Here is a 57,671-nt window from a genome sequence, read left to right on the forward strand (position 1 = left end):
CGTCAATCCAACACATCGCCTAATTGTAAGAGCTATTGCAGTGAAACCAACTGTTACGGGGACCTGATCCTCCCTAAATATCACCCAAAAATACCCTCTTAGCATATTCACACGTCGACGCTAAGTCTTCGTAGTGATTGCTAGAGGGTATTTCTATCTACACACGATGAATTTTAGATACTGCGTGTTTCGATCTAGCGATGAAGCTGTTGTCTGCGGCGGAAGTACATGAATCCCGCGCTACCTAGCGCCATCAGCATCATGCCCACAGCAGTGTAAGCCATTGTGCTCTCTTCACCTGTTTGTGGCAGCATTCCCTGATATCCAGAATTTCCGTTTGGCTGTGATGCAGAATTTCCATTGCCCTGTGACCCATCTGTATCCGTTCCAGCAGGAGGTGCAAGTGCACCATCCCCATCAGGTGCATCTGTATCCCCAACTGGAGGTGCAGTATCGTCACCGTTGGAATCGCCTGGTGTCGGTGTCACTACCCCGGAATCTTCATCTGTCGGACTTTCGGTTCCTCCCCCAGACTCTGTAGGTTCAGTTACAACCGTGCCTGGAACCGACGGATTTGGCTTTCCTGGTTCCGGAGTTACTGGTTTCTCTGGATCTGGTGTTACACCCGTAGTAGGTGTTCCCGGATTATAAGGTCCACTAGACCCACCACCCGATACCGGGATAGCCTGATTTGTTTTTTCCACAACTACAGCTTCGGTTTGTATGTTCGTAATTTCAAATGGTACTGGTGTTGTTTCCAACATGTATCCGTTAGGCGCTTTTATTTCAACCAACTGATATTTATTGATATCCAAGCCTTCAAGTACAATTTCACCTTGTTGATTGGTTGTCAATGTAGCTTCATCTAAACCTGTTACCTTGTGGAACTCCCAATTCCCATTTGCATCCATCAATGCAGTTTGAGCCCGTAATTCAAATACAGCTCCTTGAAGGTGCTGAGTTCGACCCGCATTGGTTTTAATCAATTTCACAGAACGATCATTTTTTTTATTTTCAATGGTTATTTGAGTTTCCGGTTTGATAATAGATACAAGGGTCTCCGGCTGTTCAATAACAAAGCCTTCTGCCTTGGTCTCTACCAATGTATATGAACCATAACCCAAACCATCGAATTCAATGACCCCATTTAGGTCGGTTACTTTTGTATCGATGACAATGTTGGAACGATCACGCAATTCGAATTCAATTCCGCTTAATACGGACTTATCCTTGGCATTTACTTTGGTAACGACAAGTTTACCACCTGCACCCATTGCATTAGACTTCGTCAATGTAATACTCTCCGTCTGATTCTCTACAATCGTGAACGGAATTGGTATAGCATCCAATTGATAAAACTCAGGTGCCACGACTTCTACCAGCTCATAATCCCCTGGAGACAGTCCACCTTTGGCAATCTTCCCATCTTCCCCTGTCGTTAACTCATCGATTTTCTCTCGCGTTGCGCCGTCCTTGGAGTACAATTCGAAAGTTGCACCCTTAAGTGTCTTGGAGGAGTCCACCGCATCTACCTTGGTTAATTCGAAGCCTTGGCGAATCTTTTTATTTTCAATTTCAAAAGCGATATCCGCATCCTTAAATTCAATCGTTTTACCTGAGGCAGAGCCATATTCAGGATCAACCAAATATCCTGCCGGGGCAGATAATTCTTTTAACTTATAAGGTATACCGTTGGTTAGATTGTTTAATCGATAGTTTCTGGAGCTTTCAACCACACCATTCTCGTCCGTTGGTTTCAATGTTTCCAGAAGCGTAGTTCCAGACGCATTATAGATTGCAAATATTGCACCCTCCAGCGGAACTCCTGCATCACTGACTTTGTGAATTCTGATTTTGCCCAGACCTGTAGAGGCTCCTCCACCTGCTCCAGCCAAGGAAACTTTGATTCCCGACTGATTACCTTCTCCGATTACCGAGGAAGAATGGCCTGCAAATTCAACCTTATTCTCAATTCGGGCGCCATGATCGGCATTAATATAAGACTGATATTCCAAAATGAATGCGGTATGGATATCTTTCTTGAAGGTAAAGGTAAATGTATTGCCCTCCACGTCCAATTCATAATCAGCTGGATCAACAAGTCCAGCTTTGGTGGATACATTTCCTGAATTGTTGGCAGGTAAATTGGTTGCATATAATTTCAATGAATCAGCCAATAAAATCTGGTTCTCTGACAGGGTATCTGTTAATTGATTACCCGCAGGAATGAAAGATTGACTTGGATTGATATTTACCGTCCATGATGCTTTATCCGTTGTACCTTCTTGCTTCCCTGTTTTGCGCACGTATACACCACCGTTGGCAGGTGTAACACTGGCTGATCTATTAAATCGTATTGCACCACCCTCACCATCCGTCAGAACAGCCTGGTTGGCATATGCGCCTGCGACAGAATATGGTCCATCCAGACTTGTTTGGTACTGAATGCGATAAGCCATTTTGCCCATGTTACCCAGATCCAACACAAAACCTTTACCGTCCGGGTTCAGCTGGAATTGACCAGGTGTGAGCGGAACCTCGCTACCTACAGCAGTAACATTATTGGCTCCCTGCAACTCTAACTCATGAACTTTCAATGAGCCGTCTACGAAAGATTGGTCTCCAGTGTAAGCATCCTTAAGGATTGCATCCTGAATATCAAACAAATTGTAGTTTACATCGATTGTCCAGGTGATCTTTTTATCTTTGGCGCTATATTCACCCTTTTTGTTACCATTTTGAATCGTGTAGTCTTGCGGTTTGACCGCAGCAGATTTGGTAATCGCGGTCTGCTTTACATCAGACTCTTCCCAATCGATCTTGGCTGAGTTGCGATATTCATCATTCGTTGGCATACCCGCTGTGGGATCGAAGCTTGTCTTATAAGTAATAACATGCTCCGTACTGAGCGTTACGCCGTCCTTCAAGCGAAGTGAGAATCCTTTTTCATACGTTGGATCAGCTGGGTCTGGAGTCAGTTCAAAGTCCTCATTGTTAACACCACTCACTTGAAGACTACCCGGAATCAGTTTCATATATCTGCCTTCGTAATTGTCGGTGATGACGATATCCGTCATTTCCTGCAAATCACGGTTCAAAACAATCTGCCATTCGATTTCTTTTGTGTTGAAGTTTTCACTTTTTACACTCTTTGCAAAAATGACTTCCTGAATGTCTCTTCGGCCTGTTTTGGAAGTACCATCATACATGTTCACTGTGTTCGTAATGGTGTCGTTTGTATACACACGATGAATAGATTGAGTATCATATTCGATCTCATAGGCCTTTGTAATATCGTTCTTAAAATGTAATCTGAAGCCATTATCGAACCCTGTACCCATCGCTTCGAGTGTGTATTCATTCGGATTGATCAGTGTTCTGTTGGAAGCCGCTCCACTTGCATTAATGTCCACTTGATACACTTTGACGGAATTGTTGATCAGTTGCTGTTTTGCCGTATCAAAGCGGTCTTCAATCCATGCATTCGTTTGCATAATTTCTTGCTGATTGTAGTTATATTGTACTTTCCATGTGACCGTCTGTGTCACCGGATCATACGCACTATCTTGCCCTGATTTGTTCAAAGGCTCATTAAAACTCACACGAACTCGGCCAATATCTGTTTCGTTGTGCTCGCTCTGATCCGTTGTAAGCGCAACCTGGTTTTGATACTCCACGTTGGTGAACGGAGCAGTGGTTGGTGCTTTAACACTTGTTGTATAGGTCACACGATAGGCCTTATCTGTATCTCCCAATTGAATTGGAAAATGTGGTTCCGTTTGAACTACTGGGCCTTCTTTTACAGATCCATTCAATTGCACTTCCAATTCGCGAATTTCGATGTTGCCCTTGAGCTCCAGCTCTGCTGGGAACGTGTCTGCAAGAACAGCATTTTTCATAGCCTTCTCGCCTTGGTTAAAATCTACAGTCCATTTAATTTCATCCGAGTTGAAGTTCTCTTTGTTTGCGCTTCCCGATTTCTTCAACTTATCTACGGCTGTGTTGGCAAAATGTACATCAATGATGCCCTGCCCCACGGAACTAAAGTCTATCTGTTGTTTCAAGCCATCTTCCATCTTGCTCTCATCGAACTTAATCCACACGTAGAAGTTACCTTCCAGCTTCGCATGCTCGATCAGTTCATTAAAGGTAAAGATGATTGTGCCATCTGGATTCACCACATACTCCCCAACACCGCCATCCAGATTACCCTTAAGCTGCGATCCGATGATGAATTTATCTGGCAAGTTAAAGGTGAACGTGGAGCCATCACTGTAGTTGTGGTTGTCATCTGCAAGTCCCCATGTAAAGACTACAGCCACCTCATCCTGGATTCGTGGTCGAATATCCTCGATTTTATCTCCTTTGACTTCAATCGTGCCATTTCCGTTGTCTTCTGGTGCCTGATTGTACATCTGCACACTGGTAATCAATTGATCTGTAATTACCGGGCCTGCAGCTGCGATTGCTAAACTGCTCTGGTTGAGGTTTCCCTCCCCCTCTTCTTCCGGAGTGGCAGCAACGTCAACGTTGTTGACCTCTTCCGAACCTGCCAAACCTTCTTCTGATGCTGTATCGCTGATTGCACTGGCTGGCAAATTAGTTAATTCATCCTGAGCATGCATTGTTGGTGTAAATATCCAACCCTGCATCATTTGCGTGACCAGTAACAGAGCAATGATCACTATGCTCACTTTTTTCCTCATTGTTTGCATATCCTCCTCGTACGTAGTGTTGGCATACGCCGAAGATTAGAATAGCAAAGCGACATATACAAAAAATAGACAACACTAAAATCCTCGTTTTTGAACACAAAATTGAACACAAAAAAGGATACTCCTCAAGCGGAGCATCCTGCTCAAACGGTTGTTATAGTGTCCAGTTAATTTTGACGCGCAGATCCGTAGTACCTTCCATTTTGGATACATAATAAGATATCGATTTCATGCCAAGTTGGTACAAATCCTGCAAATCTTCAATCAGTCCAGCTTCCGTACCCTTGTACCTGAATGTCAGCGAGGTTCCGCCTTCCTTCAGCTTACTCTGAACTTTGGTCTTCAGCGCAGCATGGCCTTTAACAGCATCCTGTTCATCATACAGGGAATAGTCCAGAGCATGGTACAGCTTCTGATAAGCGGCTTTTTTGCTATCTCCGGCCTTCACCAGCTTTAATAAAGCTTCTCGATATGGGGCGGGCGCAGCGGGGTACTTGCTTTTGCCTGTCCAGATATGGTCACGTGCCATCTCATCATCACTCAGCAAATAGTAGCTGTGGCTAACCTTACCTTTGCGGTCAGGGGTAGGATCATCCCAGGTGGTGTCCATGTGATACCACTTGCCGTCCAGGTTCACGATATTCCAGGCATGAAGCTGCCCGCCCGCTGTACCTTCCACAATCCGGTTATCGATACCTACTCGCTCCAGCATCCGATATGCCAACAGTGAATATCCCTGACAGACGGTACTGCCTGTAACAAGCCCGTCGTAGGCCGTATATTTCTTCAACGAAGTATCGTAAGAAAGGTTAAGCACAATCCAGTCGTGGATGACCTTGACCTTCTCATGATCCGTCATGCCTGGTTTGATGATTTCTTTCAACACGTTTGTGACTTTACGATTCACATAATCGGTCTGCTCCTTGGTCTCCCGATAGGAGAGAGTCACATGCACCTCGGCCGACACATTGGAGCCTTTATAATTAAATGCATAACTTTTAACGGTATATTGGATATAGGGGTCACTCTTCATTGCCTCATCGATGGAGGTTTGTAATTGTTTTTTGAGGCCCTTCACATTGCCTTTGTATGTAAAAACAAGTTCCTCCGTTCGCTGTGACATTGCGGTAAGCAAGGTCTGGCGCAAATCTGTTGCCGTGGATATATCTGATGTCCCTGATGCAGCATACAATTGATCCAGATCAACCGTACGTGGTAACGCTACAGCAATCAGACAGCCTGCCAGCAGTATGGTGATAATTCGTTTCCCGTTCTTACCCATGAAAGGAACCCACCCTTCTTTGCAAAGTTCTCACGCCCTATTGTATCACAAAAGGCTCTGTCGTCATTCTTCTAGTTTTGTCAAAGCAAATCAAAAGAGACCTTCTATGGAAGGTCCCTTTGATCTTTAGTTCATTGAATCACGATTACCCGTTATCTTCATCCTATGTTTCGTTTGGTCACGATATGAGTGATTCCTCGTCTAATACAGGCGATTACCACTCATAAACGTATCTGTTTTACCTTGAAGCTTCGCCAGCCGTTCCAATACCTGTGACGCTTCAGCTACCGTCACTTTACGTGCAGGCATGAATCGTCCTTCAATCGAAGGAAGCAATCCCAGCTTCAGACTCAGGGAGACCGCTCCCTTACTCGTAATGGCACTGGCATCCGCAATGTTGGGAAGATCCGATGGCAACGTATAGAATCCGGCCAGCTTCTCATAGCGTAAAATACGTACAAGCAGCACTGCCAATTCTTCACGTGTCATCTCTTCCTGCGGATTCAAATTCTGTTCAGGGTCCGCTCCGGCAAGCCAGCGCTGATCAATTAATGCCCGAACTGCCTTATAATACGGGCTGTCAGGTGTCACATCAGCGTATAACTTGTCATCTCCGTCCCCACTGTAGTACAGATCCATATTTGGATTAATCGCTCTTGCCAGATAGTTAAACCAATCTCCTCGGGTGATCACACGATCCGGGAATACGCGTCCCTGCTCATCAGCAAGCAATACGCCATGCTGGGTCATATTGCGTAGAGCTGCTTCGGCCACATGACCCAAGATATCCGTAGGTTCGGTCTTGGTTGCAGAGCTTGTGTCCCCGTATAAAAGCTTCCACTCTCCTGTGTTCGCATCCAGCGCTTCATAGTTGCCATAGATCGAATTCTCATCACGTGTAGGCATATAAGCAAGGTTCACCCCCGCTGGGATGACTTGACCACCGTTCATACCATATCCGCCATAACGGGAATATGCGAGGATTAGCTTGAATTCCTCCAGATAGAGTGCCTTGGCCTCTTCATAACTGATGGCTGGCTTAACATCTGCTGGCAGTTGTTCAGGCGTTGCCGCAATACGTGTATAGAACTCGTTAATCGTCCCGTTGTTCAAAACCTGTACTTGTGCCGTATCTTCCTTAACCGGAATTCCGTTCAGATAACGCTGGAACAAAAATGTGCGAGCATCATCCACCTCAATCACATTAGCCAGTCGGAACTGCTCCGTTGCGTCTGGAACTAGCGCAATCACTGTGTCCATCGCCAGTTTCTCAGCCTGCTTCCGGGTTACCAATTTGCCTGCCTTCTCCTCAGCCGGCTTCTCCTGTTCCATCTCCGGTCCCATTCGTTGCATCATCGTATAACTGTAGATCTGCCCGGTAACTGCATCTACCTGTGCTGAGATATCCCGCATGAACATATAGGACATATTGGCACTTCGATCGCTCCAGCTCAGACTCCATACCTGATTGTTCGGACTTGAGTAATATCCCTTGCCCAGCTGGCTATGTTCCAGCTTATAGCCCTTGGGAATATCAAAGTTTGTTGCGACCCGATTGGCGGCCTGCTGAACATTTAATCTTGTACCATTGGCCGGGACAAAAGGCGTTACATCACCTTTTAACTTCGTATCCTGCTGCAAAGAATCTTCATCTACAGCTTTACCTGTTAATGTATTAATCCGTTCCAACGTATTGGCTTCAATCGGAACGATACTGATATTTTTTGGTGTATATGCAAGGTAATACTGCTGACCCTGTTTGGAAGATAGACGATCTTTGGCGATATAAGCCAGTTCCACATCGAACTGTTCTTCAAACTGCTGTCTGGCCTTCTCTTCTGAAGCTGCCGGTTTCGATGAGGGATACTTGGCTTCAATAGTACCTCGGGAGTAACCTGTTACCAAACCACTTTCGTCCACATTAATGTAGACTGTCTCTGCATCAGTTAACAATCCATCATGTTTTAACTGGTACCCGTATCGATACTCTGTTCTGCCAAACAATGACTCTTGTTCGATGGAAGAATACAGATCTCCAAGCGGAGCATATTCACTTTCCTTAAGACCTGGAATCGCTTGGTACAACAGTGCCACGGCCTTTTCTTCAGCTTGAGCTTTGGTTAACTTCACATCTGATTCCGAGACATGTTTATCCAGGATATCCGACGGCAAATGTACACTTAACACTTCCCCTGTGCCTGCATGTACAGTTCCACTGAATCCCGACGTATGATTGCCTTGTGTAATCTGGAACCCGATCTCCCACGCCTTGTATTCTGGCGGTGGATAGGAATTAGGTGAATCGAATCGTGCAGATGAGATCGTTGCTTTTTTTAACAATGGAAATAATTTCAGTATATTTTCACTGGCTTGCCTGGATGAGATTTTCGCTCCCTCAGGCACGTCATTGCTCGTTGCGTCTAGTTGTTCATTTTCCCCCGTTGTCGCTGCGGTCAACTGCTCTGCTTGCGCGGCTGATGCACTGCCTGCAAAACCTGGTGTTTGCGAAGCAAGTAGCAGTGTTGCCATCGCTGCGGTTGTTGCTTTGGTTGCGAACATTTTCAATCGTAGATTAAACTTCCAATTCAAACTCAAATCTGGACCTCTCCCTTCAATTTCATACAAAGAAGCATAACAAATAACCTCGCATGAATATTGCCAGTCTATTCTATGATACCATAAGCTTCCTTTTTAATCGTCGTTTTCGGGGCAATTTTACAAATGTGAATTTCTGCATATTGCTAGTAACAGCAAAAAAAACGCCAACCACGTTGGCGTTTTCTCTGTTAGCCTGCACTCTTATGTAGGCTGAATCTACCTTGTCAACTATTCGCTTTAGACGAATCGTTCAACTTCGCCTGACCTTGGACATGGGTTTTCAAAAATGGAATAACAGTGTCCCAGAAGGTGGGATCTTCCTCAGAACAACTGTGTCCTCCGCTGTTGACCCATAGATGTTCAACAGGCGGATCGGCTTTGGACATAAAATATTCAAGCTCACTCGGGGGAATGAAATTATCTCCCTTGGAGTGCACCATAAGCATCGGCAGTTGCATCCCCCTGCGCCGTTCATTCAGCATCATCACCGGATCACGCTGACGATAAGATTTAAGAGATTCACCCATTCGCCAGAACCAGATTCTCGGAATTAACTGGGCCAGTGGAAACAAGGGCAGACGCCGGCGTCTCAGCTCTGAACTGACGATTACTTCAAATTGCGATGGCATCGAGTCCGTAATCACTGCTGATACAGGAATTCCCTCCGTCACTGCAAGAATCGTACCCAGTCCACCCAAAGAATGTCCAAGCACTCCGATGGCATCCGCATCAATCTCTGGTCGTGCAGTCGTATAATGCAACGCCGCGAGCAGATCATCCCGGAACAGGTAGGCAGATGCAGCACGAACCGGATCACTGGCCCCATGACTACGCACATCATACATAAATAAGGCATATCCAGCTTCCCAGATCGGACGTGCGTAACGAAGAACACGGGAGCGATTGGAGCCCCAGCCATGTGCAATAATAACGAGCGGCCATGGTTTCGGAATGTCGGCTCTGGCCGGGATGAACCAGCCATGCACCCGACCTCCCCCACTGTCAAAGGTCACATCCTCAAATGGCATTGGGGGTGTCAGTGTGATTGGAATCTTCTTGGGGGTTTGGCTCTTTACCGCTGCCTTCCATAATCCACCTGCCGTTACTGCGGCCACGGCGAGCATGCCGCCTATCATTGTTTTAGCTTTCACAGGGCATCTCTCCTCTCCGAATTCCGGCATACATCCATCATAAAACAATAGAATGAACGGCACGTTAAGCGACATGGGTTTTTATGATAAAGATTAATCCAACAACTAATTTAAAGGAACCATCATATATATACCCAAATATATACATATTCCTCATCTGATGCTGGAATCCTAGGCTTCAGCTGCTTCCACAAATCTCCGTGCACATGTTGCAATCTGCTCATGATCTCCTGCCACAAGAGCTTCTCGTGGTAAAAGTGCACTTCCCAGACCCACTGCAGCAGCGCCTGCTGCGTAATAATCAGCAATATTCTCCAGTGTGGAACCACCTGTTGCCAGCAGCGGAATATGATTCAGTGGAGCTTTGATCTCCCGCAGATACGGTATACCCAGACTCGCCATCGGAAACAACTTCACAACTCGTGCTCCCGCTTCATGGGCAGCGACAATCTCCGTAGGTGTCATGGCTCCAGGCCAGATCTCGACACCATGTTCTACAGCATATTCAATGACAGACAGATCGACATTGGGAGACACCAGAAATTGTGCACCTGCAGCGACGGCTTCCTTCGCCATCTGCACATTCAGTACCGTACCCGCTCCAACAAAAGCCTTTCCTTCATGCCGCTCACGCCAGTCCGCAATAATATCATGTGCTCCAGGTGTGTTCAGTGTGACTTCCATCAGTCGGATGCCACCACCTGTCATACCTTGTCCAGCTGTTACTGCCGCTTCACGGCTTATACCGCGCACAATCGCGACCAGCCTCGACTCCAATAGTACTTCCGTCAGATTCATATCCAGTTCCCCTTGCTTCATCAATTCGGCAGCCGAAGACAGGCAATCATGGTCACCGCTTTTCCGTTATTCATTATTGTAAGGCATATCCTCTCCTGGATGAAATCATTTGATCCAATATTCACTTCTTCCTTTTAAAAAGACATTGAATTCAACTTGGTTTTGTAGTCAACCTGAAGGAAACAAGGGCAATCGCCAACGCCAACAGCAGGACCATACCACCAATCCACCCCAAATTTTGAACGGAATTGTATTTCACAACTACACCTCCCAATCCGGCACCGAAAGTCATACCTATGTTCATTACTGCCGTATTGTAACTCAGGACTGTTTCAGAAGACTGTGGTCTCAATGTTATCAAATAGAACTGATTCGCGGGCGTTGTTATCCAGGCAGCTGTGCCCCAAATCATGATGGTCAGAAGAATACCTATTGTGGAACCTGCTGTGATGGGCAAAATAAAGAGGGCACCAGCATGAATAATCAAACTGATTGGAATCGTGCGAACAGGTCCCCATCGATCTACCGCATAGCCACCAAGACGGGAACCTATGAATGCAAATACACCCAATACAAGTAACGCCGTACTAATCATTTCTATTGAAAAATCGGCTACTGAACTTAAAAGTGGAGCGATATAAGCAAATACCATGGTGTAGCCCAGAATCCAGAAAACAGTCGTTAATAATCCGGTGATAACCTTTTTATCTTTGATAATCAATAATTGTTGCTTCAGGGAGAGAGACGGGTTACCCTCCATTCGAGGAATAAATCTGTACAACAGCATGAAATTAATAAATGCGATAATTGCAATCATGATATAAACATAGTGCCAATCCATGTAGGCAGCAATGAAGGTACCAATCGGCACTCCTAATACCAATGAAACGGTGAATCCTGTGATGACAGTTGCAATGGCACTACCCTGTTTGCCAGAAGGAGCTAGTCTTGCAGCATAGTTCGTGGCTAGGACAAAATACAGACCACCACTCATGGCCAATACGATGCGTGAGAACATAAGCATGCCAAAGTTCAAACTGAAGAATGCAATGATATTTCCCAAGATAAAAATAAGCATGGAATACAGAAGTACTTTTTTACGTTGTAACTTGGAAGTCAGCATGACCAGAGCCCAGGCTCCCAATGCATGAGATAGTGCATATACGGTGACCAATTGTCCTGCTAATGAGATCGAAACCTGTAAATCGCGGGCAATGATATCTAAAACGCCAGATACGACAAATTCGGCTGTTCCCACAACAAAGGCTCCTAAAGCCAATAAATAGATAATAAATGAATTCATTTCAATCTCCTTTATTCAAAAGAATAGTGTGTGAAATCTTCTGGATATATTCGTTTGTTGAAATTTATAATAGATATAAAAGACAAATTATATCTATTATAAATACAAAAAAAATACTTAATGCATCATTGATATTTTACCGGCAATTGAAGATAATTTTCGATTTTTAAGCACTTCTTCCATCTGTCCTTCGGCAGTGATCATGGTTTCTTGAATTAAGCATCCCTGTTTATGATGACAGCAATCAAACAGAGAGGTTGTACCCTCAATGGCCTGTATGATGTCCAAAAACGTAAGATCCTCCCACTTCTCCTGAAGTGTATACCCGCCATGGGCACCAGATGAAGAATGAATCATCCCCTCTTTCGTCAATTTGGTTAAAATCTTGGACAGATATGTGGGTGAAACATTCTGCCACTTTGAAAGTTGCTGCACACCCACAGGTTTATCTGAATTGGATGCCGCAAGAAAAATCATCGTGTGCAGGGCGTAATTGGTAGCTTTGGAATACTTCATCATCTCATTCCTCCCTAATAAAAGACTTAATATATCTACAATAACTTCTTTAATACAATTACGTCAATAACCCCCTCTCATAAAAGTGGCACATTGCGTCCACTCTTTTATCAGAGGAGGCTCTTGTTACAAACAACTGTTCCAGCAATATCTATACCTACAGTTCCAATCTATATGCATGCTTTAGGCATTTTCCAATACGTTATCCTTCTCCAAATCTTTAAAGTATCGATCGTTATATAACATGCTTGGATGTGTTGGATGATAGGCGAGTGCGATATCATTATGTTCTCGGGCCTTGGCACGGTTACCCATCCGGTCATAACACACACATAGTTGCAGATGCGGCATCCAGGTCCAGGCTGCTTCATTCAGCACCACCATAGGATCGTCAGGACGTACAGCACGAGTCGCCTGTTCGTACCAGAACAGGGCCTTGCGATAATCTTCACGGTCGGCAAAATAACCACCCAATCGACAGCAAATCTCGGCTCTTGGCAAATCATAGGCAAATGATCGGAACAACGCCGTGACTTCCTGTTCCGGATGTTCAAGTGCAGCTTCACAATCCGCAATTTTCTGGCAAGCAGCGATCTGATCTTCCACCCAGCCCAGCCCGGTATCCAGAAACTTCTCATAGTACTTCACCGCATCCTCATGCTGTCCATGGTCCTTCAGTTCATTACCGAAATAGTACAAGTCACGCGGCCCAAATTCCTCTCCGGCCTGTTCCCTTTTGCGATAGATCCGCAGATTACGATCGGTATACTCCTTATCTTTCTTGTGGGTAACCGCTATATCACTATGCAGCAGATTGCCCGCTACAGCCAGATATTCATGAACCGCGCCAATCCAGCGAAATTGCCGATCCCGACGCACCAGACGATTCCGGCGCAGGCTGTAGGCTACCTTGCCATCTGCTGTGAATGACAGATTGTAATCCATCGTGACACTATCCACATCCGGGTCCAGCGAACGTTTCAAGGCGATCAGTTTCGCCCGATCTTCCGGTTCGAACACATCGTCGGCATCCAGCCAAAGAATATATTCACTCTTTGCCTGATCGAAGGCATAATTGCGTGCTGCTGCAAAGTCATCCACCCATTCAAAATCAACGATACGATCCGTATATCTGGAAGCGATCTGACGAGTGCGATCCGTTGATCCGGTATCCACAATTACAATCTCATCGGCAATACCGTTGACCGAGTCCAGACATCTGGCGAGGGAAGCTTCTTCATTTTTCACAATCATACACAGGGTAATACTGATCGTCTCCTCACCTCGTCTCGCCCTACGATTAAAGGCAGATACCCCCGGCAGTTCGGACAATCGATAGATGTGGTACGCAGGGAAATGAGTATCGACGAACAAACGAAAACCCAGTGCCTGAGCACGGATGCAGAAATGACGATCTTCGCCCCAGAAGGATACATTGGGAATCTGGTCATACGAAACTCCTGCTGCCAGAACATTTTTGCGAATAAGGGTACATGCCCCTAGCCCTCCAACTTCATAACAACCCGGGATCCGCAGCTGATTTAGAAAAGCAGTCGTTTGCGTGCCCTCGTCTTCCGCCTCGGTTCCGTCTACTGTTTTGCCACCGCGGCGATACAGAGCATACTCATCCTGCAGCCATACCTGCGGCATTTCCCTGGCATCCGGCTGCCAGCGGGTCCAAAAGATATTGGATACAATGTCTTTGCCACTCGATACAAGTTGCTCCAGAGTCCGCGGATGCAGCACCAAGTCAGAATCAATCAGGAAAACCGCATCGTAGTGATTGTCGCGTGCATATTGCAATATGCGATTTTTCAAACCGGCTACACGCCAAATCTGCTCATCCTGCCAATAGTGTCCTCCCTCATCCTTGGTGTACACCCCTTTGTTGTCAGAACTACCGCTGCCGTGTTCATCTGCTTGAATAACCGTCCCTTCATGCTGAAGCAAAAATTCATGCAATATATTCGATGCGGCTTCTTCCACGTTATCGTCAACAAACAGATAATCCGTCTTCACTGTTGTTCGTTCCAGTGCATGCAGAGAATCCAGAAATTCACGGAGCACCGGAGTTGTCTGGCGAACCGGGCTGGCGATCAGTATTCTTTCCTGGCAAAGTTCTTCAAGCTTTTCCGATTGGCGGGTTTCCAGCGATTTATCAGAACGACTGGACGGTCGATGATTAATCTGGTTCTCTTTCTGATTCTCATTTGCGCTCTCATGTTGCTTCTCATTCTGATTCTCTTTCTCTTGGGAATTCGGCTCTGCTTGAGGTTTGAATTCTTCTTGCGATTTACGTAACGGGTCTTTCTTCAACGTGCTCACTCCCCCTCTCCTTATTCGAACCATGCCAACAGTCGTGGCTCTTGATCCAATATCGATTCATACTGTTCCTTCCAACCGTATCTTGCTTCAGGGTCTAGTGCTTGATAGCGTTCATATTTGCGGATGCGGTCTTCTTCCCGCGCCCACCCATAGTGCTTCACCCGGGGAGCATGACATCCATAGGACCAATGTTGGATCGTTAACGGAAAACGACCACAATGCTGGGGTGTTTCCTTCCATTCATAGCTCATCCCCGGGTGATAACGAATCAGAAATGGCCGATAATAGGCATGCGCCTGCCAGAACTCATCTTCTCGGTAATGCGTCTCACTCCACATATCAAACAATCTGAAATAGATCGCATCTTCATTGCCACTGAGCAGCAGATCCCGTACCACCCCAAAGTCACTGGTTAGAATCTCATCCGCATCCAGATTCAAAATCCACTCCGGATTGGTCGCCGCCGTCTCTTCCCATTGTTGTTTTCTCAGGCTTACCTCGTCTGCAAAACGTGAAGCAGCGTTCTCCACTAATACGAGTGGAATGCCGTCCAGAAGTTCCCTGCACAGCGCGACCGTTCCATCCGTGCTTCCGTCATCAATGATTACTGCGCGATCGATCCAGGAACGATGTCTCTCCAGTGCCTGCTTGAGATAACGATTCTCTTCATTACGAACGATCATCGACAAGGTAATATGTGGTCTTCCATGTTCCTCATGTCCATCCAAAGCTTCACCCCCATGCTCAAGCTTCTACCTATTAAAATGTCCGACACACGATGCCTGGACGGATCACAATCCTCTATTCTCAATCTATGCAGAGCCGGAATGCAGATATGCAGGACAAGGAAACCTTTCATGGGGTTAATCTTGATGAACGACAAAAAAGCACCCGCCTTCGCGGATGCTTTTAAATGTAATCATAAGATTAATGTAGTGAAATAAATGAATTAACGGTATTCAGCCAAACGATCATTGAGACTACGTGTCTGTCCATAAACTTCCTGATACAGTGCGAACAGTCCATCATAGACGGCAACCGTTTCCGGGTTTGGCTCATAGGACTTCGCTGGGCGAATAAACGCTGTTGCGCATTCCTGCAAGGACGAGAACCAGCCACAGCCATAGGCAGCCAGCATTGCTGCACCCATCGCAGGACCCTGTTCGCTCTCCAGCTTCACAATCGTAGCGTTAAAGACATCCGCCTGCATTTGCAACCAGGCTTCGTTCTTGGCACCGCCACCAATGGAAATGACTTCATTGACGGTTTTGCCTGCACCACGCAGAATATCAATGGACTCGCGCAGCGAGAAGGTAATGCCCTCCATCACCGCACGTCCAAAGTGCTCCAGCTTGTGTCCTGCATCCATACCGATGAAGCTGCCACGGATATTCGCATCCGGATGAGGTGTACGCTCCCCAACGATATACGGTGTGAACAACAATCCGTTGCTGCCCGCCGGAACCTGATCAATGCCCTGCAAGAGCACATCAAACGATTTATCCGCTGCAAACGTATCCTTAAACCAGGACAGGCTATATCCTGCGGCAAGCGTTACCCCCATAATATAGAAGGCATCTTTCTCCCCATGATTAAAAAAGTGTACTTTGCCTTCGAAGTCGAGATCTTTACGCTCTTCGTAGGAAAGCACAACCCCGGACGTTCCGATGCTGCACATCGTCTGTCCTTCACTCAGAATACCTGCGCCAATGGCACCACAAGCATTATCCGCGCCACCTGCATATACTTTCGTCGCAGCCGCCAGACCCGTTTGATCCGCAATCTCAGGCAACAACGTGCCCACTTCCTCAAACGATTCCACAAGCCGTGGACAAAGGGAGATCGGCAGCTCGAATGCTTCTGCAATCACTTTGCTCCACTGCTTACCTGCAACGTCTAGCAACAAAGTTCCCGCTGCATCAGAATAATCCATAGCGTAATCCCCGGTCAGGCGATAACGCACATAGTCTTTTGGCAACAGGAACAAGGATGCTTGCTGTAACAATTCAGGCTCGTTCTCCTGAACCCACAGAATTTTCGGCAAGGTGAATCCTTCCAGTGCACGGTTCCGGGCAATACTTAACAGCTTGCCATCCAGTACTTTTTCGATCCGGCGGCACTGAGCCGTTGTGCGTGTATCGTTCCACAGGATTGCGTTACGCAGCGGTTTACCTTCAGCATCCACCAAAACCAGTCCGTGCATCTGACCGGAGAAGCTCAATCCCTCGATTTCCGAAGGCTGCACGCCAGACACTTCGAGCAATTTACGCAAGGAAACAATGGTTTGCTCTACCCAATCTTCGGGATTTTGTTCACTGTATCCAACCTTGGGCTGGTACAACGGATATGCCTCGGATGCTTCAAATGCCACTTTTCCTTCACGATTGACCAACACGGTTTTGACCGCGCTGGTTCCAAGATCGACACCAATTACGTAACTCATAGGTTAACTCCTCTCGTTTATCACAGGTTATATCCACGAAAGATCCAAGTACGCATGAAAGTCACTCCGTGATCAGAAAACCCTTGGATCGCCGTTACCCCCAGATTTCCTTTATACCCCTTAGCAAGGGTGAAATCCGGGGATAAATGCGACCGCTTTGCTTCCTCGGGTCCTTTCTGCTCACTCCGTTTTGCATGATACTGGACACACATGGATATGAAACGTGTAAAAACATACTCGTTTTTATTAGCAGAAAGATTGATCCAATAACCTTGATTCGTCATTGGTTATAAATGAAACCTTGATGCTCATGTGGTCACTCCGTGATCAGAAAACCATCGAATCGCCGTTACCCCCAGATTTCCTTTAATCCCTTTGAAAAGGGAGAAATCCGGGGATAAGCCTATGCTTCCGAAGCCAGCTTTCTTTCAGAAAGCTCTTAGCGCACGCTCCGCTTCCTCGGGTCCTTTCTGCTCACTTCGTTCTGCATACACCATCTTAAAGAAACATTTATATCAAAAATCTAAAAAATAGCGTTGTTTGTTTAATCAAAAAACCGTCCCCGTCTTCCCAAGGGAAAGTCGGGGACGGTCCGAATGTCATGCTTGTTCAGGCGTTCCATGGTACAAGCTAATCTTGTGCATAGGCTAGTTTGGACACTAATGTCCAACACATATGAGTTGAGTAACCATCGGTGGTCGACGTACACGAACCCTGCCTAATCCGCTATGCTATTAGTCAGCCAGGATGTACTGGTTGAGTTGTGCTCTCAGCAATTCCTGACGTCCGGATTGGTTCTTGCGTGGGCTTTCGTTGTTGAGTGCATACTCAGCAAGGGAAGCCAGTGTTGCTTTACCTGCAACTACATCTGCGCCAATACCTTCGCTGAAGCTGCTGTAACGTTTTTCGATGAAGTCATCAAATACGCGATCTTCGATCAATTTCGCTGCTACTTTCAGACCTTTCGCATACGTATCCATACCTGCGATGTGTGCCAGGAACAGATCGTCTGCTTCGAAGGAACCACGACGTACTTTTGCGTCAAAGTTCACACCACCGCGGCCGATACCGCCGTTTTTCAATACTTCATACATTGTCAACGTAGCATCGTACATGTCAACCGGGAACTCATCTGTATCCCAACCGATCAGCATATCGCCTTGGTTCGCATCGAGGGAACCGAGCATACCGTTTGTACGAGCAACGCGGATTTCGTGATCAAATGTGTGACCAGCCAGTGTAGCATGGTTCGCTTCCAGGTTGAGTTTGAAGTGTTTGTCCAAACCGTATTTTTGCAAGAAAGCAATGGAAGTTGCTGCATCATAATCATATTGATGTTTCGTTGGCTCTTTTGGTTTAGGCTCGATCAGGAATTGTGCATCAAAGCCAATTTCCTTCGCGTAGTCTACAGCCATGTGGAACATGCGAGCAATGTTGTCTTGCTCCAGTTGCATGTCTGTGTTCAGCAATGTGTCGTAACCTTCACGACCGCCCCAGAATACATAGTTTTCAGCGCCCAGACGTTTACCCACTTCCAGACCTTTCTTGATCTGTGCCGCAGCATGAGCATACACGTCTGCGTTACAAGTGGAAGCTGCACCAAACATGAAGCGTGGGTTCGAGAACATGTTCGCCGTGTTCCAGAGCAGTTTTTTGCCGCTGGATTTCATATGATCTTCAATCAGATCAACGATTGTATCAATGTTGCTGTAGAACTCGCGCAGGTTGTTGCCTTCTGGTGCGATGTCCACATCGTGGAAACAGAAGAACGGGAGATTCATTTTTTCCAAAAATTCAAATGCCGCTTCCACGCGTACTTTCGCGAGGTCCAGACCCGAGTATTTATCCCACGAACGAACAGCTGTCTCCGCACCAAACGGGTCACTGCCGCCTGCAGTTAATGTATGCCAGTAAGCCATGCCGAAACGGAAATGTTCTTCCATCGATTTGCCGGCTACCACTTCTTCCGGATTATAATGTTTAAAAGCAAAAGGATTCTTGGAATCTTTACCTTCAAATGCAATTTTATTAACGGATTCAAAATAGGCCATGTGTAAAATGCCTCCTCAATAGTTTTAAGAAATCGTTTACACCGTTATCCTATCACATCGAATATACTTTGTCTATTGGTTAAACAAAGTAAAATAAAATTGTTTTTTACATGTTTGTTTACGCTATAATAGTCGAATAACTTGTTTCGGATGTGGGTCAGAACCCTTTTATCAGAAGAATAGGAGTGCCTTAACCATATGAAAATTACCGGAGACCAGATGCTGGTCAAAAAAATAAACAAGTCGATCGTTCTCGATACGATCCGGCGCCATGCCCCTCTTTCTCGCGCACGAGTGTCCGAGGTTACGGGGCTGAACAAAGCAACGGTATCCAACCTGGTTGCTGATCTGATCAGTGATGACCTGGTGCAGGAGATTGGCCCTGGTGAATCCAGCGGCGGACGTAAACCACTCATGCTGCTGTTCCGAGGGACATCAGGCTATGCAGTCGGTCTGGAACTCAGTGTGACCCATTTGAAAGGCGTGCTTACAGATCTGGAAGGACACATCATTACAGAGTACGCAGTGACCTTGGAACATCATGACGTCTCCTCTGTACTGGAGCAATTGAAATTGGCAGCAAAACAGCTCATTGAAGCTGCTCCTGCTTCCCCTCACGGTGTCATTGGCATCGGTATCGGAGTGCCCGGCATGGTGGATGAGGCAGGAACGGTCCTGTTTGCACCCAACCTGGGGTGGGAGAAGGTAGCTCTGCGCTCGATGCTTGAAGAAGAATTTGAACTGCCTGTAACGATCGATAATGAAGCCAATGCTGGTGCTCATGGAGAGTTGAATTTTGGGGCAGGTATCGGTGTCCGTCACATGATCTACATCAGTGCAGGCATGGGGATTGGTTCAGGCATCATGGTAGATGGTGAATTATACAAAGGCGCGTGGGGCTACGCAGGGGAAACAGGCCATATGTCCATTGAAGCGGAAGGTCTGCCCTGCTCCTGTGGTAATCGTGGTTGCTGGGAGTTATACGCATCGGAAAAAGCCTACGAGCACCCGGACCATCAGCTAAAATTACCTGCTCATACCACACGAGAGCTTATTCATCATGCGGAGCAAGGCCACGATACTGTTCAGGAATTATACAACACGATTGGACGCAAACTGGGGATTGGCATAACCAACATCGTTAACAGTTTCAACCCGGAACGTATTATCATTGGTGGTCCGCTTTCTGAAGCAGGTCCCTGGATTGAAACGTCGTTAAAACAGGTTGTCGAGGAACGTACATTACCTTATCACCGCCGCAGTTTGCAGATTGAATGGGCAGCTCTGGGCAGCCGTTCCACCCGCGTTGGTGCCGCTTACTCTGCGATATCCCAGTTTTTAGGAAAAATCAGAGTGTCTGTCTAATAACAGATGAAAATTGACATCATTTCGCCCCATTTCCTCCCTTTTTGTTAAAGAAATCCAGATGTATAATGGGGTTATGTGATTTTTGTCATGGCTGTGTGAATCAAGCTGTGTTAATTCCGATAACGAAACGGAGTGAAAAAAAGCGTGACCTACGTGGATACTTCAGATATCTCGGCGCAAATGTTTGTCACCGTCCTCCTGTTCCTGATTGTGCTTGCGCCCCTGTTCAGCCTTGGCATACTCCGATTGTTCCAGAGCAAAAAGAAGGCTGGTTTCATGTACATGCTGTCAGGATTGCTGGTGTATGTTGTATTTCAGACTTTCATGAGTATTTTTTTCTAGATGTAATTATTTGTTTTCATGCAAAATCCCCTTTCGCAGTTATTCATGGGTACACGTTATCATGTACTCTGAATTACGGACGCAAGGGGATTTTTCTACTTACCTATTTTAGCGTAACCGTGCTTACTTTTTGGAATTCTCTAGAGCGCGTTCTTCCATCATGTCGACAATATCCTGAATCTGGCCCATCACGGAGATCGGATCGGAGAAATAGAATTTGTAGCCATCAATTTCGTATAACTCATTGTCTTTGACTGCGTCTAGCGTTCCCCACACCGGATCACTTGCATAGTCAAACGATTCCGCTTTGGCATCCACGGCCATAAATATGTAATCACCAGCATATGATCCGGCGAGTTCATTGGAGATCGTAGCCCAGCCCACTTTTGGATCAACGCTGCGTCTCACGTTCTCGTTCATAGGCAAGTCCAATTCACCATGGATCGTTCTGCCCGTATGCGCATTACCATAAAGAGTGATGTCTTTGCTCAAGCCTCCGTCAAACACAGTAACGGTTTCTCCCTCTTTGATTATACTGCTTAAACTCTCCTTGGCCGAAGTCACCTTTTGTTCAAAATCGGTAAGCCATGCCGATGCTTCAGCCTCTTTCCCCAATATAACGCCAAGCTCTTTAACCTGATCACGAACGGGGGCCGAGTTGTCCAGAAAGACGGTTGGGGCGATTTTGGAATAAGCATCGTAACTTTTGGCATTACCTGTAACGATTAGGTCAGGGTTCAGTCCAGTTATTGCTTCAAGATTGTCCGAAATATCCTCGATACCGGAAACCTTGCCCTCCAGATAAGGGTTTTGCATGAATACGCCGTTACTTCCTACGGGTTTTACATTCAAGGCCAGAATATGACCCAAAAAGAAATCCGTTACGACACGCTGCGGATTAGCTGGCACTTCGACCTCACCCATGGATGTGTTCACTATACGTGTTGTCGCTTGGACATTTTCATTTGTATTAATATCGCTTGAACTGTTTACTTGGGAAGCTGGTGCTTTCGATTGAGCTGTACTTCCATCTCCTGTTGCAGCCCCTGTATTCCCTGAAGAACCGCCACTACATGCACTTAACAGCAACCCAAAAGCCATCAGTAAAGCCATTGGGACTCTCTTTATATTTTTCACCATTTCATCAGACCCTCCATCCAAATATTGATAATAATTATCATTATCATAAGATGGAATATAACACGGGCCTGGAGAGCCAACAATATGATTTCTTCCTGCTAAGGATATAACATCTTCCTCCTTGATTTGCTTCCGATACATCTGTGGAGAAATTCCGCTGTACTTTTTAAAGGCATTGCTGAAATAATACGCATCCTGATACCCGATAGATGATGCAATTACTCGTAACGGAAGCTTCGTCTCGGCCAATAGTTTATATGCTTTTTGCATACGTAGACGGATTAGACAGTCAATCGGTCCACGATTAAGCACTTGTTTGAAACAATTCGAGAGATGACCCGGACTCCGCCCCATCACCCCAGCCAAAGAATCCAACGTATGCGGTTTTGCATAGTTCTGCAACAGGTACTCCAAAGTCTGTATGACCAACTCGACTGGACTGGCCGTTTTGACGACCGGAGACTGTAAATAGTATTGTTCCACCATATGATAAACCCATTGATAGAAAGATGCCTTAAGTTGAAGCGGAACCGAAGGCCCCTCCTGCTGCTGGGTCTCTAACATACGATCTGCAATTTCATATAACATCATTGGCTGCGCTAGTGTCACACGATATGTAATGTGAGTTGGATCTTTGTGTTCATCTACAAACAGCGGCTCATCGCCGGACGTTGACTGCCGTTCTGCTTTATACGAAATTAGTATATACTCTGCTCCGTCTGAACCTGCGTTAACTTCAAACAGACTTTTGGAAGGAGCATGAATAATCTCAAAAGGATGGATGGAATAGGTCTTCTGATTAAGCAATACCAGTAAGTTCCCTCTCTTTATACAGAAAAAACTGCTGGACTGCATCGTGAATAATGTTCTTTCACCCTTTGCAAGAATAGCACGTTCAACATGGATATCTCGTATAATTGCCTGTTCCCAGAAGCGAAAATGCTCCTCCTGATCTATAATCATGCTGCTTGTTCACCTCAATTATGCTCTGCGACTTAAGAAAATGATATCGCACTTCTGTACATCGGACAATTCCGAATGATAATTCATTGCGCCATCATCTTAGAACTTCACGTTGCTTGCGATCAGTTAAATATCCGTTCATTACACTCAGAGTAAATGCACAAAAAACCGTACCCTTCCGGGTACGGTTCTTTCTATATCCTAACGGCTCGCGAAAACCGGAATTGCATATGAATCGAAAATTTCTTTCAACACATGATAATTCAGATAATAAGCCTGATTTAAGCGTCCAATGCTTTGGCAAATTGAGTTTTGTTCATACCCAGAATGCGGTGTTCACCAATTACAGTCAATGGCACGGCACGTACACCCATATCCCATACTTGTTGTGCAAATTCATCGCTAGTTTCGATGTTACGCTCCTCATAAGAGATACCTTTGTCAGCCAGGAACGTTTTTACGGATTTGCAGTTCGGGCAGTTCGTTGATGTATATACAATTACGTTTTCCATGTTTAATTCACCTCATATGGTTTTATATTAATCTATAGTTTGGTTGAAATCAGCTCATTCTATTACAGAACAACTGCGCTGTGCTCCAAGCTCTCAATGTATTTCTCTGTGTCCATGGCAGCCATACATCCGCTACCTGCAGCTGTAATCGCTTGTTTGTAACGTGTATCCTGTACGTCACCACATGCAAATACACCTGGGATGTTTGTCTCGGATGTACCTGGTGTAGTCAGGATATAACCATGTTCGTCCGTAGTGATCTGTCCGCCAAGGAATCCAGTGTTTGGTGTGTGACCGATAGCTACGAATACGCCGCTTGCCGGAATCACTTCTTCTTCACCTGTTTCGTTGTTCAACACTTTCAATCCGGTTACGCCGTTGTCGCCAGCAAGTACTTCGAGTGGTGTACGGTTCAAAGCCATTTCTACTTTTTCGTTGCTGCGTGCACGATCCTGCATGATTTTGGAGCCACGCAGTTCTTCACGACGGTGTACCAGTGTTACTTTGGAACCGAAACGGGACAAGAAGCTTGCTTCCTCAAGGGCAGAGTCGCCACCGCCGATAACGATGATTTCTTTGTTACGGAAGAAGAATCCATCACATGTTGCACATGTGCTGACACCACGGCCCACATTTGTTTCTTCGCCAGGAATACCGAGGTATTTAGCAGATGCGCCTGTAGACAGGATCAATGTTTCAGACACGAGTTCACCCATACCTTCAACTTGAATCTTGAATGGACGCTCGCTCATGTCGATGTTGTTCACCCAGCCTGTACGGAATTCAGCACCGAAGCGCTCAGCTTGTTTACGCATGTTGTCCATCAGTTCAGGACCCATAATACCATCAGGGAAACCTGGGAAGTTCTCCACTTCAGTCGTTGTTGTCAGTTGGCCACCAGGTTGTGGTCCTTCAATAACGAGTGGGTTCAAGTTGGCACGTGCCAGATAGATTGCTGCTGTCAGCCCTGCAGGGCCTGTTCCAATAATAATTGATTTATACATGTATAGTTCCTCCCCCGGGTTCTGCAAAAAGGTTAGACCCTCCGGCATCAAAAGCTTAGGCTTTTGCATACACTAGAACGAAAAGCCCACATCATGTCCACAAGACCTGCCTGTGATATGACAATGGCCCTATGCAGAAACGGAATTCTAATTTATAATCATTCTAATCTGTTGTTCATTATGATCTCTTTTATGTACGGTGTCAATGCTCGGCAGCGATTATGAAGAAGTCTTCATCAGGAGGGAAAATGGAAGCATGAACGATGCACTCATTGGCAGTTTTATATCAGCCATGTCTACCGGCCTAGGGGCCGTACCGATTCTATTTATGCGCAAAATATCGCACCGTCTGCGTGATATCTTGCTGGCATACGCCGCTGGTATTATGACCTCGGCCTCGGTGTATAATCTCATTCCGGAAGCGCTTGGCCAATCAAATCTCTTTGTACTTGCATTTGGTATTATGCTTGGTAGCCTGGTTCTACTGGTGCTGGAGATGAAGATTCCACACGTCGATCTGGAGAATCCCGAGAAAATGCCTTTTAAAATTGAAACCAAAGCCTTCATGATTATTGCAGCCATCACCATGCACAACCTGCCGGAAGGGTTATCCGTTGGCGTCAGCTATGCAAGCTCGGATGAGAACCTGGGCAATCTCATTGCCTTTTCCATCGGATTGCAGAATGCGCCGGAAGGATTCCTGGTAGCCCTCTTTCTTGTGAACCAGAACATTGGCCGCTTCAAAGCACTGGGTATTGCCACCCTGACCGGAGCGGTAGAGATTATAACAGCTATGATTGGTTACACCTTGAGCAGTCTCGTAGCTGGTCTTGTGCCTTATGGTCTGGCCTTTGCAGCCGGTGCGATGATGTTTATTGTTTACAAGGAACTTATTCCCGAGAGTCACGGCGATGGCAATGCACGTGTGGCGACGATGTCCTTTTTGCTCGGACTCATCACGATGATTGGTCTTACCGAATTGTTTTAATTGAAGACTAAAGAACCCGGCGATCAGTCCAAGACTGTCGACCGGGTTCTTTGTTTAGCCACAAATGAAGATTCCATGAAATTACTGGGATCGCCTGTCAGAGGCATTATGCCCTCTCCTGATCAGGATTGGATGAAACGTATCAGTTCCGAATTAAATTTCTCCAATTCATCATAGAATGCACCATGACCGCTCTCTTCAAAAGCAATCAGTTGAGACGAAGCGATGCCCTTGTGCATCTGCTCGGCGAAGTCAAACGGACAGATCTCATCCTTTTTCCCGTGCAAAATGGCTGTTGGCACCTGAATGGAACTCAGTTCACCTCGCAAGTCCTCATCGCGCAACGCAATTGCACTGCGAATAGTACCATAGGATGAAGCCTCCATGCCAAGCGCATGGAACCAATCCATGAATGGCTGGCTGTGTTTCTTAGCAAAGAACATGCCGCCAAACGTCTCCAGTAACTTCGGACGATCTGCAAAGATCGGCTCAATGATCTGCTCGTTCAGCTGCTCTGGGGTCAATCCATATGGATATCCCTCACGCTGTGTGAACACAGGGGCTGCCGCAGATAACAAGGCCAGCTTGGAGACACCATGTCCCTTATGGCGAGCCATGTAATGAACTGCGATCGCTCCACCCATGGAGAACCCTGCAAGTACCGCGTCTTTCAGCTCCAGCTCATCGATAACGGCACGAACATCGTCTGCCATGCGATCATAATCATATCCTGTGGAAGGCTTATCCGATAAGCCATATCCTCTAAAATCTATCGCGATGGCACGAATGCCATGGTTCGGAAGTACGTTCAATTGGTATTCAAACATTTTATAATTAACAGGCCAGCCGTGCAAAAAGACAACCGGGGTGCCTTCGCCAATATCTTCAACATATACTTTTACATTTGGTTCCACTTGTACATAACGTCCCATATTTCACAGCTCCCTTATTATCGAATCGTCTCTTCGAATCATTACCCGCTGACCCAAGGTTCAAACGTGAGCCGTTCAACCAGCCGCATGCTACCAGCGAAACCACTTAACCATTTTCCTCTCCAAATCTGATTACCGTAGCAGCCTGAGCCCATTCAGAATAACCAGAATTGTACTTCCTTCATGTCCTACCACACCTAGAGGCAGTGCGACATCCTGGAGGAAGTTACCAGCAATTAAGGCCAGAATAACGGTGATGGCAAAAAACATATTCTGCTTCACCGTGCGCTGTGCTCGACGAGCCTGCCCAATCACCCAAGCGATCTCTTCAATGTTATCGTTCATCAATACCGCATCAGCGACCTCCAATGCAGTCCCGCTGCCGGACAATCCCATCCCCATACCCACAGTAGCTGCTGCAAGTGCTGGTGCATCATTGACACCATCCCCTACCATTAACACAGGACCATACTTTTTGCGGAGCGCTTGGACCTGCTTCACTTTATCTTCAGGCAGCAAATCTGCATAGACCATACTTACTCCTGTTTCACGGGCAATTACAGAAGCTGATCTGGCTCGGTCTCCTGTTAACATGACAACTTTTATACCCATCACTTCAAGCTTTTTCACTGCAGCTGCTGCCTGTGGCCGTACCGTGTCCCGCATCGCGATCAGCCCGACTAATTCACCATCAGCCATAACAACGGATACGGTTTTTCCCTCCCCCTCAAGACGAGAGCGTACATCGTCCCACTCAGAAGACACCTTCACAGGGGTAACACCCTGTTTATCTGGATCATCAACGTTGCTGTCTTTCATCTCCTCTGACTGCATCGATTCCATTACATCTGTTTTGCCAATACTCCAGACCACATCGTTCACCGTTCCTTCGATGCCCCAGCCCGTTAGAGCCTGTACGTGCTCCGCTTCCTGAAGGGTGATATTCTCCTTATTCGCCTGATCTACGATGGCACGAGCCAAAGGATGCATGGAGATGTTCTCAATTGCTGCCACCGCAGCTAACAGCTGGGTACGATCTACATGTTCAGCCGTAATAATATCGGTGACTTGAGGGGTGCCCATGGTCAATGTGCCTGTTTTGTCAAAAGCCACGACCTGCGTGCGAGCCATATTCTCCATATTGGCACCACCCTTGAAGAGAATGCCACGACGAGCGCTGCTGGACATCGCGGACAGCATAACAGGCATGATGGAAGACACCAATGCACAAGGAGAAGCAACCACCAGAAATACCATCGCTTTGTAAAATGCCTCATTCCATGTCCAGCCAAGCAGCAGCGGAGTTCCTGCAATTACAAGTAAGGTCACCCCCACAACAATACGTGCGTAAATCCCTTCAAACCGCTCCATGAAACGCTGAGAATCCGGTAGTTCCGCCTGCGCTTCTTCCACCATTTTAATGATTTTGCCAAACAGTGACCCTTCCGCCGATTTTGTGACCTCTACGTATAATGCGCCCTCCCCGTTTACCGTACCTGCATAGACTTCATCCCCCGCAACTTTGTCCACAGGCAGGGATTCTCCAGTAATGGACGACTGATTGATAAAAGAACTCCCCCGGTACACCACGCCATCCGCAGGAATCAGTTCTCCCGGTTTGACCAACAGCAGATCACCCGGCTGCAGATCATCAATAGCCACAAGGTTCATCTGTCCATCTTCAATACGCAGTGCAGTCTCCGGCTTAAGTGCGAGCAACGATGAGATATCCTTATGACTGCGCTCTGTCGCATAACTTTCCAACGCACCACTGAGTGCAAAAATAAAGATAAGCATCGCCCCTTCATTCCAGTAACCGATGGCTGCTGCCCCAAGGGATGCGGCAATCATCAGCAGATTTACATCCAGATCACGGTCCTTAACCAGTGTCTCGATACCTTCCTTCGCTTTGGTCCAACCGCCCACGGCATACGCCACAATGTAGAGCATGATGGATAAGGTACCAAAATACGGTGCAGTTCCCCAGGCAATCAGCATCAACAGCCCGCTGCCCAATGCAGATTGCATCTCTTTATTCTGCATCATGGCTCGAAAATCAGGCTTCTTGCCCCGATTTGGGCCGGGTGTTTGGGATGAGCGTTGTTCTGCTTGTTGCTGTCTGTGTAGAGGTTGATGTATCGCTTGCATATAAATCACGTTCCTTTCAAATGGTAGGTTTGCGGATAGTGAATGTGCTCAAGTTCCGCTTCCAGAAATGAAGTTGTATTGAGAATGAGAGCCATTGTTAATGCCCTAAAAATGACACATGCTGCTGCGGGAATCCCGCAGCAGCATGGTTTTGTGAATGATTTTACAATAATCTCGAATGAGAATGATAATCATTTTTGTACTTGTGCAATTATTTTTACTCAATACAACTTTTAATCAGTATATGCCTGTGATCCACATTTGTAAATGGGCTTTTTCGATGGATACTCATATATGCGTGTTAAAAAAAGACAAAAAGCCGCTGTCCCAGAGGACAACGGCTTTAACCATGTATTGATATTCAATATGACCTGTTTATGGCATATCGCTTAAGTGATTGTTTACACATCCACCCAATGCCATTTACGCGCCTACACTTGCTCCCTGACTTGCTTTGATGGCTTGCTCCAGATCATAGATAATGTCTTGAATGTTCTCCGTACCCACAGACAGACGAATCAACTCCGGATTAACCCCTGCTGCGGTCTGTTCATCTTCAGTCAACTGTGCGTGAGTTGTACTTGCCGGGTGAATAATCAGTGACTTGGAATCGCCAACGTTCGCAAGGTGAGAGAACAGTTTGACACTTTCAATCAATTTGCGACCTGCGTCCGCACCACCTTTGATTCCAAAGGTCAGAATGGCACCCTGCCCTCTTGGCAGATACTTCTGTGCAAGCTCGTAAGAACCGTGGCTCGGCAGACCTGCATAACTAACCCAAGACACGTCCTCATGTTTCTCAAGGAATTCCGCAACCGCAAGGGCATTGCTACTATGACGCTCTACGCGCAGATGTAATGTCTCCAGTCCTTGCAGCAGCAACCAGGAGTTGAATGGAGAGATTGTTGCACCCAGGTCACGCAATAGCTGTACACGAGCTTTGATAATATAAGCAATCGGTCCAACCGCTTCCGTATATACAACACCGTTATAACTGGAGTCCGGCTCCGTCAATCCAGGGAACTTGCCACTTGCTTTCCAGTCAAATTTTCCGCTATCCACGATAACGCCACCAATGGACGTACCATGACCGCCAATAAATTTCGTTGCAGAGTGAACGACAATATCTGCTCCATGTTCGATTGGACGAAGCAGGTACGGACTTGGGAACGTATTATCCACGATCAAAGGAATTCCATGTTCATGAGCAATCGCTGCCACCGCTTCAATATCCAGTACATTCCCCTTCGGATTACCGATCGTTTCGGCATACAATGCTTTCGTTTTCTCCGTAATCGCTGCCCGGAAATTCTCAGGATCACTGGAATCCACAAATTTCACGTCTATACCCAATTTCGGCAAAGTCGTCGAGAACAGATTGTATGTACCTCCATACAAACTCGCCGAAGACACGATCTCATCACCTGCACCAGCAATATTCAGAAGTGAAAACGTAATGGCTGCCTGACCAGAAGCTGTAGCCAGCGCTCCAGCTCCGCCTTCCAACGCCGCAATCCGTTGCTCAAACACGTCGGTTGTTGGATTCATCAGTCGGGTATAGATGTTGCCAAACTCTTTCAAACCAAACAAGTTAGCTGCATGCTCGGTGTCCTTGAATCCATAGGATGTTGTCTGATACAAGGGTACAGCTCGTGCGTTGGTAGTTGGATCAATCTCCTGGCCTGCATGAATTGCCAATGTTTCAAATGAAAGCTCACGTTCGTTTGACATAAATCTGAATCCTCCCTCGATATATACGTTCTTTACGTTCCTGATGTCTTCACATGGTGGCGTATGTTTTCCATATTCTCTCACAAGATGTCGCATTTGAAAAGACTTATTTCCGATTGTTCCGATAAGAAATATTAAATATGTACATTATCGATTTCTGTACCAAAAAAACCTTTGCCCTCGCAAAGGTTTTTCAACTATTTTGGCTTCGGTATGCAATACCTCATCCTGGGTTTGGTTAGACCCGAACTGCACTCCATACTTCACGCAAATGTTTGGCCGCAGGTACAGCTTCCTCTGCAGTTACGCCTTCAAGTGAAATATCGATATGTGGCTTATACGTTTTTAGCAATTCAAAAAATAACGGGTAATCCAGTATTCCTGCCCCAGGTACCGGATTGAACTTCTCTCCCTGTGCATCAAAGGCTACATCTTTGGCATGGATCACAATCATGCGCTGGTACAGCGATTCCATCACCTCGCGCAAGAAAGCCCCTTGATCTGCAGCATGTGGTTGCTTGATCAGATTACACGGGTCGAACAGCATCCCCAGATTAGATGAAGGAATCTCTTCAAACAAACGGGTCATATGTTCATGGGTATGAAGGGTATGTGTGGACACAGGCTCAATCGCCGCATGCACGCCCCATTTCTCCGCTTCCTCAGCCAACTCCTCAACCGTTTCTTTCAGCACACTCCACGCCTTCTCTTCATATCCATCCGGATGTGTATCCTGATAGGTGTCCAAGCCCCCGGTCTCCGTTGCTACCATGCTGCAACCAAAATCCCGGGCAAAACGCAGATGCTCCTTGAATCGATCAATGTCCGCACGTCGTCTTATCGGATCAGGGTCTATCGGATTAATATAACAGCCCAGTACTGCAATCTTCACCCCGCGCTGTGCAAATTGATCTCCGATCTCATTCGCTAGCCCTGGGCTCAGCTTGCCATTCGATGAGTCCACATCTGATAATGCTTTGGCCAGCGCAAGCTGTACGGAATTAAATCCGTTATCCGCAATCGTCTGCGCAAGCTGTGCTGTAGGCTGTTTGCCAAATGTATGCGCCAGAATACCAAGTTTCATCTCACTGCCTCCTTATGCTAATCCGATTATCAAACGATTAACGTGCCATCCAGCCGCCATCGACATTCAGCACATGACCATTCAGATAATCCGAAGCGGCAGATGCCAGGAAGACAACCGGGCCTTTCAGATCTTCAGGTGTTCCCCAACGCCCCGCAGGAATACGGGCTGTAATATCCCGGTAACGATTCTCGTCCGCACGGATCTGAGTAGTATTATCGGTTTCCATATAACCAGGTGCGATACCGTTAATCTGAATTCCTTTACCTGCCCATTCATTGGCGAGTGCTTTGGTTAAACCGGCAACGCCATGTTTACTGGCTGTATATCCTGGCACGTTGATCCCACCTTGATAGGACAACATGGAAGCAATATTAATGATTTTGCCGCTTCCGCGTTCAATCATATGTCTGCCAGCCAATTGGCTCAGGAAAAATACAGTGTTCAGGTTCAGACCAATTACATCGTGCCAGTCCTGCCCTGCATGATCAGCCGCAGGTGTGCGACGAATGATTCCGGCATTGTTGACGAGAATGTCAATTCTGCCCTGGAACGCAAGCGCCTTTTCGAACACAGCTGACAACTCATCTTCACGACTTAAATCTGCTTCAATCACATAAGCTTTGCGCCCAAGGGCTTCAATGGCACTTGCCGTTTCTGCAGGTTTGGAATAAGAGACCAGCACCACATCAGCACCTGCTTCTGCCAAACCGATGGCCATCCCTTGTCCAAGTCCTCCCGAGGTACCTGTCACCAGTGCAACTTGTCCGCTTAAATCAAATGGGTTCATGAATGATTCCTCCGCATGGTTTTGATATGCAATCCTTAGAGCCGTCCGTTCTTTAATCCCATGAATGATGAATGAGGTTAACTTTGATAATCCACTGTGACACCGCTCTGCTCGTATAAGGCAGCCGTCTCTTCATCCAAACGACTATCGCTGATAATGTAGTCCAGTTCCGAACACTGGGCGAAAGTTCGCAGTGCAAATTGTCCGAATTTATAATGATCCACAACGCCGTATACTTGCTGCGAGGCAGATATCATTGCTTTTTTCAAAGGAACCAGATCTCCCGTGTATATGGATAATCCAAATTCCGGATGAAGGGCTGTGGTGGATATAAAGGCTTTATGAATGTTAAGACTGGATATAAACGCAGCCGTATCATCCCCAACCAGCATATTCCGTACACGAGCCCCGCCAGGCACAACCAGTCGCACTTGCTCCTTTTTGGTCAACTCCGCAATAATGAACAGGTCATTGGTCACCACCGTCAGCGGTTGATTATCGAGACGTTTGGCCATCTCCAGCGTAGTGCTGCCACCATCGAGAGCAACGATATCTCCAGGTCGAATGTAAGCAAGGGCACGTTCAGCAATCTCCGTCTTCTCCGAATGATGCTTCTCGGTAACTCCGCGGCTATTCAAGATGCCATACTGGTCATTCTGAGCCAGCATAGCACCACCATGGACACGTACGAGCAGTCCCATACTCTCCAACTTGTCGAGATCCTCTCGCACAGTCTTCCCCGTCACCTGCAACAACTCACTCAGATCACTGACGGTTACTTCCTGGCGTTCCAGCAGAGCCTCCATAATTTTTTCATGTCTTTTCAATGGATTCATCATAATCAACTTCCTATACTACCTGAGTTAAATGAATGAGTGTTCTAGTGTCTACCCTGTCAATTTAACTCAGACATCTGTAATTTATTATTTCAGGTCTTTCATCGCTACGCCGTCCATATCTTCGAACGTCTGGTTCTCACCAGCCATCGCCCAACAGAAGGTGTAATTGCTTGTACCCACACCACTGTGAATGGACCAGCTTGGGGAAATGATCGCCTGGCGATCACGTACAACCAGATGACGTGTTTCGTTTGGCTCACCCATCATATGGAATACAACACCGTCTTCAGGCAAGTTCCAGTACAAGTATACTTCGGAACGGCGGTTATGGGTATGTGCAGGCATCGTGTTCCACATGTTACCCTTGTTGAGTTCGGTAATGCCCATCACCAACTGACAACTCTGAATTCCGCCTTCTCCTTGGTGAATGTAACGATAGATCGTACGCTCATTGGAAGTTTCGATGCTGCCCAGATGATTTGGCTGAGCTTGTTCTTGTGTTGCTTTTACTGTTGGATAGGTGTGATGAGCCGGTGTGGATACAAAATAGAATTGGGCAGGTTGAGCCTTGTCACTGCTTGTGAACACAACTTCCTTCACACCTCTACCGATGTAGAGACATTCCTTCGCTCCAATCTCATAACCTTGTCCGTCCGCTGTCACTGTTCCGTGACCACCGACATTAATGATACCGATTTCACGACGCTCCAGGAAAAAGTTCGTTCCGATATCTTTCAGGTTCACTTCAAGGGTAATGTCCTTGCTCTCAGGTACAGCCGTTCCCACAATATAACGATCCACATGAGAATACACCGTTACCAATTCATCAGTTGCAAACAGTTGCTCCATCAAAAATTCCTCACGCAGGCGAGATGTATCATATGTTTTCACTTCATTGGGATGTGCAGCATAACGATTTTCCATTATTAATCCATTCCTTTCGTCATTTAAATTAGTTGTAATTGAGTTTGATAATGTTCATATAAGTTCATTTTAGTTCATTATGTATCTTTTGTGTACCTTTATTTTCGAAAAAGTAATTTATGTGATAAAACATTTATGATTCTAACTGCCTTCGATATAATACAAGACATGGTCAGTCAAAGGAGAGATGCAAGTTATGGATTACCAATCGTGGATCGGAGTACCTACTCCTCCCAAGAAAATGGTTATTACCACAGATCAGATTGTTCAGTTCACACAAGGCTTTCCAGAAGAATTTCGTCCCGACGCAAGATCCATTCCTCTCACCTTTCCGATGATATGGTGGCAACAGACACACTTACCCTGGATGGAGCTTCCTGGGAAAATTATGATCCATGGACAACAATCGTTTACATACGAACGTAAATTGAAGTATGATGCAGCTTTATTTTACAGGATTGAACTTGCAAACGTACGCGAAACAACTGGATCTTTGGGGAAGATCCAGCTCCTTGATTGTACAATGAAGGTTACGAACGTCATGAAACAACCCGTACTCGTTGCTAACACCACATTAATACTTCTAGACTCTCCAGCGTTGCAGCCTTCGTACTCCGAACTCGAGCCTGTGTATCCGCAATATCCCTCGGAGATTTATTATCAATGGGATGGGAAACACCGTCTCTCATCTGGTGAACTCCTGTTCGACGCTTGTCTTGGAACCATAACCAGTGCTATGCTCATCGCCTATGCAGCTGCATCGAACGATAACAACCCAATTCATCTGGATGTTCTCAAAGCACATGAAGCAGGTGCACCTCGCCGAATTGCACAAGGTATGCTTATCGGTGGCATGATTGGAAACCGACTACAAATGCTGGGGTTGGATAACTGGATTCTATGCGATATAAAATACCGATTTCGCTCACCCGTGATGGAAGGGGACGTCGTCCGTGTCCTCGTGAGTGTCATCAACACGGATAACCTCTCCCATCTGGCATGCAGTATCACAGTCTATATTGAACATCGAGCGGGTGTTCCTTCTAACTTGCTAGCCTATGAAGGATCCGTTCGTTACACGGCCCGTTAATCCCACTCTCCAATTCGGACATGACCCTTAAGCAGATTGCGGGAAATAATCATGCGTTGAATCTCGTCTGTGCCCTCGAAGATTCTCCATACTCGCATTTCCCGATACCAACGCTCGATCGGCAAGTCCTTCGAATATCCGATTCCACCAAAAATCTGAAGGACCCGATCCACAATATCGTTTGCTCTACCTGCACCGTACAACTTGGACATCGTTGCATGATGTCTTGCATCCAGCCCCTGATCCACCCTCCAAGCAGTATATAATACCAGCCATTTCAGAGCCTCCAGCTCAACCGCAGAGTCGGCAATCATCCATTGGATGCTCTGCCGACTTGCCAACTGCTCTCCAAATGTCGATCGTTCTTTAACGTAGTCAATGGCCATATGGATCAGCCTGCCAGACGCACCTACAGCAATAGCAGGAATCACCCAGCGCCCTCGACTGATCCACTGCATCGCTGTTGTTAACCCCTGCCCCTCTTCACCAAGCACATTTCCGTTTGGCACGAACACTTGGTTAAACGTAAGTACAGAAGGGCTTTTATCCCCACCCATCGTAGGAATCGGCTCTGACGTCCACCCCATGTCCCGATCCACCAGAAAGCAAGTGATCCCTTTGCCCGGCTCTGCCTGGACATCAGTCACTGCAAAAACAATTGCAAAATCCGCCTCGTTTCCGTTTGTGATAAATACTTTCTCTCCATTGAGTACCCAACCATCCGCTACACGCTCAGCACTCATCTGAATTCGACTTGCATCGGAACCTGCCGAACGCTCCGTTATTGCAAAACAGGACTGTCTCTCGCCCGCAATAACGGGAAGCAAATACTTGTTCTGTTGTGCCTTGCTGTTGCAAAGGTACAGAATATTGTCCGCTTCCCCCCCGAAGACAAACGGAATACATGTGCGTCCTAGCTCCATTTTCAGGAGTGCACTAGTGACCGTCCCAAGATTTGCTCCCCCATACTCTTCTGGTGTCTCAATACCCCATAGGCCCTGTGTTTTCGCCTTTTGTTGAAGCTCTCTAATCTGTCTAAGTTCGATTCCGGGTCTTCCCTCACGCTCGTTACGCAATAAATCAGGTTCCAACGGAATCAGTAGCTCGTCCACAAAATGGCGTGCGGCGGATTGAATCTGCTTCTGTTGCTCTGTCAATTCAAAATTCATGTCAACCTCCCGTATAAAATGTCATCATTTGGGGCCAGAACAGCTGATCCATGATCACTTGAAAATTTCATGTTTCACAATTCCCCTGACTGCATACTGATGGTACAAGTCAACTAACTGATCTTCCGAAGGATGCTTGTAATACAAAACATCAAATTTCTCGTTAATATATTGGCACAAGATATCCAGGTCCGATGATGGTGTCTTATCTATAACCAACACTTCTCTATGGGCAGCTTCTGCCGAAATGGTCTGGATCAGTTCTGGGCCCTCGGCATAGACAACAATAATGCTGACAGGTAATCGATCCCCCTCGTAACCCTGATGTGCTCTTACAACCTTCTCAAAGCGAATATAACAATCCCACCATGATTTTCTAATCTCTGGGTCAAAAAATTCCTTTAAGATGTTTTGCGCCTGTACTTCAAACATCGGATGACATTCGAGGAAATAATCTAGATTCGTTTTCCAACCATCATAACGATTCTCATCAAACTCGGAAGGGTGAAAGATATGGAAGGTTAACGCTTTTTTGTTCAATACGAACGTTCCTCCAGCCTGTTGCAGACGATAGCCAAGCTCACTGTCTTCCAACCCCCATCCCTTGAACCCTTCGTCAAACATACCCGATCGGATCAGTACTTCTCTTGTTACCGAGAAATTGCAGCTGAAAGACAGATGCCACGCTGTACGGAATACGCTTCCATTTTCCGAAAAACGTTCCATGAGCTGAAATCGTTCATCTGCTTCTGATGATGTAATAGCAGCATGCACCCATCCCGAATTTAACGACGTTATATCGATGCTCTCTTCACCCAAATATCTTCGAAACCCTATGACAAGTTTCCCCTCGGCTAGCTTGTGCACTCTCAAATGCTCATAGATAAAGTCCGGTCCGGCGAGTTGATCTCCGTCAAGGAACACGATCACATCTCCATTCGAGATAGTAATCCCCTTGTTTCGTGCCGCTGCCCGACTTGATTGCTCCGTAGAAGGAATGTAATTATATCGTATAGGAAAATCATACGTAAGCCTGCCGATCATCTCGCCCGTGCCGTCTATAGACCCGTTATCGATAACTACAACTTCGTATTGATCGCCTTCACACAAACGCTGTCTCGATAAGGAAGACAAACAGGCCTGAATCACTTCTTTCTGATTATGCGATAGAATAATTACACTAGCTTTCATACGTATCTCCTCCCACATGCCGGACTACCTTTTTATTTGCGTTTGGCACCAATAATAGTACAAATCCCAGGAAGGCAAGTGCTGCCGAACAGGCAATCACTATTTTAAAACCAAAATAATTTCCGACTGCTCCGGCTAGTAATCCACCACCCATGGAACCAATGATGTTTGCATTGTTGTACAACGTTGTGGCCGTACCTGTCATTTTAGGAACCAAATCCTGAAAAAAAGTCATTCCAACTCCAAGTACAATCGCGATAAAAATGGCACTGAATATCTGGATAGCAATGATCTGCCATCCCGATTGGGTAAACCAAAATAGTGAAAAATAGGCGACTCCAAACAATCCCGCGCATTTCATAACTGTGATACTACCAAACCTTTTGGCCAATATTCCCAAAATGATCATGGTGGGAACCTGCAAGGCTGCGTTAACTCCCGAGATCATGCCAACGTCCAACTTCCCGCCTTGCAACTCTTGCGTAACATATAAGGGAGTTACAATGCCCCCCATCGTATTAGCCAACTCAAATGCCATGAAAGCAAGTAATGAAAATACAATCTGCGGTGCCATCAGCAGGCGCTTGAAGCTACGTACTGAGTCAGATGATAATTCCGTTCCGCCCCCCGGTTCCCGACTCTCGTCTGCTCGAATCATCAGTACAAATACGGCAACGAGCATGTACATCAACGAAACAACCAGAAACAGGCCTGTGTACGAGAACTGGTAGATTATAAAAGACGCCATTACAGGACCAAGAATCCAGGCCAGAGACACCAGAGCTCGCAATACAGCCATAACAACGGTGACATCTTCACTCGCCTCCCTCTCGACTACTTCTCTCGCAAGAGCAAATAATTGCGGAAAGGCCGAGAAAGACAAGGCCATGAAAGTACAGGAAACCAGCATTAACACAATGTAACTGTCCGTATTTGCATAGAATACATAGCCTACAGAAGCAGATACACATGATCCAACAATGATCCACTTGCGCACAGGCTTTTTATCGGACAATCGACTAAACAGCGTACTAATGATAATGCCGCTTAACGATCCACACGCCATAAAGATCCCTAATGATAAGGGGCTCATTCCAGCCCGTTCTACTCCGAATAATGGCATGAATGGTAGCGTTAATCCGTATCCCAAACCAATAAAAAAAATACATACGGATAATAAAAGTAAGGCCGGACTTCTCAGGACAACCAAAAGACTTTTCAATAGAACCTTGCCCCCTCTTTACAACAACCGACGAATGAGTTCAGCTGCACGCCCGGCTCCTCCGTACTGCGAAGTACAGACGTTTTCCTTCAGCGCCACAGCCTTATCCATGTCTCCATTAGTCATCATCGCGTTAACGGTCTCAGCTAGAGCGGATCCCGTAACCTCATCTGGGGACATTACTCTGCCACCGCCAACGTCCTGTAACTGCTTGGCGTTAAACTCACGTTCTGCCCAGGTCGGAATGACCAACGACGGCGTGCCTGTTAAGATCGTCGTCATGCAACTTCCATGTCCGCCATGGTGAATCATGACATCGCTATGCTCGGCTGCCATAACTCCCGATACATATGAGGTGAAGTGTACATTAGGGGGAACTTCCACGCTGTCCCCTTCCAATGGATTAAAACCAGTAGCAATCAAAAGCTCCGTCGAAGTGTTACCGAGTGCTCTAACGGCTTCCCTGAAAATATGACCACCACTCTCCACACCCCATTCCACGAGACGACTTGTGTACACAAATACACGTGGCCTCCTGTCGTTGTCTGATTTCTTCAACCAGTTCGCAGGCATTCCTGTCTCATTTGTATCTCTCCATACCACGGGACCGATATATTCAATTGGAACGGGCAGCTTCCCGATCTGTACCGGATCAAAATCCGGTATGCTCGGAAGAAGGGCAAGATTACCCGCCAGAAATGTGAGAAGGTTGTCCGTTTCAGGCAGACCATACTCAACCAACGCTCCGTTCAACACATTCGTGACATCTGGTATGTCTCCATATAATCCATAATTCGTTGTAAAAGGAAGACCACCTGGAAGTGTGCTGGACTGATTCATAGAAACGAGAGGAATGTCCAGCTTACAGGCAATGAACGCTGCGGGGACACTCGAATCGGAAATAACAAGGTCCGGTTTAAAACCGATGGTTACCCGCAGACGAGCTTCAAGCTCATTTCGCATGTAAACAGGGTCCGAGTACCCCATCATGGACAAAAAGTGATTCATATCCTTGAAGTTTGGGTGGAAAACCTGTCCCTTGGGAGCAGGAATAACTGGAATCGGAATATAGGTAAAACCCATCTGTTCCATCGCGACCCCGGCATTTCCCCAGATTGTGAACGCCACCTCATGTCCCATCTCTCGTAACTTTAGTGCTATGGGAAGACAACGATTCACTCTCCCCATCCCGGCCATCATCCCAATAAAAATGCGTTTTTTCTTCAACGAAATTTCCTCCATCAATTCGTATATTTCGGAAATAGTTCTACACTTTCACGTAGGCTGACAACACTTGCTCAAAGAGTTCGCCTGCTTCCCAACCGTTCTCCCTACTGGATTGGGTGGCAACTATACGGTGCTCTGGAGGGGACCACACACCGATCTTTCCACCATTAACAGAGAAGATCTGACCGGTAACCTTACGGCAACGCGGCAGACATAAGGAAAGCATCAATTCGGCCACATCTTCCGTTGAACCTACTTTCCAGTACTCGGGAAACGACTCACCTTTCATTTCAGCAGTCTGCTTCGCCCGTTCGATATAGGGCATTGTCATGTCAGTACGCGCTGCGGGAGAAACTGCATTCACATTAATACCATAAGATTCAAGTTCCAGCGAAAGTGTCCACGTCATGCCTATCAATCCGGCTTTGGCAGCACTATAATTTAATTGTCCGATCATTCCGGTCAAGCCCGCCACGGAGATCATATTAATAATGCTGCCTTCCCTTCGTTCCCTCATGCCCGGCAGAGCAGACCGGATACAAGCAAAGGCTCCCTTAAGATGCGAATTCAATACAAGATCCCACTCGGTTTCACTCATTTTATGGGCCATCTTATCGTGAACAACTCCGGCGTTGTTCACCAGGATATCAACTTTGCCGAATTCGCGAAGACCCTCCGATATGATGCGTTCACCACCGGCCATGCTTGCGACGGATTCAACGACCCCAATAGCGGTCCCTCCCTGATTCCGAATCAACTGAACAACGTCCCATACCCCACCTTCTTGTACACCGTTGACAACTATCTTGGCTCCTTCTTGTGCCATACGTATTGCGGTTGCACGCCCAATTCCGCGGCTGGAACCCGTAATGACTGCTACCTGTCCCTCTAACAACAACGGCTGTTTCCTCCTATTCGCACTTCTCCCACAATGATGCAAGCCCGATCCCGCCACCAATACCCAGTGTTGTGATTCCCCGAGCCCCCTTTATATGCCTCATCTCGTTGAATAGGCGTGTAACCAGGATGGCTCCCGATGCACCGAACGGGTGTCCAAGCGCCAGTGCCCCGCCCCCCACATTAACAATGTGAGTTGGAATATGCAGTTGTCTTAAAGAGGCCAGAACTTGTGAAGCGAACGCTTCATTGAATTCCACAAGATCAATGTTTTCCATTGCCAAACGATTTCGGCTGAGCAACTTGGTAACGGCAGGAACCGGACCGATACCCAAGTAGTTCGGGTCAACGCCCACTGCCACACTGTCGATAAATTTCATTAGTGGTGTAAGTCCTAACGATAATGCTTTTCCCATTGACATGATTAAAACGATAGCGGCTCCATCATTCAATGGACATGCATTACCAGCCGTCACTGTACCATCCTGTTCGAAAACAGATGGCAATGCTGCAAGCTTCGTAAGTGTTGTATTCGCCCGAGGACATTCGTCTGTATGAATGATTCTAAGTTGCTTACCCTCCGGGATAGACAATGGAACGATTTCGTTGTCGAAACGCCCGCTTTGTATTGAAGCAATGGCTTTCCTATGACTGGAAAGCGCATATTCGTCCTGGTCCATTCGAGTCACACCGTACTTCTTAGCAACGTTGTTAGCCGCCTTCCCCATATCCGGATCTCCGATCCATTCCGGAGAGAATCGTGTGCGAGTGATTACTTGAGGTACTACACTCCCGTACAGAGACAAGGGTTTCTCCAATCTCCAGGGTGCACGACTTGTGCTTTCGACACCACCAGCCAGATACACTTCCCCGGCACCTGATTGAATCAGCCTCGCTGCTAAATGAATTGCTTCAAGACCAGATCCGCATTGACGATCAATCGTCACGCCAGGGACCTCTACTGGGAGTTTGGCTTGTAACGCGGATAACCTGGCGATGTTACCTCCCCCGCCTACTGCATTCCCCAATAGAACATCATCAATGTCACCGGGAGGGATGGGAATTTCGCTTAAAATGGCCTGAATGACTTCTGCAGCCAGTATCTCCGGCGGTGTCTCCTTAAACATCCCCCCGTATTTGCCGATTGCAGTTCGCTTCGCGGAAAGAATAACAGGAATCAACATATTGTTCATATCTTTATTTTCAGTAACTCGTTCAGTTTTGTTCGCGAAATCTTTCCACTCGTTGTATAGGGGAAGGCATCCACCCGTATAATTTCCTTTGGACACTTGTAGGTAGCAAGCTCACGACGGCACAATGATACAATCTCATCATCACTAACCTCGCTACCCATTCTGAGCTTGATAAGTGCAGTCACCTTTTGGCCCCAGTATACATCGGGTACACCTACAACGATGACCTCCTCAATGCCTTCCAATGTTAACAACAGCTTCTCGATTTCCTCCGGATATATATTAAGCCCTCCGCTAATAATCATGTTTTTCTTTCGACCAACCAGATATAAATAGCCTTCGGAATCTCGTGTTGCAAGGTCTCCCACAGTTGCCCATTCACCATGTACAACTTGGCTGGTTTCTTCCTCGGAACCATAATATCCGGCAAAGATCATCGGGCTCTTCACAAACAATTGTCCTACTGCGCCTTCGGTTACTTCCGTACTATCCGCTTCACGAATGGATACCTGCACACCGGCAAACGGTTTACCGATTGAATCAGGTTTATACCGATTTCCTTCCGGATCAAGTACTGTGACAAAGCTTAGCTCGGAGGCACCATAAAATTCATACAAACCTGCATTTTCAAATACCTCTGTCACCTTCCGTTTGGATTCTGGCGACCATTTATCACCTGACGTAATGAGAGATCTGACAGATGGCAGCGCAATAACTGAATCAGAAGCCATGAACGCTTTGTAGAGTGCTTCAAACATCGTAGGTACAAGATAAAGATGTGTAACCGCATGTGTTGCTAACGTCTCCAATACGTATTCCGCTCGGAATTTGCTTGTTAGATGGAATGTCCCGCCAATATACAAAGTTTGAATGCACGCATATAACGTAAGTGAATAGACCAAAGAACCCGGCGCCAATACATGGTCTCCTGCATCATGCACGAATGTTTCACGCGCATATGCAAAGCTCTCGATCCATGAACGCTGAGAACGGAGATAGCCTTTCGGTCGTCCGGTCGTCCCGGAGGTATATCCCATGTAGAACAGGCTATCTTCAGTTGAGGATCGCTGTGGTTCGGCTTCTTCCCTTCTGAGAGAACGAGGTTCACCTGTATCCACAGTAATCACCCTTGTTGACGATGGAATATGAGGTATTCTGGCTTTGAACTCCACATCTATGACAAGCAAGCGAGGTTCACATTCATTAATAACCTCCGTCAGATTTGCATCGCTCCACTTGGGATCAAATACAGCAGCACACATTCCAAATTTGGTGGCTGCAAGAAAGTATTCGATCATCACGGCACTATTGTTCATCAGCAGGCCGACAAGAGGAAGTTCATCGGCTTCGAAATCTTCCTCAGTAGCCAGAATTGTATTTGCTGCCAGCTTTATTCCATGGTATAGCTCGGCGTACGAAATCTGCCGGGCATCATCAAAGATGGCAGTTTTCTCAGGATTCTGGGAAGCATGCATGCGTATCGCATCAGCCAGTAACATCATTTCACCTTCCTTACTGTATTAACTAAGGGGGTAGCCGGGAGCACTATCTCACCTGTTTTAACCAGATACAACCCTTTGTCCGATACACGAATATGCGGCAAATGTGAAGCTGTCAGAAATAAAAGAGAATACAGAGGATCACCAAATCGGTAACCGTGGACACGCATTTTCTCATTGAAATGATCCACACTAGCGCCGATTGATGCCACGCTCTCCAAGCTCATAGCTCCACTGAGAGGAAGAGGAATGTACAGTTGCTCCCCATCCACGAAATATACTAATATTCCTTCCCCGCGAACTTCCAACTCCTGAGATGCTTCGCGCATGACAGACAGAGATCGCCCAAGTAAAAGTGTATCGTTCGAAGCGTTGTAAGTACTTGCTAATGCCTTGATCCCACACGCTAAACCTTTGATTCGGGTGTTAATCACCCAACTTCCGTTAACATCCAGTAATGTCATCCAGTTCTCATCCGTTTCCAATTCCGCTCGGGGATCAAAATGGTACGATTGGGTGATGACATCGTTCACCAATTCAATACCGATGTCGGTTCGAGTTTCCATCTGGTCCAGCCTCAGGTTACCGATCGTTCGACGAGACCGAAAAGTGGAGCGCAACCAAGTGTGTATCTCTGCTTCATCTGGCTCTACTACTCGCCTTTGATTTTGGACCACCCAATCACCTCGTTGCAGGACATGCAGTGGATCAGGTTCATTTATGGAGGTTAAGACGTTCAAACAAGCCAGTCTGCCTGGTGCAATCCCGCCTAAGTCTTCATCCAGACCGTAATATACTGCCGGATTTAAGGTAGCAAGACGATAGGCATCCGCTACAGATATTCCCGTCTCCATACAGATCTTGATCATGCTGGCACAGCTCGTCCTCTCCACATAATTTGGTGACGGGCCATCGCTGGTAAGCATCATTCGGTTCATATTGAACCGGGAATCACCTTTCATCCCTTTAAGGAGGTGTGGCAAATCAGGACGAATAGATGAGTATCGAAGAGAGGCGTATAGCCCCGCTTTTAATCGTCTAAGTACATCTTCGGCATGGAGAGCTTCGTGGTCAGCTGAGATGCCCGCTGCAGCCATAGTACTTATTTTTTCATAAGATACGCCCGGCAAATGTCCTTCCGCCCTCATCCCATGATGAGCCTTCGTTAGATAAAGTTGCTCTACCAATACTTCGTCGTTCGCCAGCAGTTTGGGCCATTCGGTCAGTTCCCCGCTCTGTATCACAAGGTTATGTTGTAGCCACTTGTCCATAGTCATTGGATCAGCTCGATCAGGACGGTCAATGTTACACCACCATAGGAACATATGGTGACTTGTCTCCTCCAGCTTCTCAATGAATGACAAAGCTTCAGTTCCTAGAAACGTTAACAAAGACAGATTATCATTAATGGACAAGACCGTACCCTTCTGTAACAGAGCTTCTCCCCATGTATAAGGATTGTACATTTGACATGGGTGTGCATGAGGTTCAATATATCCTGGAACAACAACATGACCTTTCTCCAATTCAACGACCTGGGTCTGGTCTGAAGTGGGTAGTTCCTTGGCTCCAACGTAGGCAATACGACTTCCGGACAGATAGATATTCGCTTGTTCAACTTCCCCTGTGTATACGTTCAAGTAAGATGCCTGTCTAAACCACATTGTCGCAGGCTGATCACCTTTAGATACTGAAATGAGTTTGTGATATTCATGTAGATTTGTCGGGTAAATCCTCATAGCTTACCTCACTTTCGTAATGCCAACAAAAGTGCGAAACAAAAAATGGATATGATCAGCACTTGATAGTCGAGCTTTTTGAAAGCTAACGTTCTCAGTTGCGTTCGATTCATGCCAGGGCTATATCCGCGTGCCTCAACGGCCAGTGAAGCGCTTTCGGCTTTCTGGAATGCTAACAGAAGGATAGGGACTACAATTGGGATAAAACTTTGCAGACGACGAACGATATTACCGGAATTAAAACGAACACCTCTTGCTCGCTGTGCCTTCATCACGTTGTCGGTTTCATTCAAAAGGATTGGAATAAAGCGGATCGTCCACGAGATCATCAACGCAAATTCCTGTGTAGGAACACCCAACCGCTTGGCAGGCTTCAACAGATCTTCAATAGCCTGTGCGAGATCACCCAGCTTTGTCGTAAGTGTCAACAATGAAGCCATGACGAGAAGAAGAATGATGCGAATGGCTATATTACCTGCTTTAATGACACCCTCCTCGTAGATCGAAAACACTCCCGCTTCAAGCCATAACTGCCCCCCTTGTGTCAGAAAAATGTGAAACACAGATGTGACAATGACTATTAGCCAAACAGGTTTCAATCCTCTAACAATATAGGAGGGTGGTATTTGCGATATAGTGACTACACACACCACAAACACCGCAGACAATACGTATGAAAGCCATGAGTTCAACAGCATGACAGACAACATGAACAGGAACGCGATGACGAGTTTAGCTCTTGGATCAAGCCGGTGAATGATGGAGTTTCTGTGGACATACTGACCAATGATAAAGGATTGAGATAAGGACATAACTACAATTCCTTCCTCTGAAAAAAATCAGCAATATATGACAAAATCCATTCTTTCTTTACCGACTCCAGCTGCAATTCAACGTTCAATTTTACATTTATGGCTTCCACGAGCTGGAGCGCTTTAGGCAGCTTTAATCCCATATCTTTCAACTCAACTTGATATTCAGTGAACAATTGGAGAGGAGTCGTATGTCTTTGCACTTGACCACGTTCAAATATAATCACTTCTTCGGCGTACTCGGCAACAGTCTCCATATCGTGCGTCACCATAATGATCGTACTCCCCTGTTCCTGCTGCCAGGAACAAAAGAGTTCCATCAGCTGCTCTTTCCCTTCCGAATCCAACCCTACGGTTGGCTCGTCGAGAATAAGCACCTCCGGGTTCATCGCTAACACACTTGCAATTGCCACTCTCCGCTTCTCTCCGCCACTTAATTCAAACGGTGATCTATTGCAGAAAGATTCGTCCAGACCTACCATGTGTAATGCATCCAAGCATGTACTACGAACTTTTTCAGCTGACCAGCCCAAGTTCTTGGGACCAAAGGATATGTCTTTTATTACCGTATCCTCGAATAATTGATGCTCCGGAAATTGGAATACAATACCCACTTTATCGTAGAGAACGTACGTTTTCTTTCGATCGGTTGTCATTCGAAAATCCCCTATATCAACTGTTCCATTTGTAGGTTGCAGAAGCCCATTGAGCAGCTGTACAAAAGTTGACTTGCCAGATCCCGTTTTTCCCACAACAGCAAAAATGCGATTATCGCCCATGGTGAGTGTAATGTTGCTCAATACGTTGTTCTCCAGTGGTGTTCCAACATGATACGAGAAGTCCACTTCTTTTAGTGTAATTTGCATAAATCATCCACCAAATCTTCCAGAGTGAGTGCCGAAGAAGAGTGTAGCCCCTTCCGGTTCAGTGCCTCTCTTGCCTCGACAATAAAAGGAGCCGTTATCCCGGGAAAACGCCAGTATTCGCCCTGAAACAAGGCCTCGGGCGATCCATCATAACAAATGTCACCCTGATCAAGTACAATAACCCTCGAAGATGCTGCAATCTCCTCTAAGTCATGCGTAATTGTTACAATCGTAATTCCTTGTTTATGCAACTCTCCCATCAGCAATGCAATCTGATCTTTGCCTTCCGGGTCGAGCATTGAGGTAGATTCATCAAAAACAATAACTTCTGGTCCCATAGCGAGAACTCCCGCAATAGCGATACGCTGTTTTTGCCCTCCTGATAACGAATATACATCAGAATTATAATAATCCAGCATCCCCACTTGGCTCAATGCCTCTGTTACATGACGCTCGATATCTTCAGTAGGGACACAAACGTTTTGCAGGCCGAAGGCGATATCTTCAAACACTGTAGATGCCACAATTTGATTCTCTGGATTTTGAAAGATCATTCCAATTCTCTGACGAATGATACTTAAATCATCTTCATTGGATGTCACATAATCATTAAAAGTTACTTGGCCTGTGGTTGGAAGGAGTAACCCGTTCATTAACCTAGCTATGGTGGATTTCCCTGCTCCATTCCTTCCAGCAAACGCCACATATTCACCAGAACGAATATGAAGGTTAATATCGTTTAACATTGTTGCTCGGTTTGCATAACCAAACGTTACATTGGAAAAATGAATCACTGTAGTACCTCCATCACTTGGCGCGATTTACTTGTATAGAAGTGCTTAAGAATGTGCAGTCTCTGAATATCATAATGTTAGACCCCCGGAGTTTGCCTTTTCGTATCCTGGATCATTGTAGGACTTACCTTGAGAATTCTAACAGCAATAAGTGAAGCAAGCACTGCTTTGAGCAGGTCACCTGGAATGAAAACAAGGTTGCCTATGATAGCCTGTGTAATTGGTACATCCGTTATAAAGGACAGGAATGGAATACCCACTGCATACACAACAAGGATTCCGCCCACGATGTTGCTCAGTAGAAAGTTCCAAAATTTAATGCCTGCAACGGATGTACGTTGAACTAACAACCCAATCACAAAAGCAGCAATCGGATAACTAAGAACATACCCGCCTGTAGGTCCAACCAGAACACCCAAGCCCCCTCTGCCACCGGACAACAATGGAGCTCCTAAACCGATCAGAACAACAAAGAGCAAGAGACTTACCCCTCCCAATCGAGCACCAAGGATACTGCCTGCCAGCATCACGCCCAGCGTTTGGACTGTAATTGGCACAGGTATAAATGGTAGTGGAATCGGAGGTAACAGTCCAAGTACTGCAATAACAGCTGCCATAATCGCAGTAAACATCATATCTTTAATCTTCACAACAAGGCCCCCAATATGAATTAGTTATTAACTACGCATCCTTTATGTTGAGTTTTTCCAAGTCTTATGTACTACTGTATTAAGAGAACCTTCCCCTCGATACCCGATTCAGCCGCTGCAATAGCCTGTTGTACATTCGTTAGTTCATACGTCGCCCCAATGTTTGTCATGACAAGCCTCCCTGCTCTGACCAACTCCATTACCTCATGAAATACCTGTTCCCAGCGTTCTTGCGTACAGCGTTCCACCCAATGTTTTAACCAGAAAAGTTTCACATGAACTTGTGTTCCCCGGGTAACTTCATGCCATAACGGTGTGATCCCCGAAAGCAGTCCTACACTGATGACCGTTCCATTTGGCTTAAGGCAACTCACCAACTGTTCCCCATCTGTCCCTCCAATACAATCCACGGCTGCATCAGCACCGCACCCCTCTGTTAATTCCGTGATCCTAGCCTGGAGCAACTCTTTCGTTGTATTGATAACAGATACTGCTCCAAGACGATACAGTTCAGCAGTATGACGATCATCTCTCGTAAGCGCAATCAATTTAAATCCATAGATTTTTGAGATCTGTGCAAAGATTCGCCCGATTGCAGATCCCCCTGCATTCACAATCAGGGTATCACCATACGTAAGCTTAAGCACCTCTGTACAGATCAACCAAGCCGTAACCGGATTAATATAGAGCTGACTTGCTGAGTGATCATCGATATCATTCGGCACAATGATTGTATGTCGCTCCAAAGTCTTCACGACGTCCTGCCAAGTATTCTCGCCTTTTAGTGGCAAGACACGGCGACCCAACATTTGATTGGAAACTCCCGGCCCTACTGCTTCTACCACCCCCACACCCTCAAACCCGGGAACAGCTGGTAATCGGGTACGATGCGGGTAAGCTCCTCGAACAGGAATAATATCGGAGGGATTAATAGGTCGAGCATACATCCTCACTGCTAATTCACCGGGGCCAGGGGGTATCACATCTTTTTCTTCCATACATAATACTTCACTTGGTTCGCCAAAACGATAATAACGGATTACCCTTGCTTTCATTAGTACATCTCCTAAAATAATTTTGCTAAAATTGCTCTAACTAAAATATTGAATATATTTCCAGAGTGTATAACAATAGTATCACTGGTAAATTATTTCATCAACGACTTATTATGATATAATCCAACTTTTTTTTCATTAAAATATGCGATAACTTCTGCTTAGAAAAAAAAGAGCCCCACAACCTTGAATTCCAAGGTCGCGAAGCTCTTTCATCATATCAATTAATGTGCAACAGCATTGTTAAGCATAATCCAGATCGAACCAATTACGATGGTCATCATAATCAGCAAACCGAAGATAAGAGCCATCACATTCCAGCGTGGTTTCTCTGTTTCACGGATATGCATGAAGAAGAAGAGTTGAACCACAAACTGAAGTGCTGCCGTGCCAAGAACAACAATGAGTGTTCCTGTTCTTTCCATCATATCATTGAGAACCACCACAAGTGGAATGATTGTCAGAACGACGGACAGAATGAAGCCGATGACATAAGACTTCAGTGAACCATGTTGCTCATGACCGTGGGAATCATGTGAGTTGTGCTCTGACATCTACATCACCCCCATGAGATAGACGATCGACAGGAGGAAAATCCATACGACGTCCAAGAAGTGCCAGTACAAGCTGATGACGTTAATTTTACCGCGAGTAACATCGGTAATACCACGTTTTTTCAGTTGTAACATAAGTCCAATCATCCAGATCAGACCGAGCGATACGTGAAGTCCGTGAGTTCCCACAAGGGTGAAGAATGCGCCAGAAGCAGCACTCGTTGTAAAGCTGAACCCTTCGTGAATCAACTCAATAAACTCATATACTTCCAGTGCGATAAAGCTTGCTCCCAGAACGGCTGTAACTGCCAGCCAACTGATTAATTGTTTTACTTTGCCTTGATTCATCGCCAGTACGGCTAGTCCGCTCGTAAATGAACTTGTGAGCAAGATAAACGTTTCGGCAATAACACCAGGCATTTTGATCAATTCAGACAAAATCGGTCCGCCCGCCGTATTGTCACGCAACACAATGAAGGTTGCGAACAATACGGAGAACAGGATAACGTCGGAAATCAGGAAGAACCAGAAACCGAGAATTTTCATTTCCTGTGGATCATGATGTCCATGGTCGTGACCATGTGCATGATTCTCACCGTGCTTAGCGGCTGCTTGAGCCATCTATACCGACCCCCTTAACGACGCTTCGGTACGTTTAATTTCGTCAACCGGAATGTAATAATCCGTATCATATGAGAATGAACGGGCGATCATACAGATCCCTACGCCAGCGAGTCCGAGAATTGCCATCCACAACCATCCGAAGACAAAGCCGAAACCGGCGATGAACCAGAAGACAGACATGATGAACGGAATTCCAGAGTTCTTCGGCATATGAATCGGCTCAAGCGGTTGCTCTGGCGGATAGATGCCTTTGGCACGACGTTCTTTCTCTTCCCACCACTCATCAATATCATCTCCGCGCGGTGTAATGGCGAAGTTGTATTCAGGAGCTGGTGAAGGAATTGACCACTCCAGCGTACGGCCATCCCATGGATCGGCGGAAGCTTTAAGTGATTTGTATTTGCGAATACCGTCTGCGATTTGTGCAACTTGGAACAGGAATCCGACACCCATCAGGAATGCCCCGATTGTGGATACGAAGTTCAGTTCCCACCAGCCAGTATCCCAGCCGTATGTGCTCAGACGACGTGTCATACCCATTAGACCGACAGCGTACTGCGGCATGAAGCAGACATAGAAACCAATATTCCAAGTCCAGAATGCCCATTTGCCCAGTTTCTCTTCGAGTTGGAAACCGAACATTTTAGGCCACCAGTAGTACAGACCTGCGAAGTATCCGAAGACAACTCCACCGATCAATACTTGGTGGAAGTGGGCAATCAGGAAGTAACTGTTGTGGAACTGGAAGTCAGCAGGAGCAACGGATAACAGAACGCCTGTCATACCCCCGACAATAAAGCACGGGATAAAGGCAAGTGTCCACATCATCGGAGTCGCCATGCGAATCCTTCCTCGATACATGGTAAACAGCCAGTTGAATATCTTAACCCCTGTTGGAATAGCAATCAACATCGTAGTTACGGCGAAGAATGCATTCACGTCTGCTCCGGAACCCATCGTGAAGAAGTGATGCGCCCATGTGAAGAAGGACAGGAAGCTGATGATCAACATCGCGAATACCATCGATTTGTAGCCAAACAGTTTTTTCCGAGAGAAGGTACTTACAATCTCGGAGAAAACACCGAATGCCGGCAAGACGACAATGTATACCTCAGGGTGACCCCACATCCAGATCAAGTTGATATACATCATTGGGTTACCGCCCAGATCAAGTGTGAAGAAATGCGCCCCGGCAAACCTGTCGAGGAATAACAATGCAAGTGTCACGGTCAAGATCGGGAAAGCAAACAAGATAATGATACAAGTGGAGAATACCGACCATGTGAACATTGGCATTTTCATCCATCTCATGCCTGGCGCACGCATTTTAATGATGGTAACCAGGAAGTTGATACCGGTAGCCAAGGAACCGATACCCGATATCTGTATACCCCATATATAGAAGTTCTGTCCTACCCCCGGACTGTGTGACAGCTCCGATAGAGGCGGATAACTCAGCCATCCTGCATCCGGTGAACCACCGATAACAAATGACAGGTTAAACAGCATTGCTCCCAGGAAGAATAACCAGAAGCTCAGTGCATTCAGGAACGGGAACGCAACGTCCCTTGCTCCGATCTGTAATGGCACGATAACGTTAAATAGACCAAACATAAATGGCATCGCCATGAACAAGATCATGATCGTACCGTGAGTTGTAAAGACCTGATTATAATGCTCAGGATTCAGAAATTCATTGTTAGGCATAGCTAGCTGAAGGCGCATCATTAGCGCATCCACACCACCACGGAACAACATGATAATGGAAGCAATGATATACATGATACCGATCTTTTTGTGATCGACAGTCGTTAACCAGTTACGCCAGAGCCAGCCCCATTTTTTGAAATAAGTTAGCACCGCTACAATAGTAATCATGGTAATTCCGATAGCTACCATCGCACCATAAATGAGCGGATCACCGGTTACGAAAAACTCCGATGCAAACTCTTTAAGTCCCTCTAACATTGGGGGCCTCCTTTCGAATCTTTAGTTAGCACTCTTGTCCTCGTCTTGATTGGACGTATCAGTTGCATTTTGAATGGCTCCAGAAGCTTCTTTTGAAGTTCCATGCTTACTGTGAGCACTTTGACCATCTACTACATACTTGGTCACAATATTTTGGAACAATCCTTCTGGGAAGGCAGAATAATAAGCAACGTTGCTTGTGCCTGGCTCAGCCAGTGCTTTGTAACCTTCTGTAGTCAACGCCTGAGAACTCTGTTTCACTTCAGCTACCCAATTGTCAAAATCTTCGTCCGATGTAGCATTCACATCAAAACGCATTTCTCCAAAATGCTCACCTGTGAAGTTAGCGCCTGAACCCCAGTACTTGCCTTCATGATCTGCCTGCAGATACAAGGTCATCGCCATACCCGACATCGTATAAATCTGTCCTCCAAGTTGCGGAATCCAGAATGAGTTCATCGGTGAATCCGCAGTGAGTTCAAATTTCACGGGCCGGTCTGCCGGAATATTCAACGTATTAACCGTTGCAATTCCTTGTTCTGGATACATAAACAGCCATTTCCAGTCCAGTGAAGACACTTGGATGGTAATTGGTGCTTTCTCGTGAGCCAACGGCTTCGAAGGTTCCAGAACATACGTGTAACGAATCGTTACAATTGCGAGTATTCCAATAATAATAATTGGAATGGTCCACCATACAACCTCCGCTTTGGTGCTATGAGCCCAGTTAGGTTCATATGCTGCTTTGTTGTCCGGTTTCTCACGGTAACGCCATACGATTACGGCAGCCAAAATGAGTACTGGCACAATAATGACAGCACACAAAATTGTCGAGATGACAATCAAATCTCTCTGCGAAGCGCCAATTGGCCCCTTCGGATCCAGAACAACGTACTGTCCGCCTGCCAGCATTGGCCAGACAATCAATGCAATTGTAACCAACGTCAGGACAACCGGAATGATAATCCGGATTAGCGACCTAGGTTTCTTGTTCATTTTGATCCCCTCTCCTTAAATTCGCTCATACTGAAAAATCAGTATACTACTCTCTTCCTACTAAAGATATCAGAAATGAACAACTTTTTTGTTCTTGTTAACAAATTTGTCGATTTTACACCTTAAATGTGTGAATTTTTTCTCACAAATCGCTTGCATGCTTGATATTTGTACTTCGTAATCTTTACACATCAAGTCACAAAATAAAACCCTTTGCGGATTCGTTGAACAGTGTCAACGAATCCGCAAAGGGCTTTATTGACTGGATTCCGGGAACTCATCCAGTCTTATTATGAACGAATTAACGCAGGATTATAATCAATCGGCGCCTTCGTCTTCCCGGCGTGTATGAACAAGGCCAATCGCTTTGGCAATAACGTAAATAAACACACTACCTACAAGGAATCCAATACCAACCATCAAGCCAAGATTACGATCATTAAATTCGTTCAGATTGATCAGACACATGATCACTCCCGTAATGAGTGCGACCCATGCCAGAACTGTCATCGTCAAGACGGCGCGCCGCATATTTTTGTCTTTGCGCTCCAATTGGCTAACCATTGCTGTCTTCGATGCCATAGTAAACACTTCCTTTTCCCTTTTTGTAAGTGCTTTCCTTATACCAATATACCACATCAGTATGATTTTTAGTCAACAAATGTTCAAATTTTCTTCGCAATTTGGACACTTTATTTCAAATTTATCCGTTGACAAAACATTATTCATTTCTTTCTTACTTCTTATAACCCAAAAAACGTCTCTTCATAACAGGAACTGCACTTGACCTTATGAAACCTTTATGAACTACTCATTTCCAACGGTAAAAACACAAAAAAAGACGGCACATTGGAATACTCCAATGTTACCGTCGTTCTCAGCTTTAATAAGGGAACCATATATAATGAGGACCTGCTTTACCCTTGAAACCTGCCACCCAAACTATTGGGGATTATGTTCGTTCCGTGTCTCCAACCAATTATTCTTGATGACGTTCTGATACCAGTAATAACTCTCCTTCGGTGTTCTCACGAGTGAACGATAGTCCATATGAACAAGACCAAAACGCATCCGGTAGCCTTCTGCCCACTCGAAATTATCCATCAGTGACCATGCCATGTACCCTTTCAGGTTAATGCCGTCATTAATGATGCGGTGAATTTGAGCCAAATGCTGCTCATAATATGAAATCCGGCGATCATCGTTAATTTTTCCGTTCTCCAGATCATCATTGATGCAGGCACCATTCTCTGTGATATATACATCCACATTGCCGTACTTTTGCAAGTAATGCATAAATTCATACAAACCACGTGATTCCACAGGCCAGCCAATATCAGTTTTGGTGAGGCCCATATCAACTTCTTCCGATTGCAGAGCACCTGCCTCAGGATTGAAGCGATTGATCCCCATCGTGTAATAGTTAATGCCGAGCAGATCGATTGGTTGCGAGATGATCTCCATATCGCCTTCCTGAATTGGTACGGTAGCCCCCGCTTCTGCGAACCAATCCACCATAAACTGCGGATATGAACCTTTGTAGATTGGATCAAGGAACCAATCGGTATTAAGCGCAATTGATCGGTCACACGCAGCTTGGTCCTCAGGAGATTTGCTGTACGGCTCAGCCCAGCACACGTTCGGAGCAATACCAATCTGACCGGTTGTTCCCAAGCGACGGAAGGATTGAACGGCTTTACCATGAGCAACCAGTAATCCATGTGCCACATTAATAGAAGTTTGCAGGTCTTTGTTTCCTGGCGCATGAATCCCCAGAAGGTTCGACAGGAACGCGATACACCATGGTTCGTTGAATGTCAGCCAGAAGTTGATTTTGCCAGAGAATTCTTTGAAGATCACTTCGGCATATTTCACAAAAGCATCCACAGTTCTGCGGTTGCCCCAGCCTCCGTCATCCTCCAGCGTTTGCGGAAGATCCCAGTGATACAGTGTGAGGAACGGTTCAATTCCAGCCTCGATCAATGCATCCACGAAGCGGTGGTAGAAGTCCAGACCTTCCCGATTGATCTCACCATCTCCGTCAGGAATAATACGCGGCCAGGCAATGGAGAACCGGTATGTATTAATCCCGAGTTTCTTCATCAGTTCGATGTCTTCCTCGTAACGGTGGTAGCTGTCACACGCGACATCCCCATTGTCTCCGTTATATACCTTGCCAGGTGTGCGCGCAAACGTATCCCAGATGGATGCCCCGCGTCCACCTTCCTGTGCCGCTCCTTCTATTTGATAGGAAGCTGTTGCTGTTCCCCAGCGAAAATCTTGCGGAAATTTAAAAATGGTCATGGTTGGCTCCTCCGTCTCATAATGACACGCGGATCGTCTGTCCTGCGGTCATGGTTAAAATAATTACATAATCGCCCTGAGGCGTAAGCTCTGCCTTGGCTTGTTCATGTCCTTCTACACGCAGCGGATAAGCACTGCGAATGGTCAGCGAGTCACTTCGGTCTGCTTTGATGACCGCTGACGCAAGCTTGTTGTCCGCCCAAGTTATGCCCACTGTATAACCACCTCTTGCACGAAGCCCTTCAACATGACCTTGAGTCCAGAGTTCAGGCAGTGCCGGCAGTAAATGTAACTCGTTCAAGTGACTCTGCAACAACATCTCGGCCATGCCAGCCGTGCCTCCAAAATTACCATCGATCTGGAATGGTGGATGGTCATCAAACAGATTCGGATGTGTGGACCGGGCCAGCAACGTGCGCACAAACTGATGTGCCTGGCTGCTATCCAGTAGTCGTGCATACAGATTGATCAACCATGCACAGCTCCATCCTGTATGCCCGCCACCTTGTGAGATACGACGTTCAAGTGATACCCGTGCTGCTTCTACCAATTCCGGTGTGTGTACTCGATTGATCTGCTCTCCCGGATACAGTCCATACAGATGGGAGACGTGACGATGCCCTGGCTCGGATTCGGCAAAATCCTTAAACCACTCCAGCAATTGTCCTTCGATTCCAATTCGGAATGGATAGAGTTTCTCCAGAGCCTCACTCCACTCGCTTGCCAACGACTCATCTATATTTAGTTGCTTCGAGGCCTCAATACAGCGGCTGAACAGTTCACGAATTAACGTCATATCCATCGTTGAAGCCATGGATATACTGTGTGCCTCCCCAGCATCTGTGAGAAACTTGTTCTCTGGTGAAGTGGATGGAATCGTAACCAGATAACCATCGGGCCCTTCCACCAGCCAATCGAGACAGAACAGCGCCGCCTCTTTCATAATGGGATACGCACGTTCCTCAAGAAAACGCTGATCCCCGGTAAATTGGTAATGCTCCCATAGATGCGAGGTCAGCCACACACCACCCATCGGCCAAAAAGCCCAGCTTGCATCTCCACCTGTCGGTGTAGAGGTTCTCCAGATATCCACGTTATGATGGGCAGTCCATCCACGGGCTCCATACAGAATCCGCGCCGTTCTTCGTCCTGTATCACTGAGATCGGTCAGCATATCAAACAGCGGCTCATGACACTCACTAAGATTGCAGACTTCTGCCGGCCAGTAATTCATCTCCGTGTTGATATTGATTGTGTAATCACTATGCCATGGCGGCTCTACCTGATGGTTCCAGATTCCCTGCAGGTTGGCAGGCTGGCTGCCCGGACGCGAACTAGCCATTAACAGATATCTTCCATATTGAAAATAAAGTGCCTCCAGTCCAGGGTCTTGTTGCCCTGTCTGATAAGCCTGCAGCCGCTCATCTGTAGGTAATTCGGCGTTAGCCGATACCCCTAAATCAATAGAGACTCTGTTAAACAACGCGCTATGATCCTGAATATGTCGGTCACCAAGCGCTTCCGCGCCATGTGTGGTCGCTTTGGAGATCATCTCCTTGCATTCCTCTTCCAATACAAGATGGTCCTTCACAGGTAACACATCGTAACTCTCAAAGGAGGTAGCGGCTGCCAGATAAAACACAACCTGATCAGCACCCTGAATATGTAACTTGCCTTCCAGATTGGAGACCTTCACCTGATCACCAGATGCCGTAAACGCTACACGAACAGCATAAGCCGTCCCACGATCCTCTTCATAGAGGACGGATTCCGGGTGATCTCTGAAGTAATTGGACTCCACATGACTTGGGCACCGACTGAACATGGTTAGAGCATCTCCCGAAGTCTCAACGCGATAAGGATGGGGACTGTCT

The 57,671-nt window shown here is 46.3% G+C and carries 46 protein-coding genes (2 of these 46 cut by a window edge); 5 read left to right on the top strand and 41 right to left on the bottom strand.

The genetic code is table 11. The features are described 5' to 3' along the window. Positions 1 to 67, top strand: the 3' end of a protein-coding gene (locus tag C161_RS02120; protein ID WP_036668020.1) for a class D sortase. The gene continues 575 nt to the left of window position 1, outside the view; 67 of the gene's 642 nt are visible here — the last part of the coding sequence; its start codon lies off the left edge, out of view; the stop codon is at positions 65 to 67. Between the two features lie 127 nt (positions 68 to 194). Here the strand turns inward: C161_RS02120 and C161_RS02125 are convergent, their stop codons facing one another. From C161_RS02125 to xylA, 11 genes are all read right to left on the bottom strand, one after another. After that, a complete protein-coding gene (locus C161_RS02125; protein WP_051449540.1) occupies positions 195 to 4,706 on the bottom strand; it encodes a collagen binding domain-containing protein in 4,512 nt (1,503 codons plus the stop codon). A gap of 163 nt (positions 4,707 to 4,869) precedes the next feature. Continuing rightward, complete coding sequence (locus C161_RS02130; protein WP_036606951.1) at positions 4,870 to 5,997, bottom strand: transglutaminase domain-containing protein; 1,128 nt, start codon at positions 5,995 to 5,997, stop codon at positions 4,870 to 4,872. 201 nt (positions 5,998 to 6,198) lie between these two features. Further along, positions 6,199 to 8,592 (bottom strand): S-layer homology domain-containing protein, encoded by a 2,394-nt coding sequence (locus C161_RS02135; RefSeq protein ID WP_036668022.1) that lies wholly within the window; start codon positions 8,590 to 8,592, stop codon positions 6,199 to 6,201. 227 nt (positions 8,593 to 8,819) lie between these two features. Then, on the bottom strand, positions 8,820 to 9,746 hold the full coding sequence (locus C161_RS02140) for an alpha/beta hydrolase (RefSeq protein ID WP_051449541.1): 927 nt from the start codon (positions 9,744 to 9,746) through the stop codon (positions 8,820 to 8,822). Between the two features lie 171 nt (positions 9,747 to 9,917). Beyond that, positions 9,918 to 10,544 (bottom strand): bifunctional 4-hydroxy-2-oxoglutarate aldolase/2-dehydro-3-deoxy-phosphogluconate aldolase, encoded by a 627-nt coding sequence (locus tag C161_RS02145; RefSeq protein ID WP_036668023.1) that lies wholly within the window; start codon positions 10,542 to 10,544, stop codon positions 9,918 to 9,920. A gap of 151 nt (positions 10,545 to 10,695) precedes the next feature. Beyond that, the gene (locus C161_RS02150) at positions 10,696 to 11,847 is read right to left on the bottom strand and encodes an MFS transporter (RefSeq protein ID WP_036606945.1); all 1,152 of its coding nucleotides are present in this window, start codon (positions 11,845 to 11,847) and stop codon (positions 10,696 to 10,698) included. Positions 11,848 to 11,964: 117 nt separating this feature from the next. Beyond that, positions 11,965 to 12,363, bottom strand: a complete 399-nt coding sequence (locus C161_RS02155) for an RrF2 family transcriptional regulator (protein ID WP_036668158.1) — start codon at positions 12,361 to 12,363, stop codon at positions 11,965 to 11,967. Positions 12,364 to 12,546: 183 nt separating this feature from the next. After that, a complete protein-coding gene (locus tag C161_RS33460) occupies positions 12,547 to 13,617 on the bottom strand; it encodes a glycosyltransferase (RefSeq protein ID WP_200869389.1) in 1,071 nt (356 codons plus the stop codon). 1,082 nt (positions 13,618 to 14,699) lie between these two features. After that, positions 14,700 to 15,416: a glycosyltransferase family 2 protein gene (locus C161_RS02165; protein ID WP_235193719.1), complete on the bottom strand. Its 717-nt coding sequence runs from the start codon at positions 15,414 to 15,416 to the stop codon at positions 14,700 to 14,702. A gap of 221 nt (positions 15,417 to 15,637) precedes the next feature. Next, positions 15,638 to 17,131, bottom strand: a complete 1,494-nt coding sequence (xylB, locus tag C161_RS02170; protein WP_036668024.1) for a xylulokinase — start codon at positions 17,129 to 17,131, stop codon at positions 15,638 to 15,640. A gap of 734 nt (positions 17,132 to 17,865) precedes the next feature. Further along, positions 17,866 to 19,182, bottom strand: a complete 1,317-nt coding sequence (gene xylA / locus C161_RS02180) for a xylose isomerase (RefSeq protein ID WP_036606941.1) — start codon at positions 19,180 to 19,182, stop codon at positions 17,866 to 17,868. 198 nt (positions 19,183 to 19,380) lie between these two features. On the opposite strand from xylA, the gene C161_RS02185 reads away from it, so the two are divergent. Further along, complete coding sequence (locus tag C161_RS02185; RefSeq protein WP_036668027.1) at positions 19,381 to 20,547, top strand: ROK family transcriptional regulator; 1,167 nt, start codon at positions 19,381 to 19,383, stop codon at positions 20,545 to 20,547. A gap of 147 nt (positions 20,548 to 20,694) precedes the next feature. After that, positions 20,695 to 20,892, top strand: a complete 198-nt coding sequence (locus C161_RS02190) for a hypothetical protein (protein WP_017692236.1) — start codon at positions 20,695 to 20,697, stop codon at positions 20,890 to 20,892. Positions 20,893 to 21,015: 123 nt separating this feature from the next. Here C161_RS02190 and C161_RS02195 read toward each other — a convergent pair whose 3' ends face one another. The 3 genes from C161_RS02195 to trxB form a co-directional block, all read right to left on the bottom strand. Beyond that, positions 21,016 to 22,995 carry an AraC family transcriptional regulator gene (locus C161_RS02195; protein ID WP_036668029.1) on the bottom strand — a complete coding sequence of 660 codons (1,980 nt, stop codon included), beginning with the start codon at positions 22,993 to 22,995 and terminating at the stop codon, positions 21,016 to 21,018. 281 nt (positions 22,996 to 23,276) lie between these two features. Beyond that, entirely contained in the window at positions 23,277 to 23,507 is a 231-nt protein-coding gene (locus C161_RS02200) for a glutaredoxin family protein (protein ID WP_036668031.1), read from the bottom strand. Positions 23,508 to 23,569: 62 nt separating this feature from the next. Further along, on the bottom strand, positions 23,570 to 24,511 hold the full coding sequence (gene trxB, locus C161_RS02205; protein ID WP_036668032.1) for a thioredoxin-disulfide reductase: 942 nt from the start codon (positions 24,509 to 24,511) through the stop codon (positions 23,570 to 23,572). Positions 24,512 to 24,767: 256 nt separating this feature from the next. Between trxB and C161_RS02210 the strand changes: the two genes are divergently transcribed. After that, complete coding sequence (locus C161_RS02210) at positions 24,768 to 25,499, top strand: ZIP family metal transporter (RefSeq protein WP_036606933.1); 732 nt, start codon at positions 24,768 to 24,770, stop codon at positions 25,497 to 25,499. A gap of 122 nt (positions 25,500 to 25,621) precedes the next feature. On the opposite strand, the gene C161_RS02215 is transcribed toward C161_RS02210, so the two are convergent. The 7 genes from C161_RS02215 to kduI all read right to left on the bottom strand — a co-directional run bounded on the left by C161_RS02215 (position 25,622) and on the right by kduI (position 33,947). Next, a complete protein-coding gene (locus C161_RS02215) occupies positions 25,622 to 26,431 on the bottom strand; it encodes an alpha/beta fold hydrolase (RefSeq protein ID WP_036668033.1) in 810 nt (269 codons plus the stop codon). Positions 26,432 to 26,563: 132 nt separating this feature from the next. Then, positions 26,564 to 28,579: a heavy metal translocating P-type ATPase gene (locus C161_RS02220; RefSeq protein ID WP_036668034.1), complete on the bottom strand. Its 2,016-nt coding sequence runs from the start codon at positions 28,577 to 28,579 to the stop codon at positions 26,564 to 26,566. 423 nt (positions 28,580 to 29,002) lie between these two features. Next, a complete protein-coding gene (locus C161_RS02225; RefSeq protein ID WP_036668035.1) occupies positions 29,003 to 30,310 on the bottom strand; it encodes a homocysteine synthase in 1,308 nt (435 codons plus the stop codon). Between the two features lie 238 nt (positions 30,311 to 30,548). Continuing rightward, a complete protein-coding gene (locus tag C161_RS02230; protein WP_036668037.1) occupies positions 30,549 to 31,394 on the bottom strand; it encodes a sugar phosphate isomerase/epimerase family protein in 846 nt (281 codons plus the stop codon). Positions 31,395 to 31,431: 37 nt separating this feature from the next. Continuing rightward, the gene (gene kduD, locus C161_RS02235) at positions 31,432 to 32,184 is read right to left on the bottom strand and encodes a 2-dehydro-3-deoxy-D-gluconate 5-dehydrogenase KduD (protein ID WP_036668040.1); all 753 of its coding nucleotides are present in this window, start codon (positions 32,182 to 32,184) and stop codon (positions 31,432 to 31,434) included. A gap of 77 nt (positions 32,185 to 32,261) precedes the next feature. Beyond that, positions 32,262 to 33,020, bottom strand: a complete 759-nt coding sequence (locus C161_RS02240) for a DeoR/GlpR family DNA-binding transcription regulator (RefSeq protein WP_026081467.1) — start codon at positions 33,018 to 33,020, stop codon at positions 32,262 to 32,264. An 87-nt stretch (positions 33,021 to 33,107) separates the two neighbouring features. Then, entirely contained in the window at positions 33,108 to 33,947 is an 840-nt protein-coding gene (gene kduI / locus C161_RS02245; protein WP_036668043.1) for a 5-dehydro-4-deoxy-D-glucuronate isomerase, read from the bottom strand. A 196-nt stretch (positions 33,948 to 34,143) separates the two neighbouring features. Here kduI and C161_RS02250 point away from each other — a divergent pair, with 196 nt between their 5' ends. Then, positions 34,144 to 35,037, top strand: a complete 894-nt coding sequence (locus tag C161_RS02250) for a MaoC family dehydratase (protein ID WP_036668045.1) — start codon at positions 34,144 to 34,146, stop codon at positions 35,035 to 35,037. On the opposite strand, the gene C161_RS02255 is transcribed toward C161_RS02250, so the two are convergent. The 20 genes from C161_RS02255 to C161_RS02350 all read right to left on the bottom strand — a co-directional run. Further along, a complete protein-coding gene (locus C161_RS02255; RefSeq protein WP_036668047.1) occupies positions 35,034 to 36,206 on the bottom strand; it encodes an acyl-CoA dehydrogenase family protein in 1,173 nt (390 codons plus the stop codon). The two genes, C161_RS02250 and C161_RS02255, sit on opposite strands and share 4 nt — an antisense overlap. Before the next feature lie 54 nt (positions 36,207 to 36,260). Further along, positions 36,261 to 37,397: a glycosyltransferase family 2 protein gene (locus C161_RS31315; protein WP_051449542.1), complete on the bottom strand. Its 1,137-nt coding sequence runs from the start codon at positions 37,395 to 37,397 to the stop codon at positions 36,261 to 36,263. Next, positions 37,387 to 38,619: a sugar efflux transporter gene (locus tag C161_RS02265; protein WP_036668049.1), complete on the bottom strand. Its 1,233-nt coding sequence runs from the start codon at positions 38,617 to 38,619 to the stop codon at positions 37,387 to 37,389. The genes C161_RS31315 and C161_RS02265 overlap by 11 nt, the downstream gene beginning before the upstream one ends. An 18-nt stretch (positions 38,620 to 38,637) precedes the next feature. Further along, entirely contained in the window at positions 38,638 to 39,846 is a 1,209-nt protein-coding gene (locus C161_RS02270; protein ID WP_036668050.1) for a glycosyltransferase, read from the bottom strand. A gap of 40 nt (positions 39,847 to 39,886) precedes the next feature. Beyond that, positions 39,887 to 40,744, bottom strand: a complete 858-nt coding sequence (locus C161_RS02275) for an SDR family NAD(P)-dependent oxidoreductase (RefSeq protein WP_051449543.1) — start codon at positions 40,742 to 40,744, stop codon at positions 39,887 to 39,889. Between the two features lie 13 nt (positions 40,745 to 40,757). Further along, on the bottom strand, positions 40,758 to 41,936 hold the full coding sequence (locus C161_RS02280; protein ID WP_327196758.1) for a thiolase family protein: 1,179 nt from the start codon (positions 41,934 to 41,936) through the stop codon (positions 40,758 to 40,760). After that, positions 41,933 to 43,438: an AMP-binding protein gene (locus C161_RS02285; protein WP_084650007.1), complete on the bottom strand. Its 1,506-nt coding sequence runs from the start codon at positions 43,436 to 43,438 to the stop codon at positions 41,933 to 41,935. The genes C161_RS02280 and C161_RS02285 overlap by 4 nt, the downstream gene beginning before the upstream one ends. After that, complete coding sequence (locus tag C161_RS02290) at positions 43,435 to 45,099, bottom strand: adenine deaminase C-terminal domain-containing protein (protein ID WP_162163187.1); 1,665 nt, start codon at positions 45,097 to 45,099, stop codon at positions 43,435 to 43,437. The genes C161_RS02285 and C161_RS02290 overlap by 4 nt, the downstream gene beginning before the upstream one ends. Before the next feature lie 83 nt (positions 45,100 to 45,182). Beyond that, positions 45,183 to 45,986 carry an energy-coupling factor transporter transmembrane component T family protein gene (locus tag C161_RS02295; protein ID WP_036668053.1) on the bottom strand — a complete coding sequence of 268 codons (804 nt, stop codon included), beginning with the start codon at positions 45,984 to 45,986 and terminating at the stop codon, positions 45,183 to 45,185. Between the two features lie 2 nt (positions 45,987 to 45,988). Beyond that, entirely contained in the window at positions 45,989 to 46,852 is an 864-nt protein-coding gene (locus tag C161_RS02300) for an energy-coupling factor transporter ATPase (protein WP_036668054.1), read from the bottom strand. Next, positions 46,837 to 47,646: an energy-coupling factor transporter ATPase gene (locus tag C161_RS02305; RefSeq protein WP_036668055.1), complete on the bottom strand. Its 810-nt coding sequence runs from the start codon at positions 47,644 to 47,646 to the stop codon at positions 46,837 to 46,839. Before C161_RS02305 ends, C161_RS02300 begins: the two co-directional genes overlap by 16 nt. A gap of 77 nt (positions 47,647 to 47,723) precedes the next feature. Next, positions 47,724 to 48,296, bottom strand: coding sequence for a biotin transporter BioY (locus tag C161_RS02310; RefSeq protein ID WP_036668056.1), 573 nt, complete (start codon positions 48,294 to 48,296; stop codon positions 47,724 to 47,726). A gap of 71 nt (positions 48,297 to 48,367) precedes the next feature. Next, positions 48,368 to 49,351, bottom strand: a complete 984-nt coding sequence (locus C161_RS02315) for a zinc-dependent alcohol dehydrogenase family protein (RefSeq protein WP_036668057.1) — start codon at positions 49,349 to 49,351, stop codon at positions 48,368 to 48,370. 224 nt (positions 49,352 to 49,575) lie between these two features. After that, complete coding sequence (gene cyoD / locus C161_RS02320; RefSeq protein WP_036606914.1) at positions 49,576 to 49,905, bottom strand: cytochrome o ubiquinol oxidase subunit IV; 330 nt, start codon at positions 49,903 to 49,905, stop codon at positions 49,576 to 49,578. Next, positions 49,906 to 50,526, bottom strand: coding sequence for a cytochrome o ubiquinol oxidase subunit III (cyoC, locus tag C161_RS02325; protein ID WP_036606911.1), 621 nt, complete (start codon positions 50,524 to 50,526; stop codon positions 49,906 to 49,908). Then, positions 50,527 to 52,497, bottom strand: coding sequence for a cbb3-type cytochrome c oxidase subunit I (locus tag C161_RS02330; protein WP_036668060.1), 1,971 nt, complete (start codon positions 52,495 to 52,497; stop codon positions 50,527 to 50,529). It abuts the gene before it with no gap. Positions 52,498 to 52,518: 21 nt separating this feature from the next. Beyond that, a complete protein-coding gene (gene cyoA, locus C161_RS02335) occupies positions 52,519 to 53,493 on the bottom strand; it encodes a ubiquinol oxidase subunit II (protein WP_036606906.1) in 975 nt (324 codons plus the stop codon). Between the two features lie 318 nt (positions 53,494 to 53,811). Then, entirely contained in the window at positions 53,812 to 54,075 is a 264-nt protein-coding gene (locus tag C161_RS02340; protein WP_036606904.1) for a hypothetical protein, read from the bottom strand. A gap of 360 nt (positions 54,076 to 54,435) precedes the next feature. Then, entirely contained in the window at positions 54,436 to 55,797 is a 1,362-nt protein-coding gene (locus C161_RS02345; protein WP_036668061.1) for a GH1 family beta-glucosidase, read from the bottom strand. 16 nt (positions 55,798 to 55,813) lie between these two features. Further along, on the bottom strand, positions 55,814 to 57,671 hold the 3' portion of the coding sequence (locus C161_RS02350) for a glycoside hydrolase family 95 protein (RefSeq protein ID WP_036668063.1). Its footprint extends 524 nt past the window's final position; the window shows 1,858 of its 2,382 coding nt (coding positions 525–2,382); its start codon lies beyond the right edge, outside the window — the gene reads right to left on this strand; its stop codon occupies positions 55,814 to 55,816.

The sequence above is a fragment of the Paenibacillus sp. FSL R5-192 genome, from assembly GCF_000517845.1.
Lineage (GTDB): Bacteria > Bacillota > Bacilli > Paenibacillales > Paenibacillaceae > Paenibacillus > Paenibacillus amylolyticus.

What these genes read in the sequence shown, in the direction of transcription:
- C161_RS02300 (WP_036668054.1), bottom strand. Translation starts at nt 46,852, where the DNA reads ATGCAAATTACACTAAAAGAAGTGGACTTCTCGTATCATGTTGGAACA.
- C161_RS02285 (WP_084650007.1), bottom strand. Translation starts at nt 43,438, where the DNA reads ATGATGTTACTGGCTGATGCGATACGCATGCATGCTTCCCAGAATCCT.
- C161_RS02240 (WP_026081467.1), bottom strand. Translation starts at nt 33,020, where the DNA reads ATGAATCCATTGAAAAGACATGAAAAAATTATGGAGGCTCTGCTGGAA.
- C161_RS02250 (WP_036668045.1), top strand. Translation starts at nt 34,144, where the DNA reads ATGGATTACCAATCGTGGATCGGAGTACCTACTCCTCCCAAGAAAATG.
- C161_RS02225 (WP_036668035.1), bottom strand. Translation starts at nt 30,310, where the DNA reads ATGTCAAACGAACGTGAGCTTTCATTTGAAACATTGGCAATTCATGCA.
- C161_RS02280 (WP_327196758.1), bottom strand. Translation starts at nt 41,936, where the DNA reads ATGAACAATATGTTGATTCCTGTTATTCTTTCCGCGAAGCGAACTGCA.
- kduI (WP_036668043.1), bottom strand. Translation starts at nt 33,947, where the DNA reads ATGGAAAATCGTTATGCTGCACATCCCAATGAAGTGAAAACATATGAT.
- C161_RS02195 (WP_036668029.1), bottom strand. Translation starts at nt 22,995, where the DNA reads ATGATTATAGATCAGGAGGAGCATTTTCGCTTCTGGGAACAGGCAATT.
- C161_RS02315 (WP_036668057.1), bottom strand. Translation starts at nt 49,351, where the DNA reads ATGAAAGCAAGGGTAATCCGTTATTATCGTTTTGGCGAACCAAGTGAA.
- cyoA (WP_036606906.1), bottom strand. Translation starts at nt 53,493, where the DNA reads ATGAACAAGAAACCTAGGTCGCTAATCCGGATTATCATTCCGGTTGTC.
- C161_RS33460 (WP_200869389.1), bottom strand. Translation starts at nt 13,617, where the DNA reads ATGATTGTGAAAAATGAAGAAGCTTCCCTCGCCAGATGTCTGGACTCG.
- C161_RS31315 (WP_051449542.1), bottom strand. Translation starts at nt 37,397, where the DNA reads ATGAAAGCTAGTGTAATTATTCTATCGCATAATCAGAAAGAAGTGATT.
- C161_RS02200 (WP_036668031.1), bottom strand. Translation starts at nt 23,507, where the DNA reads ATGGAAAACGTAATTGTATATACATCAACGAACTGCCCGAACTGCAAA.
- C161_RS02145 (WP_036668023.1), bottom strand. Translation starts at nt 10,544, where the DNA reads ATGAATCTGACGGAAGTACTATTGGAGTCGAGGCTGGTCGCGATTGTG.
- C161_RS02230 (WP_036668037.1), bottom strand. Translation starts at nt 31,394, where the DNA reads ATGAAACTTGGTATTCTGGCGCATACATTTGGCAAACAGCCTACAGCA.
- trxB (WP_036668032.1), bottom strand. Translation starts at nt 24,511, where the DNA reads ATGTATAAATCAATTATTATTGGAACAGGCCCTGCAGGGCTGACAGCA.
- cyoD (WP_036606914.1), bottom strand. Translation starts at nt 49,905, where the DNA reads ATGTCAGAGCACAACTCACATGATTCCCACGGTCATGAGCAACATGGT.
- xylA (WP_036606941.1), bottom strand. Translation starts at nt 19,182, where the DNA reads ATGGCCTATTTTGAATCCGTTAATAAAATTGCATTTGAAGGTAAAGAT.
- C161_RS02125 (WP_051449540.1), bottom strand. Translation starts at nt 4,706, where the DNA reads ATGAGGAAAAAAGTGAGCATAGTGATCATTGCTCTGTTACTGGTCACG.
- xylB (WP_036668024.1), bottom strand. Translation starts at nt 17,131, where the DNA reads ATGAGTTACGTAATTGGTGTCGATCTTGGAACCAGCGCGGTCAAAACC.
- C161_RS02345 (WP_036668061.1), bottom strand. Translation starts at nt 55,797, where the DNA reads ATGACCATTTTTAAATTTCCGCAAGATTTTCGCTGGGGAACAGCAACA.
- C161_RS02295 (WP_036668053.1), bottom strand. Translation starts at nt 45,986, where the DNA reads ATGTCCTTATCTCAATCCTTTATCATTGGTCAGTATGTCCACAGAAAC.
- C161_RS02215 (WP_036668033.1), bottom strand. Translation starts at nt 26,431, where the DNA reads ATGGGACGTTATGTACAAGTGGAACCAAATGTAAAAGTATATGTTGAA.
- C161_RS02210 (WP_036606933.1), top strand. Translation starts at nt 24,768, where the DNA reads ATGAACGATGCACTCATTGGCAGTTTTATATCAGCCATGTCTACCGGC.
- cyoC (WP_036606911.1), bottom strand. Translation starts at nt 50,526, where the DNA reads ATGGCTCAAGCAGCCGCTAAGCACGGTGAGAATCATGCACATGGTCAC.
- C161_RS02155 (WP_036668158.1), bottom strand. Translation starts at nt 12,363, where the DNA reads ATGAAGTATTCCAAAGCTACCAATTACGCCCTGCACACGATGATTTTT.
- C161_RS02340 (WP_036606904.1), bottom strand. Translation starts at nt 54,075, where the DNA reads ATGGCATCGAAGACAGCAATGGTTAGCCAATTGGAGCGCAAAGACAAA.
- C161_RS02290 (WP_162163187.1), bottom strand. Translation starts at nt 45,099, where the DNA reads ATGTGGTTTAGACAGGCATCTTACTTGAACGTATACACAGGGGAAGTT.
- C161_RS02185 (WP_036668027.1), top strand. Translation starts at nt 19,381, where the DNA reads ATGAAAATTACCGGAGACCAGATGCTGGTCAAAAAAATAAACAAGTCG.
- C161_RS02150 (WP_036606945.1), bottom strand. Translation starts at nt 11,847, where the DNA reads ATGAATTCATTTATTATCTATTTATTGGCTTTAGGAGCCTTTGTTGTG.
- C161_RS02220 (WP_036668034.1), bottom strand. Translation starts at nt 28,579, where the DNA reads ATGCAAGCGATACATCAACCTCTACACAGACAGCAACAAGCAGAACAA.
- kduD (WP_036668040.1), bottom strand. Translation starts at nt 32,184, where the DNA reads ATGAACCCATTTGATTTAAGCGGACAAGTTGCACTGGTGACAGGTACC.
- C161_RS02330 (WP_036668060.1), bottom strand. Translation starts at nt 52,497, where the DNA reads ATGTTAGAGGGACTTAAAGAGTTTGCATCGGAGTTTTTCGTAACCGGT.
- C161_RS02130 (WP_036606951.1), bottom strand. Translation starts at nt 5,997, where the DNA reads ATGGGTAAGAACGGGAAACGAATTATCACCATACTGCTGGCAGGCTGT.
- C161_RS02255 (WP_036668047.1), bottom strand. Translation starts at nt 36,206, where the DNA reads ATGAATTTTGAATTGACAGAGCAACAGAAGCAGATTCAATCCGCCGCA.